The organism is Stenotrophomonas sp. STEN046 (genome assembly GCF_056759755.1).
This window is the reverse complement of record NZ_JBRRDR010000028.1, coordinates 1-56,707: the sequence shown is the minus strand read 5'-3', so window position 1 is coordinate 56,707 and position 56,707 is coordinate 1. Positions and strand designations below refer to the sequence as shown.

Genomic DNA, 56,707 nt, shown 5'->3' with positions numbered 1-56,707 from the left:
CACAACCTCGGCATCTGGGAAGAGACTGCCTTCAGCGACGACTACGCCTTCCTCAGCGAAACCGACAGCGCCCTGGCGACACTGGTGGACGTCAACATCACCGCCACCCTGCTGCTGCTCAAGCGACTGTTGCCACGCCTGCTCGGCAGCCGCCGGCCACAACTGGTGCTCACCGGGTCGACATCGGGCCTGGCAGGCAGCGGCCGTCCCGAGGTGGCATTCGGCGCGTCCAAATTCGCCCTCAACGGTATCGCCGACGCACTGCGCGAGGGCTTCCGGACGCAGCGGCTGGCGGTGACCACGCTGCAGCTGGGCTATCTGAATACCGACGACGCGCTGGGCGTGCCCGTGCACGCAGCCGCCGCGCGCGGCGATGGCGCGCAGGTGCCGGTGCACGATGTGGTGGCGATGGTGCGGGCCCTGCTGGCGCTGTCGCCGTCCGGTTTCGTGCGCGAACTGGTGCTGCCCGCAATCAACGACACGCGCTTCTGACCTCGCTGCCGCTCAGCCAAGCCACATCGAAAGTTCCACGTCATCGGCAAAGGGCAGCGACAGATAGCCTGCCGACGGTGTGCGCACGCGCTGCAGGTACTGCGGGCTGTCGTCGGCGTTGTCGGCCACCACCAGCGCACCCGGGCGCAGGTGCGGCTGCACAAGATCCAGCACGTCCTCGTACAGCACCTTGGCGCCATCCAGCAGCACCAGGTCGATCGTGTCGGGAAGATCGGCCGCCAGCGTCTGCAGCGCATCGCCCACGCGGATCTGCACAAGATCCTGCAGCCTGGCCTGGCGCAGGTGGTCTTCGGCGCGGCGTGCCTTCTCCGGCTCGAACTCGGTGGTGATCAGCTGGCCGCCGCCGTTGTCGCGCAATGCGGCGGCCAGATGGATGCTGGAGATGCCGAACGACGTACCGAACTCAACAATGGTGCGCGCCCCGGTGCTGCGTGCCAGCAGATACAGCAGGCGCCCCGTCTCGGCCGACACCGGCAGCCACAGGTCCTTCAGCAGTTCGCCGTACAGGCGCCGGTATTCGCTGCGACTGCCGAGCAGGCGCTGGCGCTCTTCGGGCGACACCGCCGTCAGCGCCGGGCTGATCGCGGTGTCTGCTTCGTTGAACAGGCGTACCAGCAGCGGCGCGACCGGGGTTGAGGTCAGGGTGGACATGGCAGGTGTTCCTTTCTGTGGCGGGGTTAGAATGCGAATGATTCGTCGCAATCAAGCTTAGGCGCGACGCCGCCATCTGCCTATTCGCATTGGAAACCGCCCATGCCCGAACGTCGCCCGCCGCAGATTTCCTCGAGAAAACAGCCTCGCCAGGCACGATCGAACGACCTGGTCGCCGCCATCCTGGAAGCCGCTGCTCAGGTTCTGCAGCACGAAGGGGCTACCCGATTCACCACCGCGCGGGTGGCCGAACGCGCCGGAGTGAGCGTCGGTTCGCTCTATCAGTATTTCCCGAACAAGGCGGCGATCCTGTTCCGGCTGCAACGCGACGAATGGCAGCGCACCGGCGCGATGCTGCGCGATATCCTGCAGGACGGCGGGCAACCGCCACTGCGACGCCTGCGCAGGCTGGTGCATGCGTTCATCGCTTCCGAATGCGAAGAGGCACAGATGCGCGGCGCATTGAGTGATGCCGCGCCGCTGTACCGCGATTCGCCGGAGGTCAATGAAGCCCGCGGCGAAGCCGATGCTGCGATGCTCGCTTTCATGGCCGAAGCATTGCCTGCCGCTGCGCCGAAGGTGCGTGCGCTGGCGGTGGAGCTGATCGATACCACGCTGGCCGCTGTCGGCCGCGAATTCTCCAGCGCGCCACGCACGGCCGCACAGATCCGCATCCAGGCCGACGCCCTGGCCGACATGTTCTGCGCCTATCTGCAGCAGCTGGGTGCAGTGCCGCTCCCCGCGCGCCCGAAGGCACGGCGTTACACGGCGTAGAAACCCAGGAACATTGCCACTGCCGATTCGGCCACGTGCGTGCGCTCAGCCGGTGCCAGCGGGGCCTGACCCATGGTCACCTGTGGCCAGAACGCAAAACTTTTCACCAACCCCTGCAGCTGATGGCCTGCAAATTCCGGGTCGACCCGGCGCAGCCGGCCATCGGCGATGGCCGCGCGGATCCATGCGCTCACCCCGCTTTCCTTCTCGCCCATGCGGCAGACAATGGCCTGCGCGCGGTCGGGGGAATGGATGATCTCGGCCATGGCCACCCGTGCCAGGTCGATGAAGTTCGCATCGCCCAGCAGGTCCAGTTTCTGCCCCAGCAGCTGCAGCAACTGGGCGTCCAGCGGCTGATCGGCGCGGTAGGGCAGCTCCACGCTGGCCACGCTGCTTTCCCACAGCTCTTCCAGGATCAACGCGAACAGCTCTTCCTTGCTGGGGAAGTGGTTGTAGACCGTGCGCTTGGACACCCCGGCCACGGCCGCGATGCGGTCCATGCTGGTGGCCTCGTAGCCGGCGGCACGGAACTCCTCCACCGCCGCGCGCACGATGGCTTCGCGCTTGCGGTCGGTCAGGCGTTGCGGGGCACGGGACATGGCAGGACCAGATAGCTGAACGGACTGCGTGATTTTACACCCGACGGTGTACTTTCCTGAAATCGGAAACTACACTGTGCAGTGTACCCAGCCGACGTCACCCATGAAGCGCCTGCTCCTTGTCCTCCTGCTTGGAATCCTCGCCGTGACCGCCTACACCTTCTGCAAGTCCTGGTCCCTCCCCGACTTCGCCGATTCGCCGCAGTACCGCGATGGCAAGTTCCGCAATGCCCTGCCGAAACCGGCGATGGGCCTGCGCGATGGCCTGGAGATCTGGTGGACCTTCCTGTTCAACAAGCCCAAGGGCACCGTGCCCACGCAGCCGATCCCGGTGCAGGCGCTTGACCGCGCCACGCTGGACGCCGCGCCGGACCGCAGCCTGTTCCGTCTGGGCCATTCGACCCTGCTGCTGAAGCTGCGTGGCCAGTACTGGCTGACCGACCCGGTGTTTTCCGAACGCGCCTCGCCGGTGCAATGGATGGGCCCTGCACGCTTCCATGCCCCGCCCATCAGCATCGAGGAGCTGCCACCGATCGCCGGCGTCATCCTCTCGCACAACCACTACGACCACCTCGACCATGCGGCCGTGATGAAACTGGCCGGCAAGACCGCGCGCTTCATCGCACCGCTGGGTGTGGGCGACCAGTTGATTGCCTGGGGCGTGGATGCGGCCAAGGTCGAGCAGATGGACTGGTGGCAGACCACCGAAGCGGCTGGCCTGCGCCTGACTGCCACCCCTGGCCAGCATTTTTCCGGGCGCGGGCTGGGCGACAGCGATCGCAGCCTGTGGGCCTCCTGGGTGATCCAGGATGATGATTTCCGCATCTTCTTCAGTGGCGATACCGGCTATTTCGATGGCTTCAAGGCCATCGGCGAGAAGTACGGTCCGTTCGACCTGACCATGATCGAAACCGGCGCCTACGACCAGCGCTGGGCGTTCGTGCACATGCAACCCGAACAGACCCTGCAGGCGCACCTGGACCTGCGCGGCAAGTGGCTGCTGCCGATCCACAACGGCACCTTCGATCTGGCCCTGCATGACTGGCAGCAACCCTTCGAACGGATCACCGCATTGGCTGCCGCCAGGAACGTGCCGGTGGCCACGCCGATGATGGGCCAGGCGCTGGACATGCAGTCACCACAGGCCGGTACCCGCTGGTGGGAGCAGGTGGAACTGTAACGGCCCGTCGAACAGCGACCGTCAACCGGGGCGCTGAAGCAGCCGTTCCTGTTGCGTGGCCACATTTATCTGAAGCGCGGCGGCGGCGAGCTCCATGAGCTCGCTGCTGACCTTCTGGCTGCCGCGCGCCTGCAACCACGAAAGAACATCGGTCAGGTGCCAGATCGATGCACTTCCTTCGTGAACCGGTACTGGAAACGTCTGCGGATGCGATAGAAGCAGCTTCCGCATGTTCTGTCGTGACATGCCCAGCAGGTCTGCTACATCCGTCAGCCCGACCAGGTCGGGACTGACTTCGATCAACTCTGCATCGGGCACGGCTGTCCGCACATCTGCAAGCGCAGACAGCACTGCCTGGCGAGCACTGGCCGCCTCGCGGCAGAATTCAAGCGCCAGCCTCCCCGGCCTGCCAATACCCAGCAGTGCATCGTCGCAACCGGCATCTGCAAGACGCTGCTCAAGCGAGCCGGCGTCGGTACCGACGTCCGGCAGGCGATATTTGACCGTGAAGTTGAATTCCGTCATCGACGTTTCCCTGGAAGGGTTGGCGGGTGCGTCAGCGTGCGCGGTTGTCCACAAGGTTGTCAGATGACAACCCTGCTGAATTCGATCAATCACTGGACCCTACAGCTTCGCCATCGCCGTACCAGAGCCAACCCAGTCAGAGCTCCGGCTGCGCCAACTCTCCCTTGCCGGTACAGCGTCCCCTGCGCGAACAGATATGTGCGCGTTGATGAAAATCTGCCCCCCGCCCGGCGTACGGATATTGCGACGCGTCATGTAACCGGTTACATCCCTTGCTAGCGTAGGCCCGCCCGTTCCCGGGCCTGCTGATGCGAGGCCGCTGCAATGACGTTGAGTGCTGACCGCTGGACCGTCCCCTGCCTGCCGAACCAACGCCTTTCCGCGGCCCTGCTGCTTGGCCTCACACTGGCCACTACCGCCGCCGCGCAGACCCTTCCACCGCGCGCGCAGTGGCAGGCCAGCGCGTCGTCGCAGCAGGTTCCGGCGATGGCGATCAGCCACCTGATCGACAACGATCCCAAAACAGTCACAGGCGGTGCCTTCAGCCCGGGCCACTGGTTCCAGATCGATCTTGGCAAACCGACGATGCTGGCCGGCGCCCGCCTCACCTGGGATGTATCCAATCCCGAAGGCTATTCGCTGCAGACCTCGCTGGATGGCACGCAGTGGCAGACCGCCTACACCATGGCCGACTCGCTGGGCGGTGTTGAAACCCTGTACTTCGCGCCGCGCCAGGCCCGCTACCTGCGCCTGGCCAGTCCACAGCGCACGTCGGACTGGGGCGTGTCGATCTTCGAGATGGAACCGCTCGACACTGCGCTCAGTGCACGCGTGGCAGGGCTGGATGCAGTCCAGTCGGCCGCGCTGTGGCAGGGCACAGGCACGGTCGCCATTCCCGCGGGGAAGGACGGTCACTCCACACTCGATATCGCCCTGCCCCGCGCTCAGGCCAGTACCGGCCTTGCAGTGGAATGGGCCGGTGCGCACGGCGCCGCACGCCTGCAGGCGCAGGATGCGCAGGGCCAGTGGCATGAACTGGCCCGCGACACGCAGGCCGCGACGCGGCAGCAGAGCTGGTTGGCGGCCGACGCGCCACGCGACATCAAGGCACTGCGTCTGACCGTGGAAGGCGATGCGCCGCAGGTGAAGCGCATCCGCCTGCTCGGCCCGAAGGCGGTGATGACACCGATGAAGCGCTACCAGATTGTTGCCGGCGGTGCGCAGCGCGCGTTGTTCCCGGCGTCGCTGCACATGCAGCAGACCTACTGGACAGCAGTGGGCGTCCACGCCGGCCGGCAGAAATCGATCTTCGACGAATACGGCAACATCGAAGCCTACAAGGGCGCGCCGCTGGTGCAGCCGATCTGGCGCAGTGCCGACGGCCGCGCGACCGGCGCCGCCGATCAGCCGGTACAGCACGCGCTACGCGATGGCTGGAAGCCGATGCCGTCCGCCACCTGGTCACCGCAGCCCGGGCTGGAACTGCGCAGCGAAGCCTTCGCCATCGAGCGCGGTGGACAGCCGGTCACCTTGGTCCGCCATCAGCTGCACAACCTCGGCACCACGCCCATCGAAGGGACGTTGACGCTGGCGGTGCGACCCATGCAGATGAACCCGCCGTGGCAGAACGGTGGGCTGTCGCCCATCCGCACAGTCGCCGTTGCAGGCAATGCGGTGCGCATCAACGGCCGCACCCTGCTGCAGTCGCTCACGCCGGTGGGCACGGCCGGTGCAGCGCCGTTCGGCCAGGACGGCAGCACCGAAATCACCGCGGCCATCGCCACCGGTCAACTGCCTGCGGCGCAACAGGCAGACGATGCCCAGGGACTGGCGGCAGCGGCCGTCAGCTACCCCATCCGCCTGGCAGCCGGTGCCACCGAATCGGTGGTGCTGGCCTTCCCGCTCGGCACCGCCGCTGCCGACGCCGAGGGCGCACTGCCGCAGGCACCGGCCGTCGATCTCAGCGGGTTGCCAGGCGATGCCGGCAAGGCCTTCGACACCCTCGCCAAGCGCGCATCCGCCGATTGGCAGGCACGCCTGGGCCAGGTCGGCCTGCGCCTGCCCGATCCTTCGCTGGTGGACATGCTGCGCGCACAGGCCGCTTACATGCTGATCAACCAGACGGGGCCTGCCATGCAGCCCGGCCCGCGCAACTACAACCGCTCTTTCATCCGCGACGGCATGGCCACCTCGGCGGTACTGCTGCGCATGGGCGAAGCGCAGGTGGCCCGTGACTACCTGGCCTGGTACAGCGAGCACGGCGTGCATGCCAATGGCTTGGTCTCGCCCATCCTCAACGACGACGGCAGCGTCAACACCGGCTTCGGTTCGGACATCGAGTACGACAGCCAGGGTCAGTACGTAACGCTCGTGGCCGACGTCGCACGGCTGGATGGCGGACCGGAATCGGTGCGCGCCTACCTGCCCAAGGTAAAGGCCGCGCTGCGCTTCCTGCAGGCGCTGCGTGAGCGCACGCTGGTGCCCGGGTACATGGCCGACCAGCCATCGCCACAGCGCTTCGCCGGCATCCTTGCACCTTCCATCAGCCACGAAGGTTACCCCTCGCCCACCCACAGCTACTGGGACGACTACTGGGGCCTGAAGGGCTGGCACGACGGCGCATGGTTGGCCGAATCGCTGGGCGATCATGAGACCGCCACGTGGGCGCGCGAACAGTACAAGGCGCTGTATGACGCGCTGCACGCCTCGATCCGGGCAACGATGGCGTGGAAGGGCATCGACTTCATTCCCTCTTCCGCCGACCTCGGTGATGGCGACCCGACCGGCGTCTCGATCGCGCTGGACCCCACCGGAGCGCAGAGCGTGCTGCCCGCCGATGCGTTGCGCACCACCTTCGCCCGTTACCTGGACGATGTGCGCAAGCGCAGGCAACCGGGCGCGCTCTACGCCTATACGCCGTATGAAATCCGCAACGTGCTGAGTTACGTGCACCTCGGCCAGCCCGAAGCGGCCGATGAGCTCCTGCAGGGCCTGCTGCACGATCGCAGGCCGCTGGAGTGGCAGGTGCTGGCCGAGGTCGTGCATTCGCGGCTGCGCTTCCCGCGCTACCTGGGCGACATGCCGCACACCTGGATTGGCGCCGAGTACGGCCGCACCCTGTTCGGCATGCTGATGCGCGAGGACGATGATGCGTTGTCGCTGCTGCCGGGTACGCCGCCGTCGTGGGTGGCCGGCGAAGGCCTGGCGGTCGACCGCCTGCCCACCGCCTACGGCACCTTGCAGATGCAGGCCCTCCAGCGCGACGGCAACCTGACCGTGTCACTGGGCAAGGGGCTGCGCAAGGGCACGCCGGTACGCGTATGGTGGCCGAGCCGAACCCTGCCCAGCGAAGTGCGCGTCGATGGACGGGTTGTACAGAACTTCGACAAGGACGGGGTGCTGCTCGATGCGCCGTTCCGTAAGCTGGAGGCACGCTGGTAAGGCCGGGCCGAGCCCGGCCAAGCGCACAAGGCCGCTACAACGCCGGCAACCCCGGCGGATTGGTCTGCGAATGCGGCACCGCCTCTTCGGCCACGTTCCAGCGCGCCAGCACCCTGGCGTAGGTACCGCTGCCGATCTGGGTGTTCAGTGCCTGGGTCACCGCATCGGCCAGGCCACTGCCCTTGCGCGTGGTCACCGAAATCGCCGCCGCATCGGGCCAGCCACCCGGGAACAGGCCCACCCGCCGCACCTTGCCATCGCGTGCCGAATAGGCGCCGGTGGCATTGGGCTCGAAGGAAACATCGGCGCGACCGGTGATCACCGCCAGCCGCCCGATCACCGCGTCATCGAAGTACTGGTACTGCACCGGCTTCAGGCCGGCGGCGATGTTCTGCCTGTCCCACTGCCGCAGGATCTGGTCCTGGTTGGTACTGGCCCCCACCACCACCTTCAGCCCTGCGACGTCGGCGGGTGTGGCGATCTTCTGGATGGGCCCATCGGTGCGGGTATAGATGCCCAGCAGGTCGAAGCGATAGCTGGAGAAATCGAACTTCTTCTTGCGCTCTTCGGTCACCGTCACGTTCGACAACACCGCGTCATACTTGCCCGATTCCAGCCCCAGCGGCCAATCGGCCCAGGCCACCGGCACCACCACCAGCTTCAGGCCCAGGCCATCGGCGATCAACCGGGCGATGTCCGGCTCGACGCCCACCACTTCCCTGCTGTCAGCACCGTAGTCAGCCAGTGGCAACTGCCCGGGATGGGTGGCGATGGTGAAAGCGCCGGGAGTAACGAATCGATAGCCGGGCGGAATCAACGCCTGCGCCTTTGGATCTGCGGTGCCCTTCAGTATCTCCGCGTTGCTGGCGGCCAGCGATGTCGCCACCACGGGCACGCCATCGGGCGCCTGGCGCACGCGCGAGTAAACGATGCCGGCAATACCGATGACCAGTACCCCGACGATCAACAAGGTGCTGCGTGCGGGACGTCGCTGCGATGCAGGGCTCATGGGTTCTCTCGAAAAGGGGGCTACAGGGTCGTGGCCAGGAAATCGGCGGTACGTTGCTGGCGCGGGCGCTCGAACAGCGCATCAGGTGTGCCCTGCTCGATCACCCGGCCCTGGTCCATCATCACCACGTGGTCGGCAACGCGACGGGCGAAACCGAGTTCATGGGTCACGATCACCAGCGTGGTTCCCGAGCTGGCCAGTTCCTCGATGACACTCAACACTTCGGCAACAAGCTCCGGGTCCAGTGCCGAGGTCGGCTCGTCGAACAGCAGCACCTTTGGCTGCAGCGCCAGCGCGCGGGCGATGGCCACGCGCTGCTGCTGGCCACCGGACAGCTGGCGCGGGAAGGCATCGGCCTTGTCGGCCAGCCCGACCCGCTCCAGCAAGCTGCGCGCCTGCTGCACGGCCTGCGCCCGCGACAGACCGCGCACGGCCATCGGTGCCTCGATGATGTTCTCCAGCGCGGTCAGGTGCGGGAACAGGTTGAATCCCTGGAACACCATGCCGACCTCCGCGCGGCGGCGGCGGATCTCGCTTTCGGGCAGTTCGTACAGGGTGTCGCCGTCGCGGCGATAGCCGATCAGCTGCCCGCCCACGGTCACAAAGCCGCTGTCAGCGCGTTCCAGATGATTGATCAGCCGCAGCAGCGTCGACTTGCCGGCACCGGAGGGGCCGATCAACACCGTCACGCTGCCGGCCTTCAGCTCAAGATCCACCTCATCCAGCACGGTCTGCCCGCCGAACTGCTTGCCGACGCCGCGCAGCGACACGGCTGCACCACCGCCGGCGGCGATCGGCGTGCCGAGCGAGGCGCGTACCGATGGTGCGGACACGCCCGGTGTGGCCTTGCGACGGGAGACGGACGACACCCGCGAAATGCTGCGCTCGCGCTGCAGCTGCCCGCGCGCGAAGCGCTTCTCCACCCGCTGCTGCAGCAGCGACAGCACCGTCAGGATCAGCAGGTACCAGACGGTGGCCACCATCAACAGCGGCACCACTTCCAGGTTGCGGCGGTAGATGACCTGCACGGTGTAGAACAGCTCCGGCAGCGCCAGCACGTATACCACCGACGTGCTCTTGGCCAGGCCGATCACATCGTTGAATGCCGCCGGCAGGATCGAACGCATCGCCTGCGGCAGGATGATGCGCCGAACCTGGCGACCACGCGGCAGGCCCAGGGCGGCTGCCGCTTCGTACTGGCCGTGATCCACCGACAGGATGCCACCGCGGATGACCTCGGCAGAGAACGCCGCCTGGTTCAGGGTCAGGCCGAGCACCGCCGCAGTGAACACACCGATGAGCTGCGTGGTCGGGTACGAGAACAGGCTGATGCCGGTGAATGGCACACCCAGTTCGAGGGTGCTGTACAGATAGCCCAGGTTGTTGAGCAACAGCAGCAGCACCAGCAGCGGAATCGAACGGAACAGCCACACATAGCCCCACGACACCGACGCCAGCAGCGGCGAGCCTGAAACCCGCGCCAGTGCCAGCAGCGTACCCAGTGCGAAGCCAAGGCCGGTGCCCAGTGCGGTCAACAGCAGCGTACGGCCCAATCCTTCCAGCACCGGGCGCGCAAAGAACCATTCGGCGAAGGTGCCCCAGCCCCAGCGCGGATTGCCCAGTACCGACTGCAGCGCAATCAGGATCAGCGCCAGTGCCAGTACCGTACCCACCGTCTGCAGAGGGTGGCGCGCCGGAACGATCTTCAGCGCTGGCACCTGACGGCCCGCAATCGCTTCAAGCACGGAAGAGGGTGTGCTCATGCGTGCACTTCCCGCGCCGCCACGGCAGCCACGGCCCGGGCAGCAGGGTCTGGCAGCAGCCGTTTCTCGAACGGCAGGTGCGCGATGGTCTCCGGGTCCGCGTGCAGGTCAAACAGCGCGGTGTAGCCATGGCTGAGGTACAGGCCCACCGCTTCAGGCTGGCGGAAGCCGGTCGTCAGGAACACCCTGCGATAGCCCTGCCGCGCCGCCTGCGCCTCCAGTTCCTGCAGTACGCGCCGCGCGATACCCTGCCGGCGCAGTCCCGGCAGCGTCCAGATGCGCTTGAACTCGGCGGTGTTCTCATCACGATGCGGCATGAACGCACCACCGGAGATCGCCACGCCATCGCGCAGCAACAGCACGAATGCACCGACCGGTGCGGCGAATGCCGCGGCCGGATAGCGCTGCAGCTCCTCGCGGGCGCTGCCACCGATGCGTCGGCGCACGTCCGCATAGCGGTTGTCGTACTCCTGCTCCAGGCCATCGAACAGGGGGCGCGCCAACGGGTCGTCCACCGATGTGTACAGGAATGCATCACTCATGCCGCGTCCTCCACCAGGTAATGTTCGGCCAGCCGTGCCCACAGGCTGGCGGCCGGTGCGATGGCCGCGTCATTGAACACGTAGCGCGGGCTGTGCAGCGGCGCACTGTCACCGTTGCCGACGAACACGAAACTGCCTGGGCGTGCCTGCAGCAGGAACGCGAAATCCTCGCTGGCGGTGCGCGGCGCGAACGCCTCCACCACCTGCCCGGCACCAAAACCCTGCACGGCCACATCGCGGATGTACGCGGTCTGCTGCGGATGATTGATCACGCTGGGAAAGCCACGCGGGAACTCGATCTCGGCACGCGCACCAAATGCCAGCGCGGTCTGCTCGGCAATCTCGGTGACGCGCCGGCGCAGCGTGTCGCGCACCTCCGGCAGATAGGCGCGCACGGTCAGTTTCAGTTCCACCACGTCCGGAATCACATTGGCAGCCTGCCCGCCGTGAATCGAGCCCACCGTCACCACCCCCATCTGCCGCGGGTCGACATTGCGCGACACCACGCTCTGCAGCGCCGTCACGATATGCGCTGCGGCCAGGATCGGGTCCACGCTGCCCTGCGGTTCGGCACCATGGCCGCCCTTGCCGATCACCCGCAGCCGCGCCCAGTCCACCGACGCCATCGCAGGCCCGTCGACGAAACCGAAGTGGCCCACCGGAACGCCGGGCCAGTTGTGCAGACCATAGATCGCATCCACCGGGAAGCGTTCGAACAGGCCATCCTCGATCATCTTCGACGCACCCGATCCGGTCTCTTCGGCCGGTTGGAACACCAGCTGCAGGGTGCCGCTGAAGCGCCCGTGATGTGCCAGGTAATGGGCGGCCGACAACAGGATCGCCGTGTGCCCATCGTGACCGCACGCATGCATCCGGCCCGCGTGCTGGCTGGCATAGTCCAGCCCGGACTCCTCCTGGATGGGCAACGCATCGATGTCCGCACGCAGGCCAAGTGCGCGTCGGCCGTGCCCGCGCCGCAGCGTGCCGACCACGCCGGTCCCGCCGATGCCGGTGGTCACCGCATAGCCCCACTGCTGCAGCAGCTCGGCTACCCGGGCGCTGGTGCGGTGCTCCTCGAACGCCAGCTCAGGGTGCCGGTGCAGCGCATGGCGGATGGCAATGGCCTCATCGGCGCGCGCCGCGATCCCGGGCAACACCCCGCTCGCCGCTTGCGCCGGGCCATGCCCGGCGGCTGTTGTATCCAACGAAGGCCGATGCAGAACGTTCATCGCCTCACCCCACCTTCCGCGCAGCTTCTTCGTCGGTCGCATGGCGACTGGCCTTGCGCTGCAATCCCAGATGATCGCGCAGCGTCTGCCCTTCCAGCGTGCTGCGGTGATAACCGCGCGCTTGCAGAATCGGCAGCACCAATCCCACGAAATCGTCCAGGCCCTCGCGCTGGGCAGCAAAGCCCAGAATGAAGCCATCACTGGCACCGGCATCGAACCAGCGGATCAGTTCATCGGCCACATGCTCCGGCGTACCGATGAAGTTCGGCCGCGGGCTGACCGCCTGCAGTGCCACCTGGCGCAGGCTCAAGCCCTGCTCGCGCGCATCCTGCTTGATGCGGTCGGTGGTGGATCGGAAGGAATTGGAGCCGATATCACCCAGCTCCGGGAACGGCGCATCCGGGTCGTACTGGCTGAAATCATGGTGGTCGAAGAAGCGGCCAAGATAGGCCAATGCATCGTCCAGCCCCGCCAGCGCGGCAATCGCCTGATACTTGGCTTCGGCTTCTTCGGCCGTATGGCCAACGATCGGACCGATGCCCGGGAAGATCTTGACGTCACCGGCACTGCGGCCATGGGCGATCGCCGAATTCTTCACCTTCTGGGTGAACGCGCGGGTCTCCTCCAGCGACGGCGCATGGGTGAACACCGCATCGGCATACTTGCCGGCCAGCGCGCTGCCATCGTCGGACGATCCGGCCTGGAAGATCACCGGCTGCCCCTGCGGCGAGCGCTGGATGTTGAGCGGGCCTTCCACATTGAAGAAGCGGCCCTTGTGGTCGAGGCGGCGGAACGTTTCGGGTGCGAAGAACGTGCCGCTGTCGCGCTCGCGTACGAAGGCATCGTCATCCCAGGAATCCCACAGCCCCTGCACCACCTCCAGGTACTCGTCGGCGATCTGGTAGCGCAGCGCATGCTCGGGGTGTGGCCGGCCGTAGTTGCGGCCCGAGCCCTCCAGCGGCGAGGTCACCACGTTCCAGCCCGCGCGGCCACCGCTCAGCAGGTCCAGCGAGGCGAACTGGCGCGCGACCGTGAAGGGATCGCTGTAGGAGGTGGAGAGCGTACCGGCCAGGCCGATCTTCTTCGTCGCCGTCGCCAGCGCTGACAGCAGCGATATCGGCTCGAAGCGGTTGAGGAAATGCGGAATCGATTTCTCGTTGATGTACAGCCCATCGGCCACGAACCCGAAGGCGATGCCGTTGTCCTCGGCCGTGCGTGCGATGTCGATGTAGAACTGCAGGTTGACGCTGGCATCGGTCGGGTTGGACGGGTGCTTCCAGGCGTGCATGTGGCTGCCCGGGCCCTGCAGCATGATGCCGAACGGAATGGGGCGTGGGGTCGTGCTCATGGGAATCGCTCCTGCAGGTCAGGCCACCGCCGCGCGCGGTGCGGGCGACAGCAGTTCAAGGGAGGTCAGGCGTGCGTCGAGGTCAGCCACCGGCGCATCGAGAATGAATTCACCCACGCCGAAGCGACGGTGCAGCGCGTCCAGTTCGTTGCGGACATGCTGCGCATCGCCGGACAGCACGCTCGGGCGCGTCTCTTCAATGCGGAAATCGGCCACACCCACCTGCCGTGCATACTCGGCAGCGGCCTCGGGGCTGGGCAGGTTCACTGTCTGCGCCGGGCCCAGGTGCAGCTTGTAGACCCGTAGCGCACCGACATGGCGGGCGGCGGCTTCGGCCGTCGGCGCGGCGAAGGCCACCGTGGCCAGCAACGGTGGATGCGTGGCGACCGAACGATAGGCCTCGAACGCGGCCTCGATATGGTCCGGGTCGCCATCAAAGTGCGCGGCGTACACGAAGCGCCAGCCCAGCTCGGCGGCGTGGCGCGCGCTCTGCGGGCTGGCCCCGAGCAGGAACCGCTCCGGAGCGGTCTGCGGAATCGGCCGCGCCTGCGCATCGTTGCGCGTGCCCGACAGGTACCCTTCCAGCTCGCGCAGCTGCTGGTCGAAATCGGCAAAGGCCGCTCGCCCCGCCGCCAGCGCCGCGGTGGATGCCGGCAGGCCGCCCGGCGCCTTGCCCACGCCCAGATCCACGCGGCCCGGCGCCAGTGTGGCCAGCAGGTTGAAACTCTCCGCCACCTTGTACGGCGCGTAATGACGCAGCATCACCCCGCCGCTGCCGATGCGGATGCGCCGGGTCTGCGCAAGCACCCAGGCCGCCAGCACTTCCGGTGCCGGGCTGGCCAACGCCGGTGCCGCGTGGTGCTCGGCAAACCAGTAACGGTGGTACCCCAGCTGTTCGGCGCGCTGCGCCAGCTGCAGGCTGTTGCGCAGTGCCTGCTCGGGCGTGCCACCCTCGGCCACCGGGCTCTTGTCCAATACGCTGGTGAGGTAACTCATCGTCGCGTCCTCGCTCAGGGGTGGGCCACGGGGATGCCCAGCAGGCCGTTCAACGCCGCCAGGATCGGCTCGGCACCGGAGATGTACTGCCGATGCTGGTACTCACCACTGGCGTGTTCATTGACAACGCCCTGCGGCAACACCAGCTTCGGCAGCGACTGGTCCTGCTCGCCGATTTCGGCGATCACCTCGCGACGCGGACGGCTGAAGCCGATGCGACGCACATCCAGCTGCGCGTCCAGGCCTTCGATGCTCGACAGCGCGCCTTCCAGCAGCAGGCTGTGCCGGCAGAAGAAGCGCTGGCCTGGCAGCGCACCGTCTTCGAAAGCACGGTCCAGCAGGAACAGAATGGGTTTGGGGGTTGCGTCTACAGCCACGGAGTCGTCCTCAGGGGGGCCGGCAGTGCAGTGCCGCTTGGATATCGATGCTAGAGAAGGACGGCGCGCCACCTGCGCCGGAACTCGACAATCCACGGTCGGATCCGGCCATGCAGATGCAGGTTGGCAATAAGCAGACTGCTGCCCGTTATGGCCGCGCGTGGCGTCAGGCTGCCTGCGCGGGCGCACGCCAGCCGAGCGCCGGCGCGATGTCCTCGATCACGGTGGCGAGGATGCGCCGGCAGTCCTGTTCGGGAAGCTCGTAGGGCAGCTCCACGCGCAGTTCGTCCACCTGCTGCAGCAGCGGGTCGGCCTGCAGCTGGGCGATCACCTGTGCGCTGCTGCCGACCACATCGGGCGCGAACATCACGCGTCGCGGCCCCTGCGGCGACAGCGTGCGCGCATGCCGCTGCGCGGTGAAGGCAGCGATCCGCCGGCGTGTGGCCGCATCCACGCCATCGGTAGGCACCAGCACCCGTCCCACCGCCACGCGGTGCGGGCTGTCCAGCCGCAAGGCAGCGCGATAGGCCTGCAGGTGCTGCAACTGTGCGACAAAGAAGTCATCGCTGCTCTCGGCACGATTGACGTTGCCCAGCAGCAGATGCAGCCCCTGCGCACCCGCCGCGTGCGCAGACTGCAGGGAACCGGCGCCATACCAGACCCGGTTCACCAACCCCGGCGCGTGCGGCTGCAATCGGGGGCGATAGCGCGTCGCGGCATTGCCCACCTCGGCATCGGCAGTACCCAGCGGACCGCCACGCAAGGCATCCAGCAACCGCTCAACGCGCGCATGCGAAAAATCAATGGTCGCCGGGTCACCGTCGAACAACAGATGCCCGACCAGTTCGGCATATGGCGGTGGCCCGGTGCTGACGCCCACCTGCAGCCGTCCCCCGGCCAGCGCATCCAGCAGCGAAAGATCCTCGGCCAGGCGGAAGGGCGTCTCATAGCCCAGCTGGATGACCGCACTGCCCAGCTCGATACGGTGGGTGTGCTGGCTGGCCGCGGCAAGGAACACCGCCGCCGAACTGATGCCCGGTTCCAGGTGGCGATGGCGCACCCATGCACCGTCGTAGCCCAGCTGTTCGGCGAAGGCGATCAGGTCCAGCGTGGCATCCAGGCCCGCGCGCGGTGCGTCGGGCAGGTAGCTGCCTGGCGTCAGCAAGGCCAGGTGCCGCAACTGCACCGCCATGGCTCACGCGATCCGGCGCAGCGGCGCCGGCAACGCCGCTGCTGATGAAAGCAGATACCCGGCGGCACGTTCGGCGGCCAGCTGGATACGCGCCTGCAGTGCCCCACTGTTCACCGCATCGCCATCGAAATCCGCGGGCGTGGCGTAAACCCCGATCGGCAAGGTATGCGCCTGCAGGAAACTGAAAAGAGGCCGCAGCTGATGGTCGATCACCAGCGCATGGCGCTCACTGCCACCGGTTGCTGCCAGCAGTACCGGCGTATCCACCAGGGCCTCCAGCGCGATGAAATCGATCAGATGCTTGAACAGCCCCGGATACGAGCCGCGATACACCGGGGTGGCCGCCACCAGCAGCTGCGCCGACTCGATGGCAGCCAACGCCTGCTCCACCTGCGGCTCCAGCTCGCTGCGCTGCAGCGCCTGCCCCAACGAACGCGCGATCGGTGCCAGCTCCACCCACTCCACGCTGATGTTCAAGCGTTCGTGCAGCGCATCCAGAACATGCCGCACCAGCAGCAACGTACGCGAATTGACCGACGCCGTCGGCGAACCAATCAGTGCAACCACTCTCAACGCAGATGACATGAAACCCTCCTCGGTAGCGCCGGGCCGCGCCCGGCGACGCTTTGCATGAACCTCAGAACCGGTAGTTGACGCGCCCGTACCAGAACGTCCCGATATTGCTCAGCACATCACCGCTGTCCCAGGTGGTTTCAATGCTGGCCACATCGGTTGCACTGCGTGCGTACCCGGGTACCTTGCGCGTGCGCTTGTCGAACAGGTTGTTGATGCCCAGCGCCGCGCTCCAGCCAGCGCCCAGCTCCACGCCACCGGACAGGTTGGTCACCAGCACCGGGGGCTGCTTGTACTCCACGCCGTTGTTCAACCGCTTGATCGGGCCGTAGTAGGTGAAATCCACGTTTGAGCGCCAGCGCCCGTGCTGCCAGCCCAGGCCGGCCACCTGCGTGTACGACGGCGTGCGGAAGCGCAGCGCGTACTCGCCCGACTTGGTCAGCAGATTGATGTTCGGCAAACCCTGCAACGCCTGTGGGATCGCACTGACCTTCTGCACCGTGGTACGCCCCACGTTCGCCGCATAGCTCCAGCGCAGCTTGCCCCACGGCGTCTCCTGGTTGGCTTCCAGGGTCAGCTCCACGCCGCGCGTACGGGTATCACCCACGTTGGTGAAGTAGCTGGCATAGAAGGCATCACCGGGCAGGATGCTGATGCCTGCTGTTCCCAACAGCGCGTCGATGGTGTTCTTCTGCGCGGCACTCAGCACGGTGCCGCTGTTGTCGGTCACCCGCGCCGGGTCCTGAGCGTTGTAACCGATCTGGCTGGACTGCCCCAGCTGGCCACGGATATCGATCTGGTAGGCATCCACCGCCAGATGGAACGCCGGGCTCGGGTCCCAGGTCACGCCAAGGCTGTAGTTGGTGGCCTTCTCCGGCTTCAATGCAGTTGCCCCCAGCGCCACCGCCGCAGGCGACGACACCTGTGCCACCAGCGTGGTACCGCACGGGCAGCTGCCGGTAGCCTGGTAGTACTGCGCCCCCAGGCTGGGCGCATGGAAGCCGTTGCTCACCGTGGCACGCACGCCCAGCGCATCGGTGAAGTCGAAGCGCGTGGTCAGCCGCCCGGTCGACACTGTGCCGAAGTCGGAATGGTCTTCCCAGCGCGCGGCCGCATCCAGGTACCAGCGCGCGGTGATGTTGGTCGCTGCACCGGCGTATACCGCCTTGCTGTTGCGCGTGGCCTTCACCGCGTCGGCGGTGGAATAGCCGACGAAGGCAGCCGCACCGAATCCGGTGTACGACTCCCACTGCCCGGCCCCGCGCTCATACTGCTCGTGCTGGTACTCGGCGCCGGCACTTACTTCCAGCGGCGAAGCAAACGCGGCCACCTCGAAGCCACGGCGCAGGTCCAGGTTGGCGATGCCCTGCTGGTAGTCCAGCTTGCCGTCGTAGAAGTCGGTGGGCGAACCCGGGTACGGCAGTGAATAGTTCACCGAATTGCGTGTATAGGTACGCACCGTATTGCGGTTGCCGGTCAGGCTCAGGTCGTAGTCCCAGCCCGCCACCTGCCCTTTCACCCCCGCCGTGCCGGTGTACTGCTTTTCCTTGGTTTCCAGCACCGGCAGGAAGCCGTCGGGAAACACGCTCAGCACGCCCGGCACCTTGTAGGTGGTGAAGATCGTTGCTGGCAGCCGGAAGTTCTGGATCGCCTGCGCGGTGCGATCGCTGGCCGTGGCGTTGGCGTAGAACTGCGCGCTTTCGCCCAGTCCATGGCCCACGTTCAGCGCGAAGGCTTTCAGCGCATACGAGGGCGAACTGAGGATGATGTTGGCCTCGGCATCGCGCCCGGCCTCAGCCGGATTCGGCGACGCCCCGGCCGGCAGCCGGTTGTTCGGCCGCAGTGCCACCAGGTTGCCATTACCATCCACCGCCGGGTAGCTCAGGTAGCCATCGATGTAGCGTCGCGTGCGGATCGCATGGTGCTGCCGCGTGCTCTCGCCGGAAAGATTGACGAAGCCATCGGCACCCCATGGCAGACCGATGTTGGCGCGCACACTGGTGCGGCTGCCATCGCCATCGATGCTCTGCCCGCTTTCCACCGACACATCACCACCGTGCGCCTGCGATTTCAGGATCACGTTGATCACCCCGGTGATCGCATCCGAACCGTAGATCGCCGACGCACCATCGCGCAGCACCTCCACGTGGTCGATGGCCGCTACCGGAATCAGTGCCAGGTCGGCCCAAGCGTGGCCCGGGTAGCCACCGCCGTTGGCACCGCTCACATAGGCGCTGGCGTTACGGCGTTTGCCGTTCACCAGCACCAGCGTGTAACCCGGTGACAGATTGCGCAGCTGATAGCCGCGGATAAGGCTTTCCTGGTCACTCTGGTAGCCGCCAATCTGGCTCAGCGACGGCAAACTGCGCTGCAGCGCTTCCAGCAGGTTGGCCTGGCCGGTCGCGGCCAGGTCCTCGGCCGAGATCACATCGATCGGTGTCGAGCTGTTCTTCACCGTGCGCGTGCTGGTGCGCGAACCGGTCACCACCACCGCATCCAGCGTGGACGCGGCAAGGGTGGCAGAGGTGGCGGTGGTCGCCGATGGCGCATCGGCATCGGCTGCATGCGCCGGGGCAGCAGCCAGTGCCGCTGCAATCAGGAGGGAAAGCGTGGACAGCGCAGGAAGGTAGGCAGCAGGCATGGGGGCTCGTGGGGGTGGGCCGGAGATACAGCCCCATTCAACGGCCCAGGCCCGTGCCACAACAGCCGATATCGCGTCACCCAACCGTCATATCCGGCCAGCCACATGACCACTGGTAATGACCTTACGCACGGCAGCAGACCTGCAGAACCAAGGGAACCCGCCGTTTGCCCATATGCCCCGCTGGCATCACCACATGCCGGCATGCCACTGCGCTCGCCGCAGCCGGCTCGTTAGCATCCAGGCATGACCGCCGAACCGACCGCCCCCACCGTCGCCATCGTCGCCTGCCACGGCCAGGGGCTGTTCGAGTTCGGCTGCGCGGTCGGTCTGTTCGCGCCCATCCGCCCTGAACTTGGCGTGGCCTGGTACCGCACCCAGCTGTGCGCAGGCGAACCCGGCGCGCTGCGCATGCTCGGCAGCGCACAGGTGCAGCTGCCCTACGATCTGAGCGCTGTCGACGACGCCGACATCATCGTCATTCCGGGTTGGCGCGAACCCAGCGAGCGCCCACCGCAGGCCCTGCTCGATGCCCTCACTCGCGCCCACGCACGCGGCGCGCGCATCACCTCCATCTGCTCCGGCGCATTCGTGCTCGCCTGGGCCGGCCTGCTCGACGGCCGCCAGGCCACCACGCACTGGCGCCTCACCGAAACCCTCGCCCGTGAGTTCCCACGCATCCACGTCCGCGACGACGTGCTGTACGTCGATGCCGGCAGCATCGTCACCTCGGCCGGTTCGGCCACTGGCATGGACATGATGCTGCACATGGTGCGCAAGGATTACGGCGCGCGCGTGGCCAACCTGGTGGCCGAACGGCTGGTGCTGGCGCCCTGGCGCGATGCCGAGCGCAGCCAGCGCGTCAGCCGCGCCATTCCGCTGGGCGAACCCACCCGGCTGGCGAAACTGATGGAGTGGATGCGGCGCAACCTGCGCGACACCCACTCGTTGGCCAGCTTGGCCGAACAGGCCGCACTGAGCCAGCGCACGCTACAGCGGCAGTTCCTCGAAGCCACCGGCCTGTCGCCCATCGACTGGCTCATCCGCGAACGGGTGGCCTTCGCCCGCGAACTGCTGGAAACCACCGACCGTCCGCTGCAGTGGGTGGCCGAGCAGGCCGGGTTCGGTTCGCAGGAATCGTTCCGCCGGCACTTCCGTGGCATGGTCGATGCCAGCCCTACCGAATATCGCAGCCAGCATCGCGGCGGCTTCGGCGCCGATCGGCTGGTGGGCTGCTGACCCGGCCCCACAACACTACGCAGCGCGACTTTCCACACAGGCATCCACCGGGCAAGATGCAGGCATGCCCCAGCCTGCCGATGGAACGGTGATGACTGCCACCCCGTACAGGAACTACCGTTTCGGCATCGGCATTTCGCTGCTGCTGGCCAGCGTCATCGCCGCGCTCAGCCTGGTCGCGGTCTGCACCCCGAATCTCGGCTGGGGCGTGGTCGCGCTGGCCACCCTCGCACTTTGGGTAGGCGTGCCACTGCTGCTACTGCTGGTGCTGGCCTGGGCCCGCTACATGGTGCGCGAGCGCGGGCGTTTGCCTGGCCGCGTGCATGCCGTGCTGTTGCTGCCTACTGCGGCCGCGATGCTCATCGTGCCGGTGGGGCAAGCGCGGCGCAGCACAGTGGATACCGCCATCGGCGGCTCGCGCGCAGCCATCGCCGAAACCCATATCAACCTCAGCGGCAACGCACTGTGGCTGGATACCTCGCCCTATGCCTCTACCTATTCCGGCGCCGGCCCCGACCTGCCCATGGATTGGCAGGTACCGGAGCACTTTGTGGCCTTCCACCGCTACCCGAACGCGCAGTCCGATGCAGACACTGCGTTCCCCTACGACAACGCCCGGCTGAAGCCAGGCGTCGACCAGTACCGCTACGGCGCTCCGCCCGGCGGCAGCGGCACGCCCCTGCCGCTGCATCGCCAGCCCTACCCCGATACCGCCGCGCTTACCCGCGTGTGGGGCACATCGGGCGGCCCAGGCATCGTGCACCTGTACTACCACTATGCCGACCACGTCGAGGTCGCACCCGCACTGGCACGGCTGGCCGGCGCCACCGAATACGAGCTCGAGCGCAGCCGCGTGGAAGGGCTGGTGCAGTTCAAGACGCACAACTACGGCACCGCGCCGATCGTGCGCCTGGAAATCGATGGTGTGGCGCTGGACATAGGCGATGAGGCGATCGCGCCCATTCCCCCGCCCCCGGCCGCGTGCACTGCAACCAACCACACCACCGGTGTTGCACTGTTGAATCTCGACCGGCCGCTGCAGGTCCGTTGGCAGACCACCGCTGACCCGCAGAAATGGCACCGCGCGCGCGTGCAGGTTCCCGCATTCCGCCAGCCGTTCCTGCTGGACGGGCAATCGACCCTGCTGCGCGTGCTGCTGTATGTACTGCCCGACGGCACATTGGCCGCCGAGCGCTACGTTGAAGTGTCCGCCGGCAATGCGCGGCGTGGCATCAGAGCGACTGGCCTGCCCGCAAGCGCAGCGACACATGCGACCTGCGGCAGCGCCTATGCGATCTACGGTGAAGATGCACCGACACCGCTGGCGGACTGAGCCTGGTGCGCGCTGCTGAACCGTCGCGATCAATCGGCTAAACCGCGAACGCGCAGTCTTCACGGCCAAACTGCCGAAGTTGGCGCATTCAACCTCGCGGGACGCTACAGCCTGGTGTAGGTTGAGTATGAATCCCGTTGTCTGGAAATGGACCTCCTCCAATGCGCAGTCCTCCTCTGCCCGCCTACATCCGGGACCTGCTGGACCGTTATCCAGCCCTCATCGAAGAGCTCGAGCACGGTTTGGCCACCGTGGTGAACCAGCCCGCTCACAGCACGCCGCTATTTGAAGTTGCTGTCTGGGTGCTGGAATCCAAGTTGGCAAACTTCATCACCCGTGCCCGCATCCGGCTGGAGCAGGTCCAAGCCGATGGCGACACCGCGATCGTCCAGGCAGCGGAGCAGCAACTCCTGCTGATGCAGCATGCGCACTCGCGCAATGGCGGCCTGCACAATCTGGATGAACTGTGGGCTCATTTCAACGGGAGCCGGTCATGACCGACGTAGTCGCCTACCAGCTTGAGCCCGTCGAGCATGGAAGGATCTTCAGGAACCACATCCTGGGTGTGGCCGACCTCGTCGCCTTCCATCAACACACCCATCCGGCGGCCATCGTGCTGGTCCGGCCGCCGGGCACATCGAGCCATGGGCTTGTACATCTGGCCAAGCGTGAGCTGCATTACGATGTCCTCACCGTTTCCGATGAGGAACTGGTCGAATACCACCCGCAGAGTGCTGCGATGCGCGAGCGACATCCCTACACCTGGGCGGAGAAGGTGCGCGCCGATGCAGTGTATTGGGCCAATGACCTGATCTCGGCAGGCGTGCAGGAGCGGATCAACCTGCTGGTCGACATGCCAACGGAAACGACCAACCTGGATCGTCTTGTCGAGCACCTGTTCAACCATCGCTACCGAATAGAGATCCGCTGCTTGGTCGTGCATCCATTGCAGGCCGAGCTCGCAATGCAGCAACGGTTCGCGCGCTCCTTCGAACTCAACGGCTGCGGACGCCATATGCGTCCTGAGTTGTGCAAGCCGATCGACGCTCTGCTTCCCGAAAAGCTGGATGGCATCTACGCGGAGCCACGTGTTGCCATCCGCATGTTCGACTGGAAGGGAACCCCCTTGTACGACAGCCGCGAGCAGGGCCGTCTGCCAAGCAAAGCGTTGGCCCTCCTAGGCGATCAGCAGATGAAGGACCCGGTGACCACCAAGGCAACCCGGGACGGTTGGGACGCACATATGCGTTGGGAGCGTGACCTGCCAAAGCTTCTTGACCGGATGGTCGGCCAGGACGGGACGGTAATGGACTCAGCGGGCTGAGTGGTTGCGCTGCGCGTGGATCATCCAGCACTGCGCCACAAACCCGATCACGAATACCACCGCACACCCCAGCAACGTCTGCAGGATCACCGGTGCCAGCGGCGCCGCCGCAATAGGGTGCGCCACCGGCAACCGTGTCAGCGTTTCATTCACCCCGGGCACCAGCGACAGCAGGAAGCTGAAAGACAACGCGAACGTCGACAGATACGGCGCCACACGGCCGAGGAAACGCAGTCGTGCCGCCAGCATCCCGCCGAACGCAATCAGCAGGATCACCACCCCAAAGGCGTGGCCAGGATTGAGCCCGCCGGTGCTGGAAACGGTGAATGACGTGGCCACTGAAAGCACCAATCCGAGCAGATAGAGCTTGCCTGCGCGCGTTGCCGGATCGATGGCGCGATACCGGATGAAACCGTACAGGCCGGCAGCGACGGGGATCAGGCTGATTGCGGTATGCGCAATGCCCAGGAGAGAAAGCGGGTGACTCATGGCAACCTCTGCTGAAGTGAATGAACCTACTAGTTGGTAGGCTGAAATGACAAAGAAAAGGCCCGCGCTGCCGCAGGCCCACCACACACCATTCAGGCGTTCGCGCTGACCCGTGCGAGCGCCAATCGAGCCAGCACCGCGAATGTCGCCGGATCACCAAAGCCACGCGCCGCCAGCATCGCACCATGTACCGAAGACATGAACGCCCTGGCCTCGTCGGCCGCGGCGCCCTGCAGCCGCAACTGTCCCTGCGCTGCGCCCTTTTCCAGCGTGATCGTCAGCCAGCCACTCAGATCCTCGAAGTGCCCGCGCACTTCCTCGGCAATTTCAGCCGGGATCATCGGCGCTTCCGCTGCCAGCATCGCGCAGATGCAGAACGACGAGGTGCCGCCGGCAATGCAGCTGGACCAGTAATCCACGTAGGCGTTGAGCGCCAGCAACGGATCGCCCAGCTGCCGGTCCAGCAGCGCCAGGCCCTCGCGCGCCTCGGCGCGATACAGCTCCACCACCGTGCGGACCAGATCGGCCTTGCTGGGAAAATGATGATGGATGCTGGCCTTGCTGATGCTCACCCGGGCCGACACGTCGGCGTAGCTGAAACCGTTGTAGCCACCAGCTTCCAGCAACGAACGGGCGTGGGCCAGGATCTCAAGGGCCTTGGGGGAGAGCGACGCTTTCATGGGGTGCAAACCTACTAGTAGGTAGATTGCCTGTCAACCCCGCACCCGCCGGGCATGGCCCGGCGAGCGCAGCGGTCAGTGCGAAGACACGAACACCGCATCGGCCGGCGCCGGCGGCAACGCAAAACTCCGCCGCATGCGCGCCACTTCGGCCGCCGGCGGCAACCCGAACAAGCGCTTGAACTCCCGATTGAACTGCGACGGGCTGGCATACCCCACTGCCAGCGAAGCGGCTTCAGCCGTCATGCCCTGCCGCACCATCAGCAACCGCGCCTGGTGCAGCCGCGTGGACTTCACGTACTGCATCGGCGTGGTACCGGTAATGCGGCGGAAGTGCTCGTGGAACGCCGCCACGCTCATCCCCGCCTCCACCGCCAGCCCGTCCACATCCAGCGCCGTCGGATAGGCCGCATGGATATGCCGCAACACCTTGCCGATGCGGCCGAACTGCCCGCGCATCGCCAGTGCCTCGCGCATCACCCCGCCCTGGGCACCGGTCAGCACCCGGAAGTACAGCTCGCGCACCAATGCCGGGCCCAGCACCGCCGCTTCCAGCGGATCGGCCAGCGCCTCCAGCAACCGCAGCACGGTGGCCTGCATCGCGCCCTGCATCGGGCTGGACACCATGCTCTGTGCCGGCGCCTCGGTACTGGCCGCGCGCTCGCCCAGTTCAATCAGCAGATCCGCCGCCACCTGCAGATCCAGATGCAGGTAGATCGCCAGCAGCGGCGCTTCTGGCGTGGCCTCGGTTTCCATGGTGAACGGCACCGGCACCGACACCGCCAAGTAGTGCTGCGCGTCGTACTGGTAGACCTGGTCGCCCAGGTAACCGCGCTTCACGCCTTGGCAGACGATCACGATGCCCGGGTCGTACAGCACCGGCGTGCGCGCCAGCGGCCGGTTCGAACGCAGCAGCCGCACACCGGGCACGGCCGTCAGCGTGTAACCCTCCTCCACAGCCAGCGCCTGCAGCAGGCCGACCATGCGGGCCTGGGTGGGATGTTGCAGCGGATCATCGGGCGATCGCATCAGCCAACCAACAGGAATAGGCAAGAATGGCCGAAGCTTAGGCCTGGGCGCCCCCGCACTCAATCACTAATGTGCAAGACCCCAACGACGAGCGCTCGCCCATGACCGTATCCCGCCTCCTCCTCATCACCGGCGTCAGCAGCGGCTTCGGTCGCGCCCTGGCCCAGCAGGCGCTGCTGGCCGGCCACCGCGTGGTCGGCACCGTGCGCAGCGAACCGGCCCGCCAGCAATTCGAAGCCCTGGCCCCCGGCCGCGCCGTCGGCCGCCTGCTGGACGTCACCGACGCCGCCGCCATCGATGCACTGGTCGCCAGCGTCGAAGCCGACATCGGCGCCATCGACGTACTGGTCAACAACGCCGGCTATGGCCACGAAGGCATCCTCGAAGAATCCACGCTGGACGAGCTGCGCCATCAGTTCGAAGTAAACGTGTTCGGCCCCGCCGCGCTGATCAAGGCCGTGCTGCCGCACATGCGCGCGCGCCGCCGTGGCCACATCCTCAATATCACCTCCATGGGCGGCTTCATCACCCTGCCCGGCATCGCCTGGTACTGCGGCAGCAAGTTCGCGCTGGAAGGCATCAGCGAAGTGCTGGGCGAGGAAGTGGCACCGTTCGGTATCCACGTCACTGCCGTAGCGCCCGGTTCATTCCGCACTGACTGGGCCGGCCGTTCGATGGTGCGTGCCGCGCGCAGCATCCACGACTACGACGCACTGTTCGACCCCATCCGCAGCGCGCGCGAACAGAAGAGCGGCCACCAGCTGGGCGACCCGATCAAGGCCGCGCAGGCCATGCTGCAGGTGATCGACAACCCCAACCCACCCACGCATCTGCTGTTGGGCAGCGACGCCCTGCACCTGGTACGCGGCAAGCTGGCCGCCATGACCGAACGCATCGATGCCTGGGAAAACCTCAGCCGCTCCACCGACAGCGCGGCGTAGTTCCAGACGGTAGCGCCGGTCCATGCCCGGCGAGCGAAGCGGCGCCGAAAGAAGCCGCCGGGCATCGCCCGGCGCCCCCACACCCCGCTCGCTCAGTCGTCCTGCACCAGCTTGAACTCGCGCAACAGCCCACCAATCTGGGTCTTGTCCAGCTTGTTCATCAGCAGGTTGCGCAGGAACGCCGGCCCGGGAATGTCCAGCTCCTTGCCATCGCGAAGTCGACCGGTCGCCGCCAGCAACGTGCGCACGTCATAGGTGGAATTGAACACCTCCGGCACGCCGCGCTCGATGCCCAGCAGCGTGTACACCGCCTCCATCGGCGTGCGCACCGAATACTCGGTGGTGAAGATGCAGTCGCGCTGCTTCGATTCGGCGAACTGGCCGATGAAGGCAAAGTTCACCGCCGCTTCCGGCACAACATCCGGGCGGTCACCGGCCTGGCGCGGCATGAAGAACGCAGTGATGTACGGCATCATCACCGGTACCGTCTTCGCCCCGGTCGCAGCCAGTTCATCGATCTCCTCCACCGGCACACCCAGGTGGTACAGCCACTCGCGGGTGATCTCCTCACCCGTACAGTCCTGCATCGGTTTCTTGATGTAGTCGCCCGGCGTATCCACGAACAGCGAATACACCCAGACCACGATCTGGTCCTTCGGCTGGTTCTTGAAGTGCGGCTGCCGGTTCACCGTCCAGCTCATCAACCAGCGTGAATCGCGCACGCTCACGATGCCGCCGGTCACCACCTTGCCGCTGAACGGGTCACGCTTGGCGATCTTCTCGATGTACGCCGGAATACGTGGGTCCAGCGTGGTCACCGTCGCCGACTCCCACTTGGTTTCGGCAATATGCGCACCGAATACATCCGGGCGCCCGAATGCCGTGTCCTTCGCCGCGATGCGCCGCCACAGGTCCCACGCCGGTGCCGGTCCTTCATTCAAGCGCGCTGCGGTGTGGTGGTCGCCGTTGTCGGAATTCTCGGTCAGCGAGCCGATCGTCATGAACAGCAGATCGTCCGCGCCCAGGTCCACCCCGCCGGCCTGACCATCCCGCGTCCAGTGGATGCGCGTGGCCTGCTTGCGCCCTTGCTGCAGATCGAAGTCCACATCGGTCACTTCGGTGCCGTACTGGAACCGCACGCCATGTTCCTGCAGCCACTTCACCAGCGGCAGCACCAGCGATTCGTACTGGTTGTACTTGGTGAACTTCAGCGCAGAGAAATCCGGCAGTCCACCGATATGGTGGATGAAGCGATGCAGGTACAGCTTCATCTCCAGCGCCGAGTGCCATTCCTCGAACGCGAACATCGTGCGCCAGTACAGCCAGAAATTGCTGTCGAGGAAATCGCGGCCCAGCACCTCGTTGATGCGCTTGTTCTCCATCTCCTGCCGGGTCGCCAGGAACAGCGCGATGATGTCCTTCTGCGCCTGCTCGCTCAGGGTGAACAGGCCGTCGGTATGTGCATCTTCGCCACGGTTGACCGTGGCACGCTGCAGCGAATAGTTCGGGTCATCCTTGTTGAGCCAATAGAACTCGTCCAGCACGCTGGCATCGTCGATTTCCAGCGAGGGAATCGAACGGAACAGATCCCACAGGCACTCGAAGTGGTCTTCCATCTCGCGGCCACCGCGGATCACGAAACCCTTCTCCGGCACCTTCAGGCCATCGAGCGCGCCGCCGGCAATCTGCTGCTGCTCAAGGATGGTGATGCGCTCACCGGGCATGCGCCCATCGCGTACCAGAAACGCCGCACCCGCCAGCGAGGCTAACCCCGAACCCACGAACCAGGCGGTCTTGTTGTCCACGCCTGCCGGCTTGCGCGGACGGGCGAAGGCTTCATAGTTCCCACTGCTGTAGTACATGCGCGTCTCCTTCCTGGATGGGGTATGCCTCCACTCTAGCGCTGAACCGGTGTGCTGCATGCTGCAGCAAGGCTGCGACGCAGTGACGCAGCTACCTCACAGTCGGCGCCCCAACACCTGCCCCGGCCAGCCATCCACATTGAAGGTCGACAGTCTCTCGTAGCCACACGATTCGTAGAAGCGCACCAGCTCGCCGCTGCCACCGCCATAGCAATCCACGCGCAGGTAATCCAGTCCCGCAGCGCGCGCCTGCTCGTCGGCAAACGCCATCAGGCGGCGGCCGATCCCGCGCACACGTGCATCGCGCGAAGCTATCAGCACGCGTACGTAGAGCTCCGGTTCGGCTGCCGCAGGCACGTAAGGCATGGCCTCACCCAGCGCCAGGAACGCACGCACCTCGCCCTGCTCGGATTCGGCCACCCACGCACCCGGCAACGCACACGCATCGGTCACCTGGGTAATGCGGCGTGGAATCGACGACCACGCCTCCGTGCCCCATTGCTGCGGGTTGCCGATGGCCACGAACCACGCAATCACCTCATCGAACAAGCCCAGCACCGCAGGCGCATCGGCCACGCTGGCCCGACGGATCGTCAGCGCCTGTTTTCCTGCATCAGTCACGCGTAGTGCTCCTTTCATTCAACACGCCCGAACGGCGGGTAATGCCGGCCGCTGGCCGGCAACTGCAATCACCCAGCTCCGCCCAGAATGCCGCTCCGCAACCGCCACCACCACGGCCAAAAGTCCATTGCGCCGCATTGACCGGTAGTGCCGGCCGCTGGCCGGCAACTGCATCCACCCACATCCACCAGGATGCCGGCCAGCCGCCGCCCCCCGTTTGAAGATCCATGGCTCGCAGTTGACATGCAGGCATTTACCTGCCTATTCTCACCCCACGGACGGCACCCCGCCGCCCACCGTGGAGCCTGCAGTCATGGTGGATATCGCACACAGAGTCGGCATCAAAGCCCCATTGGCCCAGGTCTACCAGGCCCTGGCCACCCCCGAAGGCGTCGCTGCCTGGTGGACCGAAGACACCGCCGGCGAGCGCCACGTCGGCGGCACCCTTACCGCCCGCTTCAGCGCCAACGGCGTGGAAATCGGCGCCATGCAGATGAAGCTGCTGCAGTTGCAGCCCGACGAACGCGTCCTGTGGGAATTCGTCGCCGGCCCACCGGAATGGATCGGCACCACCGCGCGCTTTGCCCTGCACCAGGACGGCGACTACTGCATCGTGCTGTTCAGCCATGAAGGCTGGAAGGAACGCGTGGAATTCATGCAGCACTGCAGCACCAAGTGGGCCATCTTCCTGATGAGCCTGAAGGCCCTGCTGGAAACCGGGCGCGGCCAGCCCAGCCCGCACGACGTCAAGATCGACAACTGGAACTGAAGGTCCCCATGGATGCAGACAAGGTGTTCAAGGCACTGGCCGACCCCACGCGCCGCACGCTGCTGGACCTGCTGTGCGCGCGCAACGGGCAGACGCTGGGGCAGCTCTGCGAGCACCTGCAGATGGCCCGGCAATCGGTCACCCAGCACCTGGGCCTGCTGGAAGACGCCAACCTGATCAGCACGGTCAGGCGTGGTCGCGAGAAGCTGCATTTCATCAACCCGGTGCCGCTGCACGATGTCTATACGCGCTGGGTCAGCAAGTTCGAACAGCAGCGCCTGAGCCTGCTGCATGACCTCAAACAGGAACTGGAAGGAGAATGACGATGACCGCTGAATCCACCCGTTTCATCCACGTGATCTACATCGCAAGCACACCGCAGAAAGTGTTCGAGGCGATCACCCGCCCGGAGATCGCCCGCACCTATTGGGGTCATGAAAACGTGTCGGACTGGCAGCCTGGCTCGCGCTGGCAGCACGTGCGCGCCAACGACGAACGCAAGGTCGAACTGGTCGGCGAGGTTCTCGAAAGCACCCCACCCTCCCGGTTGGTGATCACCTGGGCGGGCGCCTCGCAGGCCGACAACCCCAAGGCCTACAGCCGGGTGACGTTCGAGATCGTGCCGTACCAGGACATGGTCAAGCTGACCGTGACCCATGACCAGCTGGAACCGGGCAGCGGCATGGACACCGGCATCCGCCAAGGCTGGCCGATCGTGCTGTCCAGCCTGAAATCGCTGCTGGAAACCGGCAAGGGCCTGGACGTCTTCGCCAAGCCAAAGTAGTGCCAGCCCAAGGCTGGCAACCCCCAATCCCGCCGAACCCGTGAAGGGCCCTTGATTCCGCTGAACGACACATGCAACGCGTGCTGGCCGCTCACCCGTCAAGTACGCGTTACATCACATCAACACGGCATCATTGCGTCGCAGTCTAAATACCCTTCCACAGGTTCCTCTTGCAGCCCACGTCCTCTTCGGCCGGTGAACCGGCCCCGTCGTTGCCCGCCTTTATTGAAGTTGTTGTAGTGCGGGTTGGTAGCCATCTGTTTGCCATCGATGTCGAAGCCGCGGTTGAAATCCGCGGCCCGGAGACCTTTGACCGCCCCGGCAGCGGCGCGCGCCCGCACCTCACCGTGCGTGGCCACGCCGTGCCGGTGGTCGACCTCTGCCAGGCTGTCGGGCTGACCGCGTTCGCTCACGACTGCCCGGCCATGTTGCTGGTGCAGGCCGGCCCGGACCTTGTCGCCCTGGCGGTTGATGAAGTGCAGGACATCGAAAGCGTGCCACGCCAGCAGGTGCAGCCCGCTACGGATAGCCCGTTCGGGTTCTGCAGCCACAACGTCGCGCTGGGCGCCCTCGGCGAGATTCCCCTGATTGATCCCGCCCGGCTTCGGTAACGCGGGCGCTACCGCACCGACCTGCCGGTAGCGCCGGGCCATGCCCGGCGAGCGGCCGACCAACTACCGGGCGGTCCAGCCACCATCCACCGGAAGGGCGGTGCCGGTAATCTGCGCCGCAGCATCCGAGGCCAGGAAGACCACCATCTCCCCCAACTGCTCCGGCGTAACGAACTGCAACGACGGCTGCTTCTCGGCCAGCAACGCGCGGGCGGCGGACTCCTGATCCGTCCCCTCGCGCTCCGCCAACGCGGTGATCTGTTGCTCGACCAGCGCCGTTCGCACCCAACCCGGGCAGATCGCGTTGGCGGTGATGCCGGTGCCGGCGTTCTCCAATGCGGTCACCTTGGTGAACCCCACTACGCCATGCTTCGCCGCCACATAGGCAGACTTGTTCACCGACCCAACCAGCCCATGCACCGACGCAATGTTGATCACGCGGCCGGAACCCTGCCGCTTCATGTAGGGCAAGGCCGCCGCCGTTGAGTGAAACACCGCCGACAGATTCAGTGCCAGGATCGCATCCCACTTCTCGACGGGAAATTCCTCGATCGACGCGGTGTGCTGGATGCCCGCGTTGTTCACCAGAATGTCGATGCGGCCCATCGTGGCAACGGCGTGGGCAATCATTTCCCGCACTGCCTCACCACGCGAAAGATCAGCGCCGTCATGCGCCACTCGCACGCCGAACTTGGTCTCCAGGCTGGAACGGATGCGCTCGATCTCCTGCGCGTCGCCGAAGCCATTCAGCACGATGTTGGCGCCTTGGCGCGCGAGTGCAATGGCAATGCCAAGACCGATACCGCTGGTGGAGCCGGTGACCACCGCGACTTTTCCATTCAACATGGGCGAGATTCCATCGGGCGCAGAAGCCCAGTGTAGCTGTAGATCCACGCCATGCGTGGATGCTCTTCCTCAACGCCACCGCACCCCAATGGGCCTCCCCCAGGAAGCGCGTCTCAAATACACGTATGGGTGCGGCAAGCAGCTCGTCATCAGTGAGCGTTGTCACCACAAACGCACCATCCTCTGGTCTAGACTGCCTGCACTCCACTCCGCGCGAGAAGGTGATGGACCGGTATCGAAAAGGACGACGAATGCCCCTGTCCCTGTTGACCGGGCTACTGGTGCTGGGGCTTTCGGCGTGTGCTCAGCCCTCAAAAGCCAATCAGGAGAAGGCCGTGCAGGACGTAGCATCGACTGATATCCAACGTGAACAGGACAAGGCCGCTGCAATTGCCGACGCCGCGATTCCCGGCGAGGCACAGCCGCGACTGAAGTGGACCGGATATCCCGCGATGAAGGCTGGACCGTCGTTCAGTGCTTCTGCCTTGGTTGACCAGATCCACACATTGGCTCGCACCCTACGCAGCTACGCGGACGCAGAGCCGGGCCGCGTGCAGAAGGCGCTTGGCGTCGCACTGCCCAATGACGCCGATGGACGTCGGCGAGGCATCACGGGGACAGCCGGCAACGGAACCTATACGTGGGCAATCTGGAAGCGATCAACCTCTTCCGCAGGCAACTCCGTGCAATTGTCGCTGGAGCCACCGGACGCTTGCCTGAGCTTTGATGCACTGAAAGTTCCGCTGCTAGCTGACGGGTTCAAGATGTATGTGCCCACGTTCGGGGATGATGACCGGATCACGTTCTACAAACCCGTCGAATCATCACTGACACTCTATGTGGCTGTTTCCGTAGATCGTCGTGATGCACCAACCTGCGCAAGGACTGTCATGCTCGAGTTGGAGCCAAGCGATGATTGATCCCCGCATTGAGCGGATGATTGAAGAGACGCGCCAGCAGGCTTCGTTGACACCTGCGTCGACCCGGGATCTGCGCGAGGCGATTGAATCGTCTCCATTCCTTTCTGATCTGTTGGTCAAGGCCATCGAAGCAGATTCACTGAGGAAAATCACATTCGATCCGCCTTCCAACGAGGGTGGTCACTACGACGCCAAGCTGCGCAGTATCAGCGTCAATGCCAACATCCTGGATCGTCCACGACGCACCGAACGAATCGACCAGCTCACGTCGATTCTCGGTCACGAAACAGGCCACGCCATGATGGCGCGATCGACAGAGCTCAGTGCTTATCGGCTCTCATACGAGCTGGATCAGGCGATCAAGCAGGCAGCGGAGTATGGAGATCCTACGGTTGACGCTACCGCCACGGCCGCAACGTTCATCGCCGCGTCGCGTCGTAACGAGGGCTTTGCCGAGCTGACAGGCATGAACGCACTGGCAAGCAGAGTCGCGCATACCACGCCTCATGCGGAGCTGGGGGACGTGTTGTTGCGCCTGGACCCGACCACCCCGTGTGTGACCGACGGTAGGGCTGCTCAGGGGATTCAGTTCGACGCCCACTTCATGCAAAGGACCGAGGGAGCCGCATCCAGTCCAGCGGTGCAAGCGGTAGCGGCGTGCCAGTTCGACAAGTCAGGGAGCACGTTGGGGCAATCGGGCTCCTCGGACTACAACGCTTATTACCTGACCTATGTCGTATCGACAGGTGCTGAGTTGCTACAGAATCGCTCACAGGTATCCAGTCAGTCCGTTCCCCAGTTGGGGTTGAACATGGATGCGCTGGGTAGCTCCGCTGCCGAAATTGAGCGAGCAGGCGTTCCGCTTGGAGGCCCGGGCAGAGTCTTCGGCCTGATGGACACTTCCGCCGGCAAAAGCGTGCCGGTTGAGATCAGGCAGATTGGTACACCGCACGCGCAATCGCCTGCAATCAGCTCAGAGGTCCCTGCTGCGCAGCCAATGCTGGTCGACAATGTTGCCCATCCAGATCATCAGGACTACAGGAAGATCCACGACTGGGTGAAAGCCACCGGCAACTGGAATGAGGTTGAGAGCCGCAATGTGTCAGCTGCGCTTTTCCGGGAGCAGCTAGAGAACCCCACGATTCGACAACTTGACCAAGTGACAGGCGGCGTGGGTAAGGATGGAGCGCATAACGTGTTTGCGGTCTATGCCCCGTTCGGTGACGCGGGACCGCAGTTCCACTCGCATGTGGATGGAAAGGTTGCTTCTCAGCAGCCAGCAGCGCAGAACCTTCAACACGCTGAAGAAGTTCGACAGTCCAACCATCTTAAGTTGACTCAGGACCAGACACAGCAGCAAGAACAGACGACATCGGCGATGCGTCACATGAACTAGGCGAGTGATCGATCGCGGCAGCCTGTTGGTTTCCGCGATCGATGAGCAGACTGTACGTACCGGGCAAGATTGAGCGCCAGAAAGACATGCGCTGCAAGAACCAACTTACTTCAACCGCTCCACCAACCGCTGCCCCACCTCCAGCGCCGAAGCCGGGTTCTGCCCGGTAATCAGCTCGCGATCCACCACCACATGCCCGGTCCACGGCGTGGCATTGCTGCTGAACTTCGCACCCGCCCGCTGCAGCGCGGTCTGCGGGTAGAACTTCATCTCACCGCCGCCCAGCAGCGGCTTGGCCTGCTCTTCTTCCTGGTTGCTGATCACCGTCATCTGGTAGCCGCTGTAAATCCACTTCGGCGTGGCCGGCATCGCACCCGCGTCCAGCTTCGCCACGAAACCCGCCGCATCCGGCAGCGCGGACAGCAGCGCGATCGGCCCATGGCAGACCAGCGCCGTGGTCTTATTGCGCTGGTGGAAGTCGGCCAGCAGCCGGCCCAGCGCGGGGCTCTTCAGCAGGTCCTGCATCGGCGCGTGGCCACCGGGAATGTAGACCGCATCGAAACGCGCGTAGCCCTGCTGCTCGATGCGCGCCAGGCTGACCACCGGCGAGGCCGTCGGCGAGGTCAGCGCCAGCTTCTCCAGCAGGTCCTTGTGCAGCGTCAGCTGCGCAGCATCGTTGCTGAAGTACGCCGCCGTCACCGAGGACGCGTCCACCGTCGGCGCCCGCCCCTGCGGCGTGGCGAAGGTCACCTCGTGGCCCGCATCCAGCAGCAGCTTGACCGGCTGCATCAGCTCGTTGAGATAGAAGCCGGTGGACAGCACCTTGCCGTCCTTCAGGTCCAGGTGGTTTTCGTCGGACAGCACCACCAGCACGTTGGCGGCATGTGCGCCGCTGGTGGCCAGAGTCAGGGCCAGCGCTGCGGCCAGCCGGGTCATCAGGTTCATGGGGTAGCTCCTATCGGGGAATGGCGGCCACTTTATTCATCGCCCCAGCGGCGATAAATTGGCCCCATCGCAAAACATCTGTTCCCCGGAGAGCCAAATGAGCCGCAAGTTCGACTACCTGGGCGATGTGGAGGTGTTCCTGGCAGTGGTCGAGCACGGCTCGTTCACGGCCGGCGCAGTGGCGCTGTCCACCACGCCCTCGGTGCTGAGCCGCGCGGTCACCCGCCTGGAAGCGCGGCTGGGCCGGCAGCTGCTGCAGCGGACCACCCGCCGCGTGGGCCTGACCGACGCTGGGCGGCTCTACCGGGAACAGGTGCGTACCGCCTTCGGCCTGCTGGACGACGCCGAGCGCGACGTACTAGCCCAGGACGGTGCGCTGGCCGGCCGCGTGCGCCTGAGCGTGCCCACCACCTATGGCCACTACCGGCTACCACCCGTGCTGGCGCGCTTTGCGCAGCAGTACCCGCAGGTGCAGGTGGAACTGAACATCACCAACCGCAACGTGGACCTGGTGGCCGAAGGCTTCGACCTGGCCATCCGCCTGGGCCAGCTGCCGGACAGCGGGCTGGTGGCGCGCAAACTGGAAGACGCGCCGCTGCTGCTGGTGGCCGCGCCGGACTACCTGCAACGCCGCGGCACGCCGCAGACGCTGGACGATCTGCAGCAGCACCTGTGCCTGCCCTTCGTGATGCCACGCACCGGGCGGCTGGCGCCTTGGATCTTCCGCGACGGCGCGCGCGATGTGGACTGGCTGCCGCGTTCGTCCATCGAGACATCCGACGATGTGCTGGGCGTTGTGTCGCTGGCCGAACAGGGCATCGGCATCTGCCAGAGCTATGAGTTCATCGTGCGCGAGCGATTGCAGCGCGGGCAGCTGGTGGAAGTGCTGCCGCAGTTGCGGGGGCGCTCGCGGCCGTTCTCGGTGATCTATGCGCCGCATCGGCGGCAGTCGGCGGCGGCGCGGGCGATGATTGAGTTGCTGGTGGGCAATGCGGCGGGGGTTGAGGATCGCGTTGATTGAGGCTGCTATTACGCACGCCCTTTCACCTTGCCCAACAGCACAAACACCAGCACCGCCGTCGCTGCCGCAGCCCCCGCCAGCACAAGAAGCTGAAATCGGAATGCGCCCTCATATACATCCAATAGCAGCGACCGCCCAGCCGTCGGCAATTGCACCAGGGCATTCTGCAGGTCACTCATCGCCAACCGGTTTGATGCTGCAACCAGGTCGGCATTGGCCGTTCCCCCCGGCCCGCCATTCGGCACCGAAGCCATCAGTCCAGACAGAATGTTGGCAGACATCATGGCCCCCACCACGGCTAAGGCCATGCCGTCGCCAGCCAGGCGCACCGCATTGAAGATGCCGGCCGCCATGCCCGCGCGTTCCCTGGCAACAACGCTCACGGCCAGGCCATCCATCAACCCCCAGGGCAGGCCGATGCCAATGCCGATCACCAGCATCGCCAGCAGACGCGCGCTCTGCGCATCACCGGACAGCGTCAAACCCAACCCCGCCAGTCCGCTTGCCGCAATGGCCAAACCAATGCCAGACAGCACGCCAACGTTGATCCAGCGCGCCAGCACGCCGGCAATGAAGGGCACCACCAGCAACGGCGCAGACAGCGCAATCATCATCTGCCCGGCGGCCAGTGCGCTGTGCCCTTCCACCCCGATGAATCGGGCGGGAAGCATCACCAGCAGCACGATGTACGCGTAGGCCGGCGCAATCGCCAGCACCTGCACGCCAACAAACCGTGCATTGGCAAACAGCGAAAGGTCGAGCATGGGCTTTGCCTGGCGCCGTTCGATGATGACGAAGGCGGCCAGCAACACCACCGCGCTTATCAGGCACGCCAGCACCGATGCATGGCGCCAGCCCCGCTCGGGGCCAAGAATGATGCCGTAGGTCAGCACCGCCAGTCCGGCGGTGAAGCTGATGGCGCCGGGCCAATCCAGCCCCGTGGCGCCCGGGTCGCGTGTCTCGCGGGCGAATGCCGCAATGAGTGCCGATCCCAACAACGCGATCAGCGCCGGCAGAAAGAACACCCATTGCCACCCCAGAGTGTCAATCAGCAGCCCGGCCAGGAAGGGGCCGAATGCCGCGCCAGCGCCGAATGTCGTACCGATCAGGCTGAAGACGCGCGTGCGGGCGTGCCCGTCGAACTCCTGTGTCAGCGCCGCCATCGCGCCCGCAAAGGCCGCTGCCGCCCCCAGGCCCTGCATGAGCCGCAGGATATCCACCCAGAATACCGACGGCATCAACGGAATGGCAGCCGTTATCACCGCGAACAGCAACATGCCCGACAACCAGACCCGCTTGCGCCCATAAGTATCGGCCAGGCTGCCTGCGGCCAGTGTCGCACTGCCGTAGGTCAGGATGTACGCGTTGATGATCCAGGTCAGCTCGACCGCGCTGCCGCCGAGGGCCTGGTTGATCGAGGGTACGGCGACGGCCGGGCTGGCGATGCTCAGCGGAATGACCGCAGCGGTCAGGCAGCCGGTCACGATCAGCGGGGTCTTGCGAACCCTCGCGTCCGCCGCAGATGCGGTAGTAGTGCTCATCAAGTAGTCCGGCGTTCCCAGTGAATAATTGATGATAAGAACGAACCTTTCATGGAAAAACAGCGCGCAGATCATGATTAACATGACCGATCTGTCAGCAATCGAACGTTGAAATGGATAGCCACAGCGGCATGACCCTCTTTGTGCAGGTGGCTGAGCTGCGCAGCTTCGCCGCAGCGGGACAGCGGTTGGGCATCTCCGCATCGGCAGTCAGCAAGGGCGTGGCACGGCTGGAGCAGAAGCTGGGCGTGCGCCTGTTCCAGCGCAGCACCCGCAGCGTCAGCATCACCGCGGAAGGCGCGCTGTTCCTCGACCGTTGCCAGCGCATCCTTTCCGAGATCGCGGCGGCCGAGAACGAACTGGTCAGCACCAAGGCAGCCCCGCATGGCCGGCTGCGGGTGAGCCTGCCGCTGGTCAGCGGTTTGATGTGGCCGGTGTTGTCAGCCTTTGCCAGCTGCTACCCGCAGATCGAACTCGACCTGGATTTCAGCGACCGGCTGGTGGACCTGGTGGACGAAGGTTTCGATGCGGTGGTGCGCACGGGGGATCTGAGCGATTCCCGCCTGTTGAGCAGGCGGCTGGGGATCAGCCGCTTTGTCTGCGTGGGGGCGCCACGCTATTTCGAGCGGCACGGCACGCCCGAACGACCCGAAGACATCGCCCGGCACGCGTGCCTGCTGCATCGCATGCCAAGCACCGGCCTGCTGGAAAAATGGCAGCTGCAGCGTGGCGACGAGGACGCAGACCTGCGCCCTGCGGCGAGCATGACAAGCAATCACCTGGAGACCCTGCGGCACATGGCCATCGAGGGTCACGGCATTGCCTACCTGCCGGATTTCGCGGTCAGGCCGGCACTGGATAGCGGAGAGCTGGTGACGGTGCTGGACGAATGGACCGGTGCGTCCAGTTCCTTCTGGCTGTTGTGGCCGTCCAATCGGCAACTGTTGCCCAGGGTCCGGGCATTCGTTGATTTCATGGCTGAGCATCTGTTTCCGGAGGCAGCAGCCAGTTGATCGCCGATTCTCGCGTAACGCTCGTTGGGGACGGCGTTGGTTGAGGGTTGCGATGCTCGCTGGCGGTGTCGGGTTTGAACCAGTTTTCGGTCTTCCAGGTTGATCGAGCGCCGATGCGATCCGGTGCGGACTAAGAACTGTTGCAAAGAAGTCCGTCGCGTAATTCGCTTGTGGCATGGGCGATTGCGACGATTCGATTCGGATTCGGCAGAGCGAGTGCGCGAATGCGTCTTGCGGCGTCGCGTGCTGCACGAATGGTGCGTGCAACAATAGTTCTTCGCTCCCGGATTCCGCGATTTCTTCGCGAAATTCAATTTGCATTCGAAGCGACGGCGTAAACACCATGGCGCGCCACCGACAACGGGTGGCAACGGGTCTGCAAACCCGCGATGAGAAAAGCACCAGTTGTTTGCGCTTGCCCGTCGGCACCGTCCTTAACCGGTGCCGGCGGGCAATCCGCCGGCCTCTATGGCGGGCGGTGCGTGGGGGTCTTCGGGCCCACCGGTCTATGGTGCTATCTCATCCCGGTTTGCAGCCACGCATCGTCCGCCACCCCGCTTACGCGGTGGCGCTGTTAAGCACAGCCAAGGAAACCGACGCCATGAACGAATCCAACACCTTCTCTTCGTACACCGTTGTTGAGCCCATCAACGACGACACCCCACTGCCCGACCTAAACGCCTTCCTGGGCATCCTCAAGCGCATGCGCGGCTGCGAAGGGGCTGATGGGCTGCCCTGGCCCGAGAACGACGTATCACCCGGCCGCCGCGTGAGCCTGGCAAGAACCGAGCGCGCGTTGGTGGGGTTGCTGACGGTGCTGGAGGTGCTGCACTCGGCAGACCGCTGCCGGGTGGCAGCGGAGCCGGAGCGGCATTTGGACGAGGGGGTTGTGGATGGGCTGTTTCTGGCTTGCCGGGGATTGGCTGAGTGGGCTTGTCGGGAGGTCAGGCCTGAGCGACATCAGCAGTCTTAATTTCCATTTCAGCATGTGTAGATTCGATCCTGGCTGTAGAACTCAATCCGATTTCTGGGCCCTAGCCACGTCGTGCTACTTCTGAAACCCTCCCAACCAATGAAAGAGAAATCCGCTCCTGCCAGCGCACAAATGCATGATTTCTACCTACTGCCGACGTGTGCATTCGGATTATTGCCCCAAGTACGAAAATATTTTCTCACACCGCCCCCCACCGCATGCCTCAGGTGCACAGGAGCACGGTGTAGGAGGCGGCGGCAACGCTCCTTGATTCGATTTTGTTTGATCGAGCGTCTGACAGCAGGTATAGGAAGCCCCCTTCCCGTGACCGCCCGATGGTGAGAGAATCGCGGTGGCAGTTGGCTTTGGTGGCGCCATAGACGTGAAGCTGCGTGTTGCACGGGCGTGCTAATGAGATTCAAGCCAACAGCGACCACGGAGCAAAACTAGATTGCAAGCGGCGGGAAACGCTCGGCATGTTCCGGATACAGGTCGATCATGAAAAATTCCATTCGAAACCTTTCAAAGATTCCTGGATCGCGAATCATGGCTTCGACTTGTTCCTGCGTCCAATGGGCGCCCTGTTCCGCTGCGCTGGCCCGTAGAGCTTCAGCACGAAGCTGCACTGCCTCATCCGTAAGGTGTCGTTCTGCATAGCCTTCGACAATCAAGCGGTAGATGGTCTGCGCGCTCAGCTGCCAAAACTCGTTCCCTGCACGCGTTGCGCGAAGGGCGCCCATGGCCCGCTCCGACGACCGGGTCATCAGGAGGGCCTGATAGAAGGCCGATAGTGCCGTCTCCAAATCCCCGGCCGATATCTGCCGCTTCGGGGCCAAGAATGCCCAGAACGGCGCCCGATGCTCGGCACGAACAAAACTGGCGATGGCGCCCCCATGGCATGCGGCCACCACCGTGATGAGGTTCAAGCGCGTGGCCACGTTGAGCCTAACCAACGCCGGCTTCATGTCGTCCCACGTCAACCAAGACCCGTCAGCGAACTCCAGCCCGCCCTCTCCACCGTGGCACTCGATGTGAAGCAACGGCACGTATGGCTCCCTGGATGCTTGATGAGCGAGTTGGGCCAACAAATCGAGAAAAGCACCGCTGGAAGGAATACGAACGCTGGCGATGTGAGGAACGTCGCCGATCACCCGCGCCCAGTCCTGGGCATCCGCAAACAGGCGGGCCGCGGTGTTGAGCTGGCCTTCCGGGAGGGAGTCCACGATGAGAATTTGGTTGAAGGTAGCGTTCATCGGCGCCTTCCCAGCCCCGGACTGCCGCCTTGCACCACGGGGCTGCCTCCTCGCCGCCGCCTCCCATCATCCGGACCCAGCGCACGCTCTAGACGTTGCAGCGCCGTCTTTGGCGGTGGCCTGGCATCAACGGGCGGCAGCTTGGCCATCTCAGCCTTGGTCATTTTGGTCGAGGGCTTGAACCCATTCTTGCGAAGCTTTGTCTTCCCCGGCACCTTCTTCTCAAGCGGCTTCGGTTGCAGAGTAGGCGGCGCTTCATCGAGCATGCCAAGCTTGGCAGCCACCATGCGCAGTTTCGACGGTGAATTGGCCTTGCGGAGAAAAATGCGCGCACGGCGCTCCGCGTAGGTCCGGGACCACCGCATGCGTGTCATCCCCTCGACGATAATCGTTTCCAAGAACCTCTCTTGGGCTGAGGTCAGAACAATCGGTCCGTTGCGCTGCCCCTCCTTTGACACCCGCTTTTTGGAGGAATGCTCAACAGGACCCTTCTTGCCCGAAGGCTGCGCCGACTTCGGCTTCCTTGCCGATTGAGTTGTCACCCATCAACCTCCGATTTGGCCGGCCGTGCTTGCGTGCGATCCCGGTAGGTCTCGGTGACGAAGTCCACAAACGCCACGGCAGACGCCACCGCCAAGCGTGCATGCCGGGGCTGTAGCCCACGGTGCTTGCCGTCTTTGCCATGGCCGGTGCCGTAGAGGCGGCGAAGGTTGGCCAGGTTACCGGCGATCTGGTTCAGGTTGCTCAGGATGCGTTTGATGCACTCGGCCCCCTTGGCTTGGTCATCGATCCCTTCGGGCACCAGGTCCAAGCTCTTGGCCAGTTTTTTGGCCAAGTCGTTCATGTCATCGCTCTTGCCTATCTCCACCCCCATCTTGCCCAGGATGGTCTTACAGCAAGACTCCACCAGCTCCTTGGCGCTGCCGATGGCCAGCTCGGGATCTTTCTCGACCGCGTACTCCATGCGCTGTATCTGCTTGGCGATTGCGCCGGCGTCCAAGGAATCGGCCGCAGACCTTCCCCTCTCAAAGGATCGGTGATCGTTGGAGGTCAACGGGCGTGGTTCGTACCGCGCCCGTCCTGCGATCCGCTCGACTTCGACCAGGTGCCAACCCGCTTGCCGCAATTGGTCGTTGAGGTGCTCAACGATGGTGGCGGCCTCCTCCCGGTCAGGCCTCACCACCGGGTGGACCATTTCTGCCAGGAACCTTAGGAAGGTATCGGCCGGACCATCGAGCAACGGGAATCGGTCGTCGTCGAAGATCCAGTAATCGTCCCAGTCGAAATTATTGACCCGGTGCTGGTAGATGTCTCCAGCCGCGTCCTTGTAGCGCGAATCAGTGGATGGCAACCGACGAAGCTCGTAGATGCGGCTCAGGAACTCGGTGTCGTCCAACGCGCCGAACACGTTCACCTGCTCCAATCGAAGCCCATCGAAGATGTTCCGGCGAACGGCACGGGGAATGACAACTGGAGAGGAGGAGCGCCAATCTTCGTTCTGGCCAACGATGGGAATCAACCGGGCGGCGAAGACGTCGTGGCCATTCGAGGGAATGGCTTCCGTCAATGCCTCGGTGATCTGTTCGCAAACGTCCTTGAGCTTGGGACGCAAGCGCGCAAACTCCGGCGCCGGAACCTCCAGTAGGACGTTCCAGTAATTCGTGCCCCCGTTCCAGTTGTCAGAGGTATCGTGCTGGATAGATGCGGTGGAGGTGCGAAGAAGATCGGCCGCGTCGGCATGCCCACTCTCTTGGAGCAGCACGTAAGCGGCGCCCAAGCACCGCTCCAACACCTGTTCATCGAGAGGGTTCGTCAGCACGATCAGCTCCGGCGAACCAGCATGGCCTGGGCGGGGTCATAGACGTAGTCGGTGATGCTCCCGTCTTGGATGCGCTTGACTGCCTCGTCAATCACAGGAAGCGGAATCAAGAACCACTCCCGCGGCTTCACGGGAACTCCCATCCGATCTCGGAGCGTTAGCTCAAGACGCGCAGGCTGGAAGATGCGATGAAAGATGTTCTCAAGGCGAATGGGGTTAATGTTGGCGAGCTTGTAGGTGGCGATGACCTCCACCTTTGCCAACATATAGGTCGACTCCCTCTCCGCGTTAGCAATCCTGGTCTCGACCTTACCCCCGGTAACGCCGATCTTGTGGATCAGTTGCTGATTCTTCTGGACGTATGAATTGCGAGAGAGGCTCCGCAGCACATAGATGGTGCCGTTCACCACGTCGTCCGTTTCCAAAGCATCCCCAAACAGAGGACCGTAATCGTCGTCGGTGATGCGTCGGCCGGTGTCGTCCTTGTAGAGGGCCCGCTGCAAGGAGCGCTCAAGCAAATCACTCTCGGTGCCGTTGGAATAGATCACCCGCAGCCTGGCGTTGGATTCGCCGTTGGGCGTTCGCACCGGCTCGCCCACCTCGGCGACGTATGCCATCTGCCCGCCGAGAATGAAGAAATTGCCCTTCTCCACGCTGGCGTCGCGGCCAAACCGCAAGGTCCTCCGGAGCCCCGACTTGAGATCCCCCTCCACGCGCTCAAAGAGCGGCGCAAAGCGTTCAAAGTCTGCACAAGGCGTGCGGCTGGCGATGTCTTCCAAGGTCTTGCGTTCTTCATAGGACCGAACGTGACGCAGCTGGGTGATGTCGTCCTCGGCTCCTCCTTCGCTCACACCCAAGTCGGCCAACAGGGCGTCATCGTTCACCGATTCACCTTGCTCGGTGGCAGCAAGGGTGGGGGCTTCTTGGAGCAATCCGTGCGTGTCCAAGGGCATGAGCAACGGATGTGCATCGGTAAGCGACCGCAGACGGTCCAGGCGCACGGCGAAAAGGCGCTCAAAGATGTCGCGCTCCTCCCCATGCTGCGGAGCACGCCCATTCTCCTCCACGAACCGCAGGATTTCTTCGAAACCTGCGATCAGCCGTTCTTCCTGGGGCGTTCGCGCAGCGGCCTTGATCGGGGCCAGATCTTGCCCCAGTTCGGCCAACAAGGCCTCGTCTTCGTCCCAATCAGCCATGATCGCCGCCTCGGGCCTCGGCCGCCTTGCGTTGCTGGACGTGCTTGGCCAAGGCCACCACGCCTTCGGCCATTTTGCGCTCCCACGGGTCTGGCGAGTTGATGTCGGGGGCTCGCTGCTTTTCTGCCATGAACGCGCGGGCTCGCAGGGCCAACGCCTTGGCTTCGTCGTAAGGAAGAGCCACGCGCTTGGCTGAAATGCTGGCCTGGACCTGACGGAGAATCTTCTCATCCATGGCCTTGGCCAACACCGCGTAGGCGGTATCGAACGGGTTGATCCGGTCGATGAGGTCAATGTTCAAGTCCCGCACGTTGACGAACTTTCGCACCCCGTCGATGAGTGAGGTGTTGCCCTGCTCCCCCTGGGCATCGTCTTCTGCCAGTCGCTGCTTGGCCTGTTGGGTCACGTTGAGCGCAGCGATGGCGTGCTGACGGATGGCCTCCTGGTCTTCCGTGGTCAGGTCCGGGTATCGGTCACGCACGATCTTGCCGAGCTGAACCTGGGTCAGGTCTTCGGGCAGGGTGTTCTCCTTGTCGAACAGCCCACGTTCCACCGCCGTCTTGTCTTGAATGAAAGTGGTGATCACCTCGTTCAAATCCTCGCGGCAGATGCGCGCCGCTTCGGGCGAGGTTGGCATGGCCAGCCCCCCAATCTCCACGTGAACTTGGCCCGTGGTCGGATTAACGCCCACGTTGTGCCCCCCCTCTTGGTAGCCGTCCTCGCCGTAGTCAAAGCCGTCCATCTTGCCGGCGTTCTTGGGCGTGAACTCGAACCGCGGGGCCAGCACCTGCTCCATGAGCAAGCTGGCCGCGATGGCCTTCAGGGTGTCGTTGACGGCGTCCACGACCACGGCCTCGTCGGCAGCGGGTTCGGCGATGAGGTTGGTGAAGCGGGAACGCTCCTTGCCGGGTGCATCGCGGGTGGCGCGGCCGATGATCTGAACAATTTCGGTCAAGCTGCTGCGGTAGCCGATGGTCAGCGCGTGTTCGCACCAAATCCAGTCGAACCCTTCCTTGGCCATCCCTAAGGCAATGATGATGTCAACATGGTCTCGGTCATCCTTGTGCGCCGGATCCTTGAGCGCCGACAGGACCTTGGTGCGCTGTGCAGCGTCGGTGTCGTCCACCAGGTCGGCAACCTTGAGCACGCGTCCGTCGGCCAGCTCGACCTGATGGAACCCTGTGGCCGGGTCCAATCCCTTCCAAGTGCCCAAGCGGGACATGATTTCCTCGACCTCGCGGTGCTTGTCCTTGAGGCTCTCCCGAGCATTGACGTTGGGGATGTGGACGATGGTTTTCAGGCCAGCATCCAGCACCTTCATGATCGCGTCCAGGTAGCGGCCGGTGTAGAAGAAATAGCCGATGTCCAAGGACTTGAGGTAGGTGTAGCCGTTGAGCTGCTCGTAGTAGGTGTAGGTCACCGTTTCAAAGCGCGCCTCGTCCGAGGGGGAGAGCACCGCCACGGTGTCTCCACGGAAGTAGGAACCGGTCATCGCCACCACGTGGACCTGTCCATGCGCGATGAGCTGACCCAGCTGACTGCCCAGCTTGTTGTCCGGATTGCTGCTGACGTGATGGAACTCATCGATGGCGATCAAACGGTTGTCGAAGGCCTCGATACCGAACTCGTCCACCGCGAAGCGGAAAGTGGCATGCGTGCACACCAGCACCCGGTCATCGCTGGACAGAAACTCGCCAACGGCCTTGATCTTGGACTTGGCAACCTTCCCGTTGTCTTCGCCAGGTGCGTTGCACAAGTTCCACTGTGGCCGAACCACCCAATCGCTCCAGAACCCGTGCTTGCTCAGCTCTTCGTCGGCAAAGCTGCCCCCGATCGAGCGTTCGGGCACCACGATGAGGGCCTGCTTGAGCCCTTGGTTCTCCAGCTTGTCCAACGCAATGAACATCAGGGCTCGCGATTTACCCGAGGCCGGTGGCGACTTGATGAGCAGAAACTGCTCGCCCCGCTTGGCGTAGGCTCGCTCCTGCATGGGCCGCATGCCCAGCGCGTTGACCTTGTTCGACTCCCCGGTGCGAGCGGCCGTGATGGATACGGATGGCACGGTGTGCCGATTGGTCGGATTGGTCTCCATGGTCATGTCGCCCTTCCCCCCTTCTTGGGCTTGGCCGGCGTGGCCGTCAACTTGGTATAAAGATCGAACAGTTTTTCGAGGCGCTCCGTGTCGTTGCGGAACCGGCGACCGATGTAGATCCGCTCCAGCACCTCGTCGTTGCGCTCGTGGGCCTGCCGGAGGTCGTCCGGCATGTCATCCGGTTCGTAGAGGTCCGCAAGCGTGGCGGGGTAACGCGCCTCCCGCACCAGCAAGATGTCTTTCGCGCAGCCCTCCAAGTCGAACCTGTTCTGCTCCGTCAATACCGGCACGGGGAAAGTGTTCCAACCCAGCGTGCTGGAATACCGGTAGTCCGTCTTGATGCGACCACAGACTGCTGCGACCCACACCAGATGCATCTTGGATGCGAGCAAGGCAAAGGACCACAGCTCCGCATCAAGCATGGCAAATGCCCCATCGGCGACGATGGCCCCACGTGGGAACAGGCTTACAGGCAAATAGGGGCGGGTTTCCGAAGAATGCCGCGGAACCAAAATAACCGTCTCCTCGCCCGTCTGGCGCACCTGCTGGAAGGCATAGGGAGTAGCGGCTCCTGCCTTGGTGAGCGCCTTGCCGCTCTTCTTACGCATCTCCACCACTTGATCGGTGCGGGCCTTGATGGGAGCCAGGGCCATGGCCTGCTCCGCCTCTTCAGGCGTGATCCAAAGGCAATAGCGCAAGTTGCCTTGAATGGTGTCGTTTGCACCGAGGAATTGACGCACGTAACGCGCGGTCTTTGGCTCTGCCTGGACCAAAGCCCTCGCGCCATCTGCCTTCATCAACAAATGACCGCCGTCCGCCGGCTTGCTGCCATTGATAATTTCACCAATGGGGCACAACGGTTTGGAAAGAGCGGGAACGTAGATGTCTCGAAATGGTATGAGGTAAGCATTGATGTTCGCCACCTCACGCTTGGTGATAGTGTCGTTGTCGTCCGACTGGAAGAGCAAGGGGTTGCTTGTGTCCCTTTCGCTCAAGCCGATGATGATGACTGTCACGCCTGCATTCTTCGCAGCCAGGTTTCGCCACTTGAATGGCGTATAGGCGAAACGGATCCGCAAGCCCTCTGCAAGCAACAGTGGCCAGAGCCGGGCGACCTGCTCGCCTTGAGTGATGGAGCTCGTGCTTACGAAAGCACAAGAAGCTTGGGTGGCACGAGCGTAGCGGGCAAACTTGTAGAACCAGCCCGAAACGTAATCCAAGGACTTGAAGCTGTCGGTGACATTCCCGAACAGCGCCTTCATGTCCGCCTTCTGTTGATCGTCCTGCTCAGTCCCTCCTTTGTAGGGAGGATTTCCGCAAATGTAGGTCTCTCCCCCCTCGTTTTCGAAGTCAATTTCGGACTGATCGGCGGGAGCAGTGAACAAGTCGTCGCCCTGGAGGTTGACCTCGGTTCCTGTCGGCGGGCAAACGGAGAGCCAGTCGATACGCAAGGCGTTGCCGCAGGTGATCCAGTTCTTGCTGTCGAGCGGAAGGACAGTAGCCAACGCCTGCTGCTGCCCGCGGTAAAGCACGTCGCACTGAAACTCGGCAATGATGAGCGCCAGCCGGGCAATCTCGGCGGGGAAGTCGTTGAGTTCAATGCCACGGAAATTGTTGATCGGAATCTCGGACTTCCGATCCTCCTCGCCGCGCCGCCGGTTAATCTCCGCCTCAATCTTGCGCATTTCCTTGTAGGCGATAACCAGGAAATTGCCGGACCCGCACGCCGGATCGAAAACACGGATGTGCGCCATCCGCTTGCGCAGGTTGAGTAGCTTGGTCTTGTTGTCCTCCGCAGATTCCAGATGCGACCTCAGGTCATCCAAGAAGAGCGGGTTCAGCACCTTCAGAATGTTGGGCACACTGGTGTAGTGCATGCCCAACGATCCTCGCTCCTCCTTGTCGGCCACAGCCTGAATCATGGACCCAAAGATGTCTGGGTTGATCTGGCGCCAGTTCAGTTCACCAATCCGAAGCAGATAGGAGCGCGCAGCCCTGGTGAACCGCGGAACTTCTGTGCTGCCTGAGAACAACCCGCCATTGACATAGGGAAATGCCAGCGCCCAACCATGAAGGCCCGCGCTGGGACGATCATCGGATTTCAAGTTCATCGCCGTGAACAGCGTTCCGAGCACGGCGTCTGTGTTTGATCCGTCAGGAGCCGACATCCGGTCCACGGTGCGCGTGAACAAGCTATCGCCATGGAAAATGTCTGTGTCCTCGGCGAAGAAACAGAAGATCAGTCGGGCCATGAAGTGGTTCATGTCCGATCGCCGCTCGTCGGTGTCCCAATCAGGGTTGTGGGTCAGCAGCTCCACGTAAAGCTTGTTCAGACGGCCCGTCGCCCGGACATCAATCGGGTTTTCTTTGATCTCCTGAACTGTGGTTATTCCAGCAAAGGGCAGGAAATAGCCGAAGTGCTCGGCCAGCTCGACATAGGGGCATGCCAAAGGCTCCCCTGTGGCCAGATACTCCGCCTCAAGGGATTCACCGTCGGTGGCAAGGACGAGCTTGATCCGATACGTCGAGTTCTTGGCGCTGGCTTTCAACGCTTCGAACGTCTCACGCACCCGCCCTTGCTCGCACACTGCCAGGTGAATGTGATTGCGTTGAAGAACAGCCCCTGGAACGTCAGAAAGATTCGTTCCGCCGGATCCAACTTTTCTCAGGCGCTTGAGGGTGACCTCGTTGTTGCCAAACGCCCCCAAGAACTGGAAGGGGAACTCTGCCGAATCAAAGGGAACCTGGGCCAGCTCGTAAATGGCCTCTTCGATTTCCACTGCGTTCATACGGCCAGGATCCGCGACGATGCCCCGTCGTGACAGGGGCAAGGGAAGGGAGGGTGGAAGCAGTCCACGTGGCGTTGAAGCAATGACATCCGGCAACTCTCAAAAGACAGATCCCAAGTATCCTTCAGCCCCATGGTAGAGGGCCACTTTCGCCGCACCTTCGACATGGCAAGCCTTTGTTTCCAAAGGGTCAACCCATCAGTGGCAAGCCACCTCGGCCACCGTTTGCGCAGAACCCCGATCACTGGGAAACACGACCTTGCAGCTCCCTTCCACCTCCACCGCCTTCCCGGGGCGCGGCTGCTCCAGGCAGAGCCCCATTCGTAGCCCAACTGGGTAGCCTCGTTCGTTGTCTTGGCCACCGCTCCTGCCTCACGGGCCGGTAAAGCGGAAGGTTCGTGCGGTCTCGGTCAAGACGAGGAAGGTCAGGCGCATGCCGGCTTGGCGGCCAGCGTTGGTGGTTTGCTCGATCTCGGCCACTCAGCGCCCAGCCGCAAGACCCGATCACCCACTTGGGCCTCGTTGAGCACCATAGGGGTCAGCTCGCCTACCACCAGGCGGCCCTGGGCGTTGGTCTTGCCTGCCAAGCCCCACTGGCACCCCGGCCTAGCCGGGCACGTCCAGCACGGCGAAGGAGTCCCCCCAGGACCGTCACGCCCTGTCGGTCCAGGTGGACGGCATCGGCCGTAGGGCCGGAAGCCCAAGTGTGGCTGGGCCCGTGCTCGCGCTGATCTGAGCCCACCCTGCCTGGGTGGTCCAGTTGGCGTTGGCCTGAACCGTCTGGCCATCCGCCCCCTCGCCCACCGAAGCGGCCCCCAGCCGGAGCGGGCAACGCCAATGCAAGGGCCAGAGCGATGCGTTTCAAGGTGCACCCCCAATTCGTGATTAGGTTCACCTATGCATAAGTCGATTCCTGGAATGCGCCAGGGGTACTTCCGAGCTCAGTCACAGAAACTGTAGTCGACGTCATTAAATTGACGGAATGGCGACAAAATGGCGCATATGGACAGAGGTCGACGCTCAGGCGATGATTCTGTCCACACTTCAAGACCAACAGGGAAATGTATGGCAAGGAAGAAGAGTTCATCGGCTGCAGGTGTCGCGATTTCTACCGGCGGCGGAGCCGTCGCTGGCGCAACCTCTGCGATCCTCGGCGTAACCAGCGGTGCAGCGGCTGGAACGGCCGGCGCAGCCGCCGTGACCTCCGGCCTGGCAACCGTCGGTGGCATTGTGGGCGGTGGCATGCTTGCTGGACTGGGCGTGGTTGCAGCCGCGCCAATTGCGGGCGGTGCCGCGATGTTCGGGGTTTACAAGCTCTACCAGCGCATGGCATCAAAGAAGTAACGGTTCTGCCTGGCCCGCCACCGGGGACCAGCTTCGACGCGGCGCAAGCCTGCCTGCCTGCAAATGGCCATCCAAGATCAGCACTTAGACGGCCGCTCTGGCTGAGTGCCCGTTCGAGCCGGCAAGTCGAGTGGCTATACAAACTCCAGCAATGTTGCAGAGCCTGCCGCTTCTTGCAGCCGTAGTGAATACGAAACATCAAACATCAGGAAAGACACCATGGCGTTCAATCGCGAATTGTGGTCTGGCTTTTATGACAGAAAGCACTTCCCCAGCATTCCCTGCCCCCGCTGCGCGTCAGGCAATGCCAAACTGGATCCCGAGAGCTTAGATGTCGTTGAGCCAGCCTACTCAAAGAAGGGACGAAACGATCAGAACTGGGAGCCGGACTGGGATACTGAGCGATTCAGTCTCAATTTGACTTGCGATAACGCCAATTGTGGCGAGATTATGGTTGTGTCGGGAGACACCTCGTTGTCCGAGGTCTACGACGAAGAAGATGAAGGCTGGGTCTATATCGCCCATCTTCGCCCGCGTGCGATGTATCCAGCACCCTTGCTCATCTCCATCCCGAAGCAGGCGCCGCCAGCGGTAAGAGAGAATGTTTGCCTAGCTTCGTCTCTCTACTGGGTCGATACGAGCGCTGCTGCCAACCGACTTCGTGCCAGCGTCGAATTTCTGCTGGACTTCCTTGAGGTTCCGCGGGAAAGCACAAAGAATGGGAAGACAAAGCGATTGGATTTGAATGGAAGAATTGAAATCTACGATCAGCTAAACTCTGAGCATGCCCCATCTCTGACCGCCCTGCGGATGATCGGAAATCTCGGCTCTCACGGCGAGACCGTCCAGCGCGAAGCGCTGCTGGATGCTTTCGAAATCTACGAATACACCCTTGAAGAGCTGTGCGGGCAACGAAAGTCCAGGATTGAAGAGCTTCGTCAAAAGCTCATCTCGACCAAAGGGAACTACAACAACTAGTCACGGCAGCATGCCCCCCCTTGGCCTTCGCCTTGTGGCGCGATCGCGGTCGAACGTTGGCGACAGGTTTCTCAAGCTACCGACCGCCGCTCCCAGCTCAACTTGCTTGAGCGTGTAGGCAATCTGCTCCTCCGTAGAACAGGGCTTTTTCCTCGCCTGATTCCTCGTGATCCGGGGGCCACGCAGGACCAAGTCTCGACTTTACAATAGCCCGATTTTTCGGTGGCGGGTCACCGGCCTCGAGCGTACGGCGTCCTGCCGCCTAAGGCGGAAATCAACGAGAGACCTCGCTTGGCGGAACCTCCGCCATCGTGCCTTCTAAGATCTCAGGTTACCGTTATGAAGCTTGCGCCAGAAGGCCTGCCTCGCATAGCACCTCGAGCCCAGACCGCCAAAGCTGCTTCAAAATGAACTTACAGGAAAGCTCCTGAGCAGAAAAAAGGGCGCCTTTCGGCGCCCTCGTTCTCTCAACTCATTCCCACTCAATAGTCGCCGGCGGCTTCCCCGAGATGTCATAGACCACCCGCGACACCCCCCGCAACTCATTGATGATCCGGTTGCTCACCGTCCCCAGGAACTCATACGGCAGATGCGCCCAATGCGCGGTCATGAAGTCGATCGTCTCCACCGCCCGCAGCGCAATCACCCACTCATAAGCCCGCGCGTCACCCACCACGCCCACCGACTTCACCGGCAGGAACACAGCAAACGCCTGGCTGGTCTTGTCGTACAGGTCCGCCTTGCGCAGCTCATCGATGAAGATGGCATCGGCCTTGGCCAGCAGTTCGGCGTATTCGCGCTTCACTTCGCCCAGAATGCGCACGCCCAGGCCCGGGCCCGGGAACGGATGGCGGTAGACCATGCTGCGCGGCAGGCCGAGCTCAACGCCCAGGCGGCGCACTTCGTCCTTGAACAGCTCGCGCAGCGGCTCCACCAGGCCCAGCTTCATGTGCTCCGGCAGGCCGCCCACGTTGTGGTGGCTCTTGATCACATGCGCCTTGCCGGTCTTGCTGCCGGCCGACTCGATCACGTCCGGGTAGATGGTGCCTTGCGCCAGCCACTTGGCGTTCTTCAGCTTGTTCGACTCCTCGTCGAAGATCTCAACGAACAGGTTGCCGATGATCTTGCGCTTGGCTTCCGGGTCGCTCACGCCTTCCAGCTTGCTGAAATAGCGGTCCGCTGCATTCACGCGGATCACCTTCACGCCCATGTGCTCGGCAAACATCGCCATCACCTGGTCGCCTTCCTGCCAGCGCAGCAGGCCGGTATCCACAAACACGCAGGTCAGCTTGTCGCCGATGGCCTTGTGCAGCAGCGCAGCCACAACCGACGAATCCACACCGCCGGACAGGCCCAGGATGACTTCGTCATCGCCCACCTGTTCGCGCACACGGGCGATCTGGTCGTCGATGATGTTGGCGGCGGTCCACAGGGTTTCGCAACCGCACACGTCCACCACGAAGCGGCGCAGCAGCGCCTGGCCCTGCAGGGTGTGGGTCACTTCCGGGTGGAACTGCACGCCGTACCAGCGCTTTTCTTCGTTGGCCATGGCGGCCACCGGAATGCGGTCGGTGCTGGCGGTGATGGTGAAGCCCGGCGGTGCAACGGAGACGTGGTCGCCGTGGCTCATCCAGACATTCAACTTCGGCTCGCCGCCGTGGTCGCTCAGGCCCTTGAACAGTGCATCGGGGTGGATCACGTTCACTTCGGCGTGGCCGAATTCGCGCTGGTCAGCGGCTTCGGTGGCACCGCCCAGCTGCGCGGCCAGGGTCTGCATGCCGTAGCAGATGCCGAAGATCGGCAGGCCGCTGTCGAACACTTCCTGCGGTGCGGCCGGGGCGCCCGGCAGCGTGGTCGATTCCGGGCCGCCGGACAGGATGATGCCCTTGGCGCCGAACGCGGCGATCTCGGCCGGGTTGTGGTCCCACGCCCAGATTTCGCAGTAGACGCCCAGCTCGCGGATGCGGCGGGCAATCAGCTGCGTGTACTGCGCGCCGAAATCGAGGATGAGGATCTTGTCGTTATGGATGTTGGTCATGGTGCCGTTCCAGTGGTGTTCTTCGCTGCGCCTGAAGCTTCAAGGCTGTGCGTCAACGAGGCGATGAGTGCCTCGCGTTGTTGAATATGTGAGGCATCTGCCTCGTCCCAGCGCAGCATCAGCAGCGCGTGCGGCGCACCGGCCGGATCTTCGACCATGCGTGGCAGCTCGACCGCTTCCTGCACTTCCGAGCCTTCCATCCAGCGTCGTTCGATTGCCACTGCCTGATGGCGCGGCTCGGTGGGCGTGCCCCAGTAGATGCGCTTGGCATTCATGGCCGCCGTATCCAGCGGGCCCAGCACGGGCTCCAGCACCGGGTCGGCAGGCCCATCGAGCGAAAGCGTCCGGCACTGCAGTGTTACCTGCAGCGGGCGCGCGCCGGTGCCGTGCAGCATCCATTGCTCCTCGCCCAGCGGCTGCACGCGCCATCCGGCGGGCAGCGAAAATGCCGTTGAACACGCCTGCACGTCCTGCAATTGCGAAACCGCCGCGCCCGGAGACCCGGAGCGCGGCGGCGGTTCGGACAACGAGCAGCCTGCCATCAGCAGGCTGCTCGTGACCGCAAGGACGGTGCGGAGTCGCATCAGGCGCGGTAGTTCGGCGGCTCTTTGGTGATCTGCACGTCGTGGACGTGGCTCTCACGCTGGCCGGCGCCGCTGATCTTCACGAACTTGGGCTTGCTGCGCATGTCATCGACGGTCGCGCAGCCCACATAGCCCATGGTGGCGCGCAGGCCGCCCATCAGCTGGTGGATGATGCCGCCCACCGGGCCGCGATACGGCACGCGGCCTTCGATGCCCTCGGGCACCAGCTTGTCGGCGCTGGAAGAATCCTGGAAGTAGCGGTCCTTCGACCCCTTTTCCATCGCGGCCAGCGAGCCCATGCCACGGTAGCTCTTGTACGAACGGCCCTGGAACAGCTCGGTTTCGCCCGGCGATTCCTCGGTACCGGCCAGCAGGCCACCGATCATGATGGTGGAAGCACCGGCGGCCAGCGCCTTGCCGATGTCACCCGAATAACGGATGCCACCGTCGGCGATCAGCGGAATGCGGTCCTGCAGCGCTTCGGCCACCAGGTCGATCGCGGTGACCTGCGGCACGCCCACGCCGGCAACCACGCGGGTGGTGCAGATCGAGCCCGGGCCAATGCCGACCTTCACGGCGTCCGCGCCGCTGTCCAGCAGTGCCAGTGCAGCTTCACCGGTGCAGATGTTGCCGCCGATGACCTGCACGTGCGGGAAGTTCTTCTTCACCCAGGCCACGCGGTCCAGCACGCCCTGCGAATGGCCGTGCGCGGTGTCGACCACGATCACGTCCACGCCGGCAGCGACCAGCGCTTCCACGCGGCGATCGGTATCGCCACCCACGCCAACGGCAGCGCCCACCAGCAGGCGGGTCGACACATCCTTGGCAGCGTTCGGGAAGTCGGTGTTCTTCTGGATGTCCTTGACGGTGATCAGGCCACGCAGGGCGAAATCATCGTTGACCACCAGCACCTTTTCGATGCGGTTGCGGTGCAGCAGCTGCAGCACTTCATCGCTGGCGGCGCCTTCCTTGACCGTGATCAGGCGATCCTTCTTGGTCATGATGTGGCGGACCGGATCGTCCAGCTCGGTCTCGAAGCGCATGTCGCGGTGGGTCACGATGCCGGCCAGCAGGCCGTCGCCACCCACCACCGGCACGCCGGAGATGTTGTGCGCCTGGGTCAGGGCCAGCACGTCGCGGATGGTGGTTTCCGGGCCAACGGTGATCGGGTCGCGGATGACGCCGGCCTCGAACTTCTTGACCTTGGCCACTTCCGCAGCCTGCTGCTCCACGCTCAGGTTCTTGTGGATGATGCCCATGCCGCCCAGCTGTGCCATGGCGATGGCCAGGCGTGCTTCGGTGACGGTATCCATGGCCGCGGACAGGATCGGAAGCTTGAGCTTCAGGTCACGGGTCAACCGCGTTTCGAGGTTGACGTCCTTGGGCAGGATGGTCGAATGAGCGGGGACGAGCGAGACGTCGTCGTAGGTGAGAGCTTCAGCCTGGATGCGCAGCATCGGCATACCCGAGATGTGGGGAAGCGCGACATTTTACCCTGTTTCTGGAGCCAAGAACAGCATTTTTGGCAGCCAGAATTGAATTTCTGCGCGACACAGTGTCGCGCCAGCGGTGATCCGCTCAGGGCACCCAAACGCACCGCCTTTGGTAGGTGCCAACCTTGGTTGGCACAAACAGGGAGAGGCCTTCACCCCATCTGGGGTCCAGCGCCGGACGGATCGTGCCAACCAAGGTTGGCACCTACCAACAGCCGGTCGTCGGCCTGCCTGTGGTGGGTGCGGACCGTTGGTCCGCACTCTCTCTCAGACACCAGTGCACCAGCAGGAGCCCCAGCCCTCTGGCATTGTGCCGACCAACGGTCGGCACCCACCAACAGCAGATCTCACCAACAGCGGATCAGCTCAGGGCTTCCGCCGCTTCCAACGTGTTCTGCATCAACGTGGCCACGGTCATCGGGCCCACGCCACCCGGCACCGGGGTGATCCAGCTCGCCCGCTGCGCGGCCGCTTCAAACCCGACATCGCCCACCAACCGACCGTCCTCCAGCCGGTTGATGCCCACATCGATCACCACCGCACCCGGCTTCACCCACTCACCCGGCACGATGTCCGGACGGCCCACCGCCACCACCAGGATGTCGGCGTTGCGCACGGCCTGTTCCAGCACGTCCTTGGGGGTGAACTTGTGGCAGCTGGTCACGGTGCAGCCGGCAATCAGCAGCTCCAGGCCCATCGGCCGGCCCACGTGGTTGCTCACGCCGACGATGGTGGCGTTGCGGCCGCGCACCGGCTGGTCGGTGTGGCCCAGCAGCGTGGTGATGCCGCGCGGGGTGCACGGGCGCAGGCCGAACTCGCGCAGGGCCAGGTGGCCGACGTTTTCCGGGTGGAAGCCGTCCACGTCCTTGCGCGGGTCGATGCGCTGGATCAGCCGGCGCGCGTCGGGGATGCCCGGCAGCGGCAGCTGGATCAGGATGCCGTTGATCTTGGGGTCGGCATTGAGCTGGTCGATCAGGTCGAGCAGCTGCGCCTCGGTGGTACCGGCCGGCAGATCGTAGTCGTAGGCCTCGATGCCGACCTTTTCGGCGGCGCGGCGCTTGTTGCGCACGTACACGGTCGAGGCCGGGTCGCCCCCCACCAGCACCACGGCCAGGCCCGGGCGGCTGCCACCGGCGGCGACACGGGCGTCCACCCGCACCTTCAGGCCGTCAAGCAGCTCCTCGGCGATACGGCGGCCATCGAGGATGCGGGCGGGAAGCTGGGGGGCGGAATCGGTCATTAGGAGCGGGCGTGGGGCGGCGGGGACGCTATTGTCCCCGATTCAGGCCCCCTCGCCCACCGCTGCGAACATGCCCCGGTAGTGGGGGCGGCGGGGGGGGGGGCCCCCCCGCGCGGGCGGGGGGGGGGGGGGGGGTGGCGCCCGCGGGGGGCCCGGCCGCGGGGGCGGGGGGGGGGGGGGGGCGCCGGGCG

At 64.3% G+C, this 56,707-nt stretch carries 51 protein-coding genes (1 of these 51 cut by a window edge); 20 read left to right on the top strand and 31 right to left on the bottom strand.

Features of this window, described 5'->3' with window-relative positions:
* A protein-coding gene (locus ACVOLJ_RS13775; RefSeq protein WP_481564370.1) for an SDR family NAD(P)-dependent oxidoreductase crosses the window boundary here: on the top strand, window positions 1-492 show its 3' portion. Its footprint begins 225 nt before the window's first position; the window shows 492 of its 717 coding nt (coding positions 226-717); the start codon falls outside the window, past its left edge; its stop codon occupies window positions 490-492.
* Window positions 493-504: 12 nt separating this feature from the next.
* Here ACVOLJ_RS13775 and ACVOLJ_RS13770 read toward each other — a convergent pair whose 3' ends face one another.
* A complete protein-coding gene (locus tag ACVOLJ_RS13770; protein WP_481564369.1) occupies window positions 505-1,164 on the bottom strand; it encodes an O-methyltransferase in 660 nt (219 codons plus the stop codon).
* A 102-nt stretch (window positions 1,165-1,266) separates the two neighbouring features.
* Here ACVOLJ_RS13770 and ACVOLJ_RS13765 point away from each other — a divergent pair, with 102 nt between their 5' ends.
* Window positions 1,267-1,938, top strand: coding sequence for a TetR/AcrR family transcriptional regulator (locus ACVOLJ_RS13765; protein WP_481564368.1), 672 nt, complete (start codon window positions 1,267-1,269; stop codon window positions 1,936-1,938).
* Here the strand turns inward: ACVOLJ_RS13765 and ACVOLJ_RS13760 are convergent.
* The gene (locus ACVOLJ_RS13760; protein ID WP_475279683.1) at window positions 1,926-2,537 is read right to left on the bottom strand and encodes a TetR/AcrR family transcriptional regulator; all 612 of its coding nucleotides are present in this window, start codon (window positions 2,535-2,537) and stop codon (window positions 1,926-1,928) included. The genes ACVOLJ_RS13765 and ACVOLJ_RS13760 overlap by 13 nt on opposite strands.
* Window positions 2,538-2,640: 103 nt before the next feature.
* Between ACVOLJ_RS13760 and ACVOLJ_RS13755 the strand changes: the two genes are divergently transcribed.
* Window positions 2,641-3,717: an MBL fold metallo-hydrolase gene (locus ACVOLJ_RS13755; RefSeq protein ID WP_481564367.1), complete on the top strand. Its 1,077-nt coding sequence runs from the start codon at window positions 2,641-2,643 to the stop codon at window positions 3,715-3,717.
* Between the two features lie 21 nt (window positions 3,718-3,738).
* On the opposite strand, the gene ACVOLJ_RS13750 is transcribed toward ACVOLJ_RS13755, so the two are convergent.
* Window positions 3,739-4,242 (bottom strand): helix-turn-helix transcriptional regulator, encoded by a 504-nt coding sequence (locus tag ACVOLJ_RS13750; RefSeq protein WP_481564366.1) that lies wholly within the window; start codon window positions 4,240-4,242, stop codon window positions 3,739-3,741.
* Window positions 4,243-4,566: 324 nt separating this feature from the next.
* Here ACVOLJ_RS13750 and ACVOLJ_RS13745 point away from each other — a divergent pair, with 324 nt between their 5' ends.
* On the top strand, window positions 4,567-7,683 hold the full coding sequence (locus tag ACVOLJ_RS13745; protein ID WP_481564365.1) for a galactose-binding domain-containing protein: 3,117 nt from the start codon (window positions 4,567-4,569) through the stop codon (window positions 7,681-7,683).
* Between the two features lie 34 nt (window positions 7,684-7,717).
* Here the strand turns inward: ACVOLJ_RS13745 and ACVOLJ_RS13740 are convergent, their stop codons facing one another.
* The 10 genes from ACVOLJ_RS13740 to ACVOLJ_RS13695 form a co-directional block, all read right to left on the bottom strand.
* Window positions 7,718-8,692, bottom strand: a complete 975-nt coding sequence (locus ACVOLJ_RS13740) for an ABC transporter substrate-binding protein (RefSeq protein ID WP_481564364.1) — start codon at window positions 8,690-8,692, stop codon at window positions 7,718-7,720.
* 20 nt (window positions 8,693-8,712) lie between these two features.
* Complete coding sequence (locus tag ACVOLJ_RS13735; RefSeq protein WP_481564363.1) at window positions 8,713-10,455, bottom strand: amino acid ABC transporter permease/ATP-binding protein; 1,743 nt, start codon at window positions 10,453-10,455, stop codon at window positions 8,713-8,715.
* Entirely contained in the window at window positions 10,452-10,997 is a 546-nt protein-coding gene (locus ACVOLJ_RS13730) for a GNAT family N-acetyltransferase (protein ID WP_481564362.1), read from the bottom strand. The genes ACVOLJ_RS13735 and ACVOLJ_RS13730 overlap by 4 nt, the downstream gene beginning before the upstream one ends.
* Window positions 10,994-12,151 (bottom strand): M20 aminoacylase family protein, encoded by a 1,158-nt coding sequence (locus tag ACVOLJ_RS13725; RefSeq protein WP_475279676.1) that lies wholly within the window; start codon window positions 12,149-12,151, stop codon window positions 10,994-10,996. Before ACVOLJ_RS13725 ends, ACVOLJ_RS13730 begins: the two co-directional genes overlap by 4 nt.
* Before the next feature lie 79 nt (window positions 12,152-12,230).
* Window positions 12,231-13,574: an LLM class flavin-dependent oxidoreductase gene (locus ACVOLJ_RS13720; RefSeq protein ID WP_481564361.1), complete on the bottom strand. Its 1,344-nt coding sequence runs from the start codon at window positions 13,572-13,574 to the stop codon at window positions 12,231-12,233.
* Window positions 13,575-13,592: 18 nt separating this feature from the next.
* A complete protein-coding gene (locus ACVOLJ_RS13715; protein ID WP_481564360.1) occupies window positions 13,593-14,570 on the bottom strand; it encodes an MsnO8 family LLM class oxidoreductase in 978 nt (325 codons plus the stop codon).
* 14 nt (window positions 14,571-14,584) lie between these two features.
* The gene (locus tag ACVOLJ_RS13710; RefSeq protein WP_475279673.1) at window positions 14,585-14,947 is read right to left on the bottom strand and encodes a DUF3088 family protein; all 363 of its coding nucleotides are present in this window, start codon (window positions 14,945-14,947) and stop codon (window positions 14,585-14,587) included.
* A 166-nt stretch (window positions 14,948-15,113) separates the two neighbouring features.
* On the bottom strand, window positions 15,114-16,139 hold the full coding sequence (locus ACVOLJ_RS13705) for an LLM class flavin-dependent oxidoreductase (protein ID WP_481564359.1): 1,026 nt from the start codon (window positions 16,137-16,139) through the stop codon (window positions 15,114-15,116).
* A gap of 3 nt (window positions 16,140-16,142) precedes the next feature.
* The gene (msuE, locus tag ACVOLJ_RS13700; RefSeq protein ID WP_481564358.1) at window positions 16,143-16,724 is read right to left on the bottom strand and encodes an FMN reductase; all 582 of its coding nucleotides are present in this window, start codon (window positions 16,722-16,724) and stop codon (window positions 16,143-16,145) included.
* Window positions 16,725-16,776: 52 nt separating this feature from the next.
* Entirely contained in the window at window positions 16,777-19,353 is a 2,577-nt protein-coding gene (locus ACVOLJ_RS13695; RefSeq protein WP_481564357.1) for a TonB-dependent receptor plug domain-containing protein, read from the bottom strand.
* Window positions 19,354-19,599: 246 nt separating this feature from the next.
* Here ACVOLJ_RS13695 and ACVOLJ_RS13690 point away from each other — a divergent pair, with 246 nt between their 5' ends.
* The 4 genes from ACVOLJ_RS13690 (at window position 19,600) to ACVOLJ_RS13675 (ending at window position 23,249) form a co-directional block, all read left to right on the top strand.
* Window positions 19,600-20,592, top strand: a complete 993-nt coding sequence (locus tag ACVOLJ_RS13690; protein WP_475279669.1) for a helix-turn-helix domain-containing protein — start codon at window positions 19,600-19,602, stop codon at window positions 20,590-20,592.
* A gap of 91 nt (window positions 20,593-20,683) precedes the next feature.
* Window positions 20,684-21,925, top strand: a complete 1,242-nt coding sequence (locus tag ACVOLJ_RS13685; RefSeq protein ID WP_481564356.1) for a hypothetical protein — start codon at window positions 20,684-20,686, stop codon at window positions 21,923-21,925.
* Window positions 21,926-22,086: 161 nt separating this feature from the next.
* Window positions 22,087-22,422 (top strand): hypothetical protein, encoded by a 336-nt coding sequence (locus ACVOLJ_RS13680; RefSeq protein WP_481564355.1) that lies wholly within the window; start codon window positions 22,087-22,089, stop codon window positions 22,420-22,422.
* On the top strand, window positions 22,419-23,249 hold the full coding sequence (locus tag ACVOLJ_RS13675; protein ID WP_481564354.1) for a zeta toxin family protein: 831 nt from the start codon (window positions 22,419-22,421) through the stop codon (window positions 23,247-23,249). The genes ACVOLJ_RS13680 and ACVOLJ_RS13675 overlap by 4 nt, the downstream gene beginning before the upstream one ends.
* Here ACVOLJ_RS13675 and ACVOLJ_RS13670 read toward each other — a convergent pair.
* From ACVOLJ_RS13670 to ACVOLJ_RS13660, 3 genes are all read right to left on the bottom strand, one after another.
* The gene (locus ACVOLJ_RS13670) at window positions 23,238-23,738 is read right to left on the bottom strand and encodes a hypothetical protein (protein ID WP_481564353.1); all 501 of its coding nucleotides are present in this window, start codon (window positions 23,736-23,738) and stop codon (window positions 23,238-23,240) included. The genes ACVOLJ_RS13675 and ACVOLJ_RS13670 overlap by 12 nt on opposite strands.
* 92 nt (window positions 23,739-23,830) lie before the next feature.
* Window positions 23,831-24,418, bottom strand: a complete 588-nt coding sequence (locus tag ACVOLJ_RS13665; protein WP_475279665.1) for a TetR/AcrR family transcriptional regulator — start codon at window positions 24,416-24,418, stop codon at window positions 23,831-23,833.
* Window positions 24,419-24,493: 75 nt separating this feature from the next.
* Window positions 24,494-25,447 (bottom strand): AraC family transcriptional regulator, encoded by a 954-nt coding sequence (locus tag ACVOLJ_RS13660; protein WP_481564352.1) that lies wholly within the window; start codon window positions 25,445-25,447, stop codon window positions 24,494-24,496.
* Window positions 25,448-25,548: 101 nt separating this feature from the next.
* On the opposite strand from ACVOLJ_RS13660, the gene ACVOLJ_RS13655 reads away from it, so the two are divergent.
* Window positions 25,549-26,388 carry an oxidoreductase gene (locus ACVOLJ_RS13655; protein ID WP_481564351.1) on the top strand — a complete coding sequence of 280 codons (840 nt, stop codon included), beginning with the start codon at window positions 25,549-25,551 and terminating at the stop codon, window positions 26,386-26,388.
* Window positions 26,389-26,480: 92 nt separating this feature from the next.
* Here the strand turns inward: ACVOLJ_RS13655 and ACVOLJ_RS13650 are convergent, their stop codons facing one another.
* Together ACVOLJ_RS13650 and ACVOLJ_RS13645 are read right to left on the bottom strand one after the other, a co-directional pair.
* On the bottom strand, window positions 26,481-28,250 hold the full coding sequence (locus tag ACVOLJ_RS13650) for an oleate hydratase (RefSeq protein WP_481564350.1): 1,770 nt from the start codon (window positions 28,248-28,250) through the stop codon (window positions 26,481-26,483).
* Between the two features lie 96 nt (window positions 28,251-28,346).
* Window positions 28,347-28,871: an N-acetyltransferase family protein gene (locus ACVOLJ_RS13645; RefSeq protein ID WP_475279661.1), complete on the bottom strand. Its 525-nt coding sequence runs from the start codon at window positions 28,869-28,871 to the stop codon at window positions 28,347-28,349.
* 313 nt (window positions 28,872-29,184) lie between these two features.
* Here ACVOLJ_RS13645 and ACVOLJ_RS13640 point away from each other — a divergent pair, with 313 nt between their 5' ends.
* The 4 genes from ACVOLJ_RS13640 to ACVOLJ_RS13625 all read left to right on the top strand — a co-directional run bounded on the left by ACVOLJ_RS13640 (window position 29,185) and on the right by ACVOLJ_RS13625 (window position 31,035).
* Window positions 29,185-29,640: an SRPBCC family protein gene (locus tag ACVOLJ_RS13640; protein ID WP_481564349.1), complete on the top strand. Its 456-nt coding sequence runs from the start codon at window positions 29,185-29,187 to the stop codon at window positions 29,638-29,640.
* An 8-nt stretch (window positions 29,641-29,648) separates the two neighbouring features.
* Window positions 29,649-29,963 (top strand): ArsR/SmtB family transcription factor, encoded by a 315-nt coding sequence (locus tag ACVOLJ_RS13635; protein ID WP_099783727.1) that lies wholly within the window; start codon window positions 29,649-29,651, stop codon window positions 29,961-29,963.
* Window positions 29,964-29,965: 2 nt separating this feature from the next.
* Window positions 29,966-30,424 (top strand): SRPBCC family protein, encoded by a 459-nt coding sequence (locus tag ACVOLJ_RS13630; protein ID WP_481564348.1) that lies wholly within the window; start codon window positions 29,966-29,968, stop codon window positions 30,422-30,424.
* Window positions 30,425-30,636: 212 nt separating this feature from the next.
* On the top strand, window positions 30,637-31,035 hold the full coding sequence (locus ACVOLJ_RS13625) for a chemotaxis protein CheW (protein WP_481564347.1): 399 nt from the start codon (window positions 30,637-30,639) through the stop codon (window positions 31,033-31,035).
* 63 nt (window positions 31,036-31,098) lie between these two features.
* On the opposite strand, the gene ACVOLJ_RS13620 is transcribed toward ACVOLJ_RS13625, so the two are convergent.
* On the bottom strand, window positions 31,099-31,881 hold the full coding sequence (locus ACVOLJ_RS13620) for a 3-hydroxybutyrate dehydrogenase (RefSeq protein ID WP_481564346.1): 783 nt from the start codon (window positions 31,879-31,881) through the stop codon (window positions 31,099-31,101).
* 251 nt (window positions 31,882-32,132) lie between these two features.
* Between ACVOLJ_RS13620 and ACVOLJ_RS13615 the strand changes: the two genes are divergently transcribed.
* Window positions 32,133-32,801 carry a hypothetical protein gene (locus tag ACVOLJ_RS13615; protein ID WP_481564345.1) on the top strand — a complete coding sequence of 223 codons (669 nt, stop codon included), beginning with the start codon at window positions 32,133-32,135 and terminating at the stop codon, window positions 32,799-32,801.
* Window positions 32,794-34,197 (top strand): hypothetical protein, encoded by a 1,404-nt coding sequence (locus ACVOLJ_RS13610; RefSeq protein ID WP_481564344.1) that lies wholly within the window; start codon window positions 32,794-32,796, stop codon window positions 34,195-34,197. The genes ACVOLJ_RS13615 and ACVOLJ_RS13610 overlap by 8 nt, the downstream gene beginning before the upstream one ends.
* A 105-nt stretch (window positions 34,198-34,302) precedes the next feature.
* On the opposite strand, the gene ACVOLJ_RS13605 is transcribed toward ACVOLJ_RS13610, so the two are convergent.
* On the bottom strand, window positions 34,303-35,142 hold the full coding sequence (locus ACVOLJ_RS13605; protein ID WP_481564343.1) for a type 1 glutamine amidotransferase domain-containing protein: 840 nt from the start codon (window positions 35,140-35,142) through the stop codon (window positions 34,303-34,305).
* A 97-nt stretch (window positions 35,143-35,239) separates the two neighbouring features.
* Between ACVOLJ_RS13605 and ACVOLJ_RS13600 the strand changes: the two genes are divergently transcribed.
* Window positions 35,240-36,163 (top strand): LysR family transcriptional regulator, encoded by a 924-nt coding sequence (locus ACVOLJ_RS13600; RefSeq protein WP_481564342.1) that lies wholly within the window; start codon window positions 35,240-35,242, stop codon window positions 36,161-36,163.
* 8 nt (window positions 36,164-36,171) lie between these two features.
* Here the strand turns inward: ACVOLJ_RS13600 and ACVOLJ_RS13595 are convergent, their stop codons facing one another.
* Window positions 36,172-37,788, bottom strand: coding sequence for an MFS transporter (locus ACVOLJ_RS13595; RefSeq protein ID WP_481564341.1), 1,617 nt, complete (start codon window positions 37,786-37,788; stop codon window positions 36,172-36,174).
* A 47-nt stretch (window positions 37,789-37,835) separates the two neighbouring features.
* Between ACVOLJ_RS13595 and ACVOLJ_RS13590 the strand changes: the two genes are divergently transcribed.
* Window positions 37,836-38,717, top strand: coding sequence for a LysR family transcriptional regulator (locus ACVOLJ_RS13590; RefSeq protein ID WP_481564340.1), 882 nt, complete (start codon window positions 37,836-37,838; stop codon window positions 38,715-38,717).
* Window positions 38,718-39,318: 601 nt separating this feature from the next.
* Window positions 39,319-39,690 carry a hypothetical protein gene (locus ACVOLJ_RS13585; RefSeq protein WP_481564339.1) on the top strand — a complete coding sequence of 124 codons (372 nt, stop codon included), beginning with the start codon at window positions 39,319-39,321 and terminating at the stop codon, window positions 39,688-39,690.
* Between the two features lie 446 nt (window positions 39,691-40,136).
* Here ACVOLJ_RS13585 and ACVOLJ_RS13580 read toward each other — a convergent pair whose 3' ends face one another.
* From ACVOLJ_RS13580 to ACVOLJ_RS13555, 6 genes are all read right to left on the bottom strand, one after another.
* Window positions 40,137-40,943: a hypothetical protein gene (locus tag ACVOLJ_RS13580; RefSeq protein ID WP_481564338.1), complete on the bottom strand. Its 807-nt coding sequence runs from the start codon at window positions 40,941-40,943 to the stop codon at window positions 40,137-40,139.
* The gene (locus tag ACVOLJ_RS13575) at window positions 40,940-41,341 is read right to left on the bottom strand and encodes a hypothetical protein (protein WP_481564337.1); all 402 of its coding nucleotides are present in this window, start codon (window positions 41,339-41,341) and stop codon (window positions 40,940-40,942) included. Before ACVOLJ_RS13575 ends, ACVOLJ_RS13580 begins: the two co-directional genes overlap by 4 nt.
* A gap of 140 nt (window positions 41,342-41,481) precedes the next feature.
* Window positions 41,482-42,762 carry an abortive infection family protein gene (locus ACVOLJ_RS13570; protein ID WP_481564336.1) on the bottom strand — a complete coding sequence of 427 codons (1,281 nt, stop codon included), beginning with the start codon at window positions 42,760-42,762 and terminating at the stop codon, window positions 41,482-41,484.
* 2 nt (window positions 42,763-42,764) lie between these two features.
* Entirely contained in the window at window positions 42,765-43,958 is a 1,194-nt protein-coding gene (locus tag ACVOLJ_RS13565; protein WP_481564335.1) for a GIY-YIG nuclease family protein, read from the bottom strand.
* Window positions 43,951-46,056 (bottom strand): DEAD/DEAH box helicase, encoded by a 2,106-nt coding sequence (locus ACVOLJ_RS13560; protein ID WP_481564334.1) that lies wholly within the window; start codon window positions 46,054-46,056, stop codon window positions 43,951-43,953. Before ACVOLJ_RS13560 ends, ACVOLJ_RS13565 begins: the two co-directional genes overlap by 8 nt.
* Complete coding sequence (locus ACVOLJ_RS13555; protein WP_481564333.1) at window positions 46,053-48,839, bottom strand: class I SAM-dependent DNA methyltransferase; 2,787 nt, start codon at window positions 48,837-48,839, stop codon at window positions 46,053-46,055. Before ACVOLJ_RS13555 ends, ACVOLJ_RS13560 begins: the two co-directional genes overlap by 4 nt.
* Window positions 48,840-49,904: 1,065 nt before the next feature.
* Between ACVOLJ_RS13555 and ACVOLJ_RS13550 the strand changes: the two genes are divergently transcribed.
* Window positions 49,905-50,183, top strand: coding sequence for a hypothetical protein (locus ACVOLJ_RS13550; protein WP_481564332.1), 279 nt, complete (start codon window positions 49,905-49,907; stop codon window positions 50,181-50,183).
* Window positions 50,184-50,402: 219 nt separating this feature from the next.
* On the top strand, window positions 50,403-51,161 hold the full coding sequence (locus ACVOLJ_RS13545; protein ID WP_481564331.1) for a DUF4145 domain-containing protein: 759 nt from the start codon (window positions 50,403-50,405) through the stop codon (window positions 51,159-51,161).
* Between the two features lie 472 nt (window positions 51,162-51,633).
* Here ACVOLJ_RS13545 and guaA read toward each other — a convergent pair whose 3' ends face one another.
* The 4 genes from guaA to folD form a co-directional block, all read right to left on the bottom strand.
* Window positions 51,634-53,199 carry a glutamine-hydrolyzing GMP synthase gene (gene guaA / locus ACVOLJ_RS13540; RefSeq protein ID WP_481564330.1) on the bottom strand — a complete coding sequence of 522 codons (1,566 nt, stop codon included), beginning with the start codon at window positions 53,197-53,199 and terminating at the stop codon, window positions 51,634-51,636.
* On the bottom strand, window positions 53,196-53,783 hold the full coding sequence (locus ACVOLJ_RS13535; protein WP_481564329.1) for a hypothetical protein: 588 nt from the start codon (window positions 53,781-53,783) through the stop codon (window positions 53,196-53,198). The genes guaA and ACVOLJ_RS13535 overlap by 4 nt, the downstream gene beginning before the upstream one ends.
* Entirely contained in the window at window positions 53,783-55,240 is a 1,458-nt protein-coding gene (gene guaB / locus ACVOLJ_RS13530; protein WP_475279644.1) for an IMP dehydrogenase, read from the bottom strand. The genes ACVOLJ_RS13535 and guaB overlap by 1 nt, the downstream gene beginning before the upstream one ends.
* Window positions 55,241-55,637: 397 nt before the next feature.
* Complete coding sequence (gene folD, locus ACVOLJ_RS13525) at window positions 55,638-56,516, bottom strand: bifunctional methylenetetrahydrofolate dehydrogenase/methenyltetrahydrofolate cyclohydrolase FolD (protein WP_475279643.1); 879 nt, start codon at window positions 56,514-56,516, stop codon at window positions 55,638-55,640.
* Window positions 56,517-56,707: the final 191 nt, after the last annotated feature.

Coding starts and splice junctions, on each gene's coding strand:
- msuE (WP_481564358.1), bottom strand. CDS start 16,724: ATGTCATCTGCGTTGAGAGTGGTTGCACTGATTGGTTCGCCGACGGCG.
- ACVOLJ_RS13755 (WP_481564367.1), top strand. CDS start 2,641: ATGAAGCGCCTGCTCCTTGTCCTCCTGCTTGGAATCCTCGCCGTGACC.
- ACVOLJ_RS13555 (WP_481564333.1), bottom strand. CDS start 48,839: ATGAACGCAGTGGAAATCGAAGAGGCCATTTACGAGCTGGCCCAGGTT.
- ACVOLJ_RS13720 (WP_481564361.1), bottom strand. CDS start 13,574: ATGAGCACGACCCCACGCCCCATTCCGTTCGGCATCATGCTGCAGGGC.
- ACVOLJ_RS13695 (WP_481564357.1), bottom strand. CDS start 19,353: ATGCCTGCTGCCTACCTTCCTGCGCTGTCCACGCTTTCCCTCCTGATT.
- ACVOLJ_RS13640 (WP_481564349.1), top strand. CDS start 29,185: ATGGTGGATATCGCACACAGAGTCGGCATCAAAGCCCCATTGGCCCAG.
- ACVOLJ_RS13580 (WP_481564338.1), bottom strand. CDS start 40,943: ATGAACGCTACCTTCAACCAAATTCTCATCGTGGACTCCCTCCCGGAA.
- ACVOLJ_RS13770 (WP_481564369.1), bottom strand. CDS start 1,164: ATGTCCACCCTGACCTCAACCCCGGTCGCGCCGCTGCTGGTACGCCTG.
- ACVOLJ_RS13680 (WP_481564355.1), top strand. CDS start 22,087: ATGCGCAGTCCTCCTCTGCCCGCCTACATCCGGGACCTGCTGGACCGT.
- ACVOLJ_RS13760 (WP_475279683.1), bottom strand. CDS start 2,537: ATGTCCCGTGCCCCGCAACGCCTGACCGACCGCAAGCGCGAAGCCATC.
- ACVOLJ_RS13665 (WP_475279665.1), bottom strand. CDS start 24,418: ATGAAAGCGTCGCTCTCCCCCAAGGCCCTTGAGATCCTGGCCCACGCC.
- ACVOLJ_RS13560 (WP_481564334.1), bottom strand. CDS start 46,056: ATGACCATGGAGACCAATCCGACCAATCGGCACACCGTGCCATCCGTA.
- guaB (WP_475279644.1), bottom strand. CDS start 55,240: ATGCTGCGCATCCAGGCTGAAGCTCTCACCTACGACGACGTCTCGCTC.
- ACVOLJ_RS13675 (WP_481564354.1), top strand. CDS start 22,419: ATGACCGACGTAGTCGCCTACCAGCTTGAGCCCGTCGAGCATGGAAGG.
- ACVOLJ_RS13750 (WP_481564366.1), bottom strand. CDS start 4,242: ATGACGGAATTCAACTTCACGGTCAAATATCGCCTGCCGGACGTCGGT.
- ACVOLJ_RS13550 (WP_481564332.1), top strand. CDS start 49,905: ATGGCAAGGAAGAAGAGTTCATCGGCTGCAGGTGTCGCGATTTCTACC.
- ACVOLJ_RS13585 (WP_481564339.1), top strand. CDS start 39,319: ATGAACGAATCCAACACCTTCTCTTCGTACACCGTTGTTGAGCCCATC.
- ACVOLJ_RS13545 (WP_481564331.1), top strand. CDS start 50,403: ATGGCGTTCAATCGCGAATTGTGGTCTGGCTTTTATGACAGAAAGCAC.
- ACVOLJ_RS13685 (WP_481564356.1), top strand. CDS start 20,684: ATGACTGCCACCCCGTACAGGAACTACCGTTTCGGCATCGGCATTTCG.
- ACVOLJ_RS13655 (WP_481564351.1), top strand. CDS start 25,549: ATGACCGTATCCCGCCTCCTCCTCATCACCGGCGTCAGCAGCGGCTTC.
- ACVOLJ_RS13590 (WP_481564340.1), top strand. CDS start 37,836: ATGACCCTCTTTGTGCAGGTGGCTGAGCTGCGCAGCTTCGCCGCAGCG.
- ACVOLJ_RS13735 (WP_481564363.1), bottom strand. CDS start 10,455: ATGAGCACACCCTCTTCCGTGCTTGAAGCGATTGCGGGCCGTCAGGTG.
- ACVOLJ_RS13660 (WP_481564352.1), bottom strand. CDS start 25,447: ATGCGATCGCCCGATGATCCGCTGCAACATCCCACCCAGGCCCGCATG.
- ACVOLJ_RS13635 (WP_099783727.1), top strand. CDS start 29,649: ATGGATGCAGACAAGGTGTTCAAGGCACTGGCCGACCCCACGCGCCGC.
- ACVOLJ_RS13650 (WP_481564350.1), bottom strand. CDS start 28,250: ATGTACTACAGCAGTGGGAACTATGAAGCCTTCGCCCGTCCGCGCAAG.
- ACVOLJ_RS13600 (WP_481564342.1), top strand. CDS start 35,240: ATGAGCCGCAAGTTCGACTACCTGGGCGATGTGGAGGTGTTCCTGGCA.
- ACVOLJ_RS13765 (WP_481564368.1), top strand. CDS start 1,267: ATGCCCGAACGTCGCCCGCCGCAGATTTCCTCGAGAAAACAGCCTCGC.
- guaA (WP_481564330.1), bottom strand. CDS start 53,199: ATGACCAACATCCATAACGACAAGATCCTCATCCTCGATTTCGGCGCG.
- ACVOLJ_RS13620 (WP_481564346.1), bottom strand. CDS start 31,881: ATGTTGAATGGAAAAGTCGCGGTGGTCACCGGCTCCACCAGCGGTATC.
- ACVOLJ_RS13610 (WP_481564344.1), top strand. CDS start 32,794: ATGATTGATCCCCGCATTGAGCGGATGATTGAAGAGACGCGCCAGCAG.
- ACVOLJ_RS13740 (WP_481564364.1), bottom strand. CDS start 8,692: ATGAGCCCTGCATCGCAGCGACGTCCCGCACGCAGCACCTTGTTGATC.
- ACVOLJ_RS13730 (WP_481564362.1), bottom strand. CDS start 10,997: ATGAGTGATGCATTCCTGTACACATCGGTGGACGACCCGTTGGCGCGC.
- ACVOLJ_RS13705 (WP_481564359.1), bottom strand. CDS start 16,139: ATGGCGGTGCAGTTGCGGCACCTGGCCTTGCTGACGCCAGGCAGCTAC.
- ACVOLJ_RS13615 (WP_481564345.1), top strand. CDS start 32,133: ATGCCCCTGTCCCTGTTGACCGGGCTACTGGTGCTGGGGCTTTCGGCG.
- ACVOLJ_RS13715 (WP_481564360.1), bottom strand. CDS start 14,570: ATGAGTTACCTCACCAGCGTATTGGACAAGAGCCCGGTGGCCGAGGGT.
- folD (WP_475279643.1), bottom strand. CDS start 56,516: ATGACCGATTCCGCCCCCCAGCTTCCCGCCCGCATCCTCGATGGCCGC.
- ACVOLJ_RS13690 (WP_475279669.1), top strand. CDS start 19,600: ATGACCGCCGAACCGACCGCCCCCACCGTCGCCATCGTCGCCTGCCAC.
- ACVOLJ_RS13670 (WP_481564353.1), bottom strand. CDS start 23,738: ATGAGTCACCCGCTTTCTCTCCTGGGCATTGCGCATACCGCAATCAGC.
- ACVOLJ_RS13565 (WP_481564335.1), bottom strand. CDS start 43,958: ATGGCTGATTGGGACGAAGACGAGGCCTTGTTGGCCGAACTGGGGCAA.
- ACVOLJ_RS13605 (WP_481564343.1), bottom strand. CDS start 35,142: ATGAACCTGATGACCCGGCTGGCCGCAGCGCTGGCCCTGACTCTGGCC.
- ACVOLJ_RS13630 (WP_481564348.1), top strand. CDS start 29,966: ATGACCGCTGAATCCACCCGTTTCATCCACGTGATCTACATCGCAAGC.
- ACVOLJ_RS13595 (WP_481564341.1), bottom strand. CDS start 37,788: ATGTTAATCATGATCTGCGCGCTGTTTTTCCATGAAAGGTTCGTTCTT.
- ACVOLJ_RS13535 (WP_481564329.1), bottom strand. CDS start 53,783: ATGCGACTCCGCACCGTCCTTGCGGTCACGAGCAGCCTGCTGATGGCA.
- ACVOLJ_RS13745 (WP_481564365.1), top strand. CDS start 4,567: ATGACGTTGAGTGCTGACCGCTGGACCGTCCCCTGCCTGCCGAACCAA.